Source organism: Microbacterium sp. MYb64, from assembly GCF_002979495.1.
In the GTDB taxonomy this organism is placed as follows: domain Bacteria; phylum Actinomycetota; class Actinomycetes; order Actinomycetales; family Microbacteriaceae; genus Microbacterium; species Microbacterium azadirachtae_A.
In genome coordinates, this window is sequence record NZ_PCOW01000001.1 from 54,163 (window position 1) to 111,833 (window position 57,671).

Sequence of the window (57,671 nt, forward strand, 5' to 3'; positions counted from 1 at the left end):
CGAGATGTCGCCGAAGAGGTACTCGTGGATCGGGACCGCGGGGATCTCGATCTCGGGGTGGAGGCTGCTGACCATGGGATCTCCTTCGATCTCGGTCGCGTGCGGTCGGGCGCCGCGCCGCTTGCGATTCAGTGTCGCATGAAACGGCACTGGGTGTCAGGGCTGGTTTCGAGGTCGGCCCGGACCCTCGCGGCCCGGGGAAGCGGATCCCCGGGTGGTCGCCGGCACGGCCCCGGCGGCACACCGCGGATGGCCCCGGGTACCCTGGATCCGTGCGCATCCGTCTCGACATCGCCTATGACGGCACCCACTTCCGGGGCTGGGCGAAGCAACCGGGGCTGCGCACCGTGCAGGGCACGATCGAGCAGGCGCTCGCCCGGATCGTCGGGCCGTCGGCCGGTGACGACACGACGGATGGATCCGATCCGCGCCTCGTCGTCGCCGGGCGCACCGACGCGGGAGTGCACGCGACGGGGCAGGTCGCGCACGTCGATCTCGACGAGCAGCAGTGGGCCCGCGTCATCGCCCGCAACGGGCGGGCGGCGTCGGATCCGGCCGGTTCGCTCGCGTCGCGGATCCGCGGAGTGCTCGGCCAGTATCCCGATGTCACGGTCTCGCGCACCTCGTCGGCGCCGGAGGGCTTCGACGCCCGGTTCTCGGCGGTGTGGCGCCGCTACCGCTACCGCCTCGCCGATGCGCAGGCCGGCTACGACCCGCTGCTGCGGCACGACACCACCACCATCCGAGGATCCCTCGACGAGGCCGCCATGGACGCCGCGGCGCAGACCCTCATCGGCCTGCACGACTTCGCGGCCTATTGCAAACCGCGGGAAGAGGCCACCACGATCCGCACGCTGCTGGACTACCGGTGGACGCGCGACGCGACCGGCGTGCTCGTGGCCGAGGTGAAGGCCGACGCGTTCTGCCACAGCATGGTGCGCGCCCTCGTCGGCGCGTGCGCGGCGGTGGGGGAGGGACGTCTCGAGGTGGCCGACCTCGCCCGCCTGCGCGATGAACTCACCCGGACGAGCGCGTTCAAGGTGGTGGCGGCGCGCGGGCTGACGCTCACCGAGGTGGGGTACCCCGCCGACGAGCTGCTCGCCGTCCGCGCCGAGCAGACCCGCAACCGCCGCGATCGCGAGGATTGAGGGAGTCCGGGAGTCCGGGAGTCCGGGATCCCGGGATGGCGCGGCGGCCCCCGATCCTCCCCGGTTCGAGGGCCGCTGCCGTCCCCTGGTTCCGGCTCCGGCGTGGAAGGAGCGGATCGGCCTCCCCAGCACCGACCTCCGACACTCCTCGGGTCCCACGCGCGTGAACCGTATGCTGAATCTACGTGCTGGCTCTTCACAGGCGACGAGGGGGACTGTGATGGCGGATCCCGAGGCCAGGGCACAGGATTTCGCCCTCGCATTGCGGCGGGCCATCGCGGACAGCGGCCTGACCCTGAGCGGTACGCACCAGCGTCTCCTCGCGAACGGCAATCGCGTCTCGCTGACCACCCTCAGTTACTGGCGTTCCGGTGACAGGCTTCCGGAAGGCGCTGCCTCCCTGAGCGCCGTGGAAGATCTGGAGCGGATCCTCCGAGTCGACCGGGGATCGCTGACGGACCGGATCCCGCCGGCCGCGCGACTCGGGACCCTTGCCGCCCCGCGCGTGCCCTTCGACGAGGAGCGCGAGCGCCGCGAGACGGAGGAGACGCTGGCGGCATTGGACGCCGCTCCGCAGCTCGCGATCCGCGATCTCTCCACGCATATGACCGTCTACACCGGGCCCGACGGCGCGGTGGAGCGCACGGAGTTCCAGTGCGTGATCCAGGTCACGCGCGGGATCGTGTCGGAGGTCCCGCTGATCGACGTCGCGCCGGAGGAGACAGACACGATGAGCGAGATCCTCGAGGTCGTGGGCGGCCGGCTCGACCGGGAGTATCAGCACCCCGGGCGGCTGCTCTCGGGGATCGTCATCGCGCTGGACGAGCCGGTCGCGGCCGGCGAGACCTTCACCCTCGACTTCGCCGAGCGCTTGCCGCCCGGCTATCCGGCACGCCGAAGCGCCTGGCATGCGACGGCGAGGCGCGCGAAGGAGACCGTCATCCGGGTCATCTTCCCTGAAGGGGCGGAGCCGGACTGGTGCGAGGAATACGTCGAGACCGAGTCCGGCGAGGAGTACTCGGGCCCTGCCGCGCTCCGCGGTTGCATCGCCCACACCGTCCGGCACGGCTTCGGACCCGGTGTGCTCGGGCTGCGCTGGGGCGGCGCGACGCAGATCGGCAGGACGCCGGCAGACCCTAACACCTGGTGAATACCGTGCGCTCGCCCAGGGTAGGAGGAGAGCGCGCGAGTAGCGTGGGAGGGTGCGGATCATCTCCTACAACCTGCGCAAGCACCGGGCGGCGCATGAGCTCGACGACCTCGTCGACGCGCATGACCCCGACGTGCTGTGCCTGCAGGAGGGGGACACCGCCTCCCTGCCGGAGCGCGCCGGAGGCCTGGTGCTCGCCCACACGACGCAGCGCAACCGGCTGGGGCTCGCCATCTACTACCGCTCCAGCGGGTTCCGCCTCGTCGACATGGCGGCGGTCTCGGTCAAGAAGTCGCTGCACGATCACGTGCTCCGCCCCGCCCACGAGCGCCTCCTCGGCGTGCGCCTGCGCGACATCGACGCGGGACGCGATTTCCTCGTCGCGTCGCTGCACGCGGCACCGCTGACCGCGCGCAACGCGCTGCGACGGGATCAGATCCGCGCGGCATTGTCCGAGCTCTCCGAGCTCGGCTGGGGCCTGCCGCAGCTCATCGTCGGCGACTTCAACTACCCGGTGTTCAAGGAGCGGCTCAGCGAGCACATGCGCGATGTCGGCTACGAGCTGGTCATGAGCGACCAGCACACCTACACGCGCTACCGGGTCTTCCGCGGGTTCTACGACTTCGCCGCCGCGTCCGGGTTCATCGTCGAGTCCGTGCGCACCCTGCCGCAGGGGGAGTCGGACCACCTGCCGATCCTGGTCACGGCGACGCCGAAGTAGCCCGCCCCGCAGGTCTCCCGCACGGCGCGATCATCGCGCCGTGCGCCGATCGTTCATCCGCAGGTCACCCTGCGGTCGCCTCGAGGCCGCAAACGCGAGAGGGGGCCGCGGTGGACTCGCCTCATGCGGATGTCTGTGATCGGCTGCGGGTATCTCGGGGCCGTGCACGCGGCGGCCATGGCGTCGATCGGCCACGAGGTGGTGGGCATCGACACGGATCGGGGCAAGATCGCCGCGCTCGCCGAGGGGCGTGCGCCGTTCTTCGAGCCGGGGCTGGACGAGCTGCTGGCGAGCGGCGTCGAGAGCGGGCGCCTGACCTTCTCCTCCGACATCGCTCAGGCGCGCGGCGCGCAGGTGCACTTCCTCGCCGTGGGCACCCCGCAGCAGGCGGACTCGTCCGCCGCCGACCTGCGCTTCGTGCATGCGGCGATCGACGCGCTGCTCCCGCAGCTGCGCCCCGGCGATGTGGTGGCAGGCAAGTCGACCGTGCCCGTCGGCACCGCCGCTGCGCTCGCCGCCGCCGTGGCTGGTACCGGTGCGGCCCTGGTCTGGAACCCGGAGTTCCTCCGCGAGGGCTGGGCGGTGCACGACACGCTCCGCCCCGACCGTCTCGTGGTGGGCGCTGCCGCGGATGACGCCGGTGCGCGCGCGACGGATGTGCTGCGAGACGCCTACGCCGACGCGATCGCCGCCGGCAGCCCGTTCCTCGCGACCGACCTCGCCACGGCCGAGCTCGTGAAGGGCGCGGCGAATGCGTTCCTCGCCACGAAGATCTCGTTCATCAACGCGATGGCCGAGATCGCCGAGGCCTCCGGGGCCGACGTCACCCTGCTGGCGGACGCGATCGGCCATGACGAGCGGATCGGCCGGCGCTTCCTCGGCGCGGGGATCGGGTTCGGCGGCGGCTGCCTGCCCAAGGACATCAGGGCGTTCACCGCGCGGGCGGAGGAGCTGGGCCGTGGGGCGTCCGTGGGGTTCCTCCGCGAGGTCGACGCGATCAACCTGCGCCGCCGCGAGCACGCGGTGCGGCTCGTCGTCGACGCGTTCGGCGGCAACGTCGTGGGACGGCGGATCACGATGCTCGGGGCCGCGTTCAAGCCGCACAGCGACGACGTGCGCGACTCTCCGGCGCTCGAGGTCGCGACCCGTCTGCGCGGCCTCGGCGCGAAGGTGACGGTGACGGATCCGGAGGCGATCCCGAACGCGAAGCGCCTGCATCCGCAGCTCAAGTACAAGGCCGACCGAGATGAGGCGATCCGCAGGGCCGAGGCCCTCGTGCTGGTCACCGAATGGGATCTGTACCGTCGCGAGCTGGATCCCGCGCACGCCGCGACCCTGGCGGCGGGGCGCATCATCGTCGACGGACGCAACTGCCTGGACCCTGCCGCGTGGCGCGCGGCGGGCTGGACCTACCTCGGGATGGGGCGGCCGTAGCGCCCGCCGAGCGAGCACGCCACGCATCCCGGGGATCGGCAGGCGACACGACCCGGGGGCCCACCGCTTTGTCGATAGAGTCGAGTACCGCATCGACGTGGGAAGGGGGCGAGATGCCGGATGACGAGCTGCCCGGGGACGGGCACGGCGCCGCAGAGGCTGCGGGCGTCGATCCTCTGCAGCCCGAAGACGGGCGCGACTTCGATCTCTCCTCGCTGTTCCCGCACGAGCACCAAGAGATCGCGGATGCGGACCGGCACGACGACGTGGGCACCCTGTTCGCGGATCCGACTCCGACGCCCTCGCGTCCTGCGACGATCCCGGGGCCGATCGACGACGACCTGCGGCTGACTCCCGCGACTGTTCTCATCGACACGGCCGAGGGCCACCTGTTCGACGAGGCCGCGACCGAGGCGCACCCGTACACGCACGCGTTCCCCGCTCCCGTACCGGCCAGGCCCGAACCGCAGCACGCCCAGTCCTACGGCTTCGCGCGACCGCAGCTGATCGCGATGGCCATCGGGCTCGTGATCACCGCCGGCGGAGCCGGATGGGCGCTCGCATCGCCGGTCGCCTCCGCACCGGTGGCCGTGCAGGCGTCCCCGACCGCGACGGTCGACCCCGACCGCGTGGCGAAGGTCGACGGATCGGTGGAGGCGCTCGCCGCCGCGGTCGCGACCGCGCGGGCGAGTGCGGATTCGTTCGCGGCGCCGTTGGCGGCGATGGCCGGATCCAGCGATGAGTCGGCCCGCGTCGCTGCGGATGCCGCGCGCCAGGCGTACGTCGCCGCGCTCGCCGCGGTGAAGGTGCCCAAGCCCGCAGGCAAGAACGCCACCAACACGTCGCTGGATCAACTCGAGCGCGACGTCGCCGCGGCGAACGCGTCGCTCACGGCAGCGAGCACGGGCTTCCGCAGTGCGATCACCACCTTCCGGCAGTCCCTCCCGGCGTTCGCCGCGACAGCTGTCGCCGACAACGTCGACGCGGCGGAGCCGTTCCGCACCGCGGTCACCGATGCCGCGGCAGCCGCGGCCGCCGCGGATCCGTTCGGTCCGACTCCCTTCGCGGCGATGGACGCCTGGCGGAACGCGCTCGCCGCGCTCATCGCCGACCAGGCGCGCGCTGTCGCCGAGGCGGGTTCGCGCGGATCCGGCGGGTCGGGCGGAACCGGCGGCAACGGGGAAACCTCGGGCGGCACCACGACGGAGCCGACCGCGACGACGCCTCCCGAACCGGAGACGTCGACGCCGCCGACCACCCCGACCGATACCGGGACCACTCCGCCGCTTCCGGTGGATCCTCCGCCGACGTCCTAGGCCGTGCGGGAGCGCCCGACGGGCTTCTACTTCTTCCCCGGAACGCATCCCGGCGTGTCGATCGTGACGGGCGTCGGCTTGACCATCGGCGTATGGCGGACTTCGAGCGGACCGTAGGATCCGGCCGGCGCGCTGAACGTGGCCACGATGGTCGCGGTCTGCCCCGGCGACGTGTTCACGTTCACCTTGACCGCCGTGCGACCCAGGTGCGGCTGCCCCGACGCTGCGACGGGCTGGCCATCGATCGTCACGCTGGTCAGGGTGGATCCGACCGGTCCGTACAGGTATAGGTCGGTCGAGACATCGCCCTTGGGGAAGTAGTGTCCGGGGGAGATGTACGACGGCAGATTCGGAACCGCCGCCGGATCCAGCGTGTTCTGCATCGTGACCGTGGTCGTGAACATCGGCGCCACGCCCTTCTGGCATTGGGTGCTCGACGCGGCGGTGCCCATCTGCATGTAGTAGTCGAGCTTGCCCTCGGTCACGTCGTCGAGGTATGCGCCGAGGGCGGTGGTCTTGTGATTGTCTGTCGGCAGGTTGCCGCCGACGGGCGTGCCGGCCAGCAGGTCCGCCTGCGCCTTGTCGCTGGGGGAGTACATCAGGCGCCCCTCGTTCGAGGCCTGAACCAGCGCCGTCAGCAGCGCCCGGGGGTCGGCATGCGTGGTGAGCAGCGCATCGAAGACGCTCTTGGCCGCCGCGGCGAAGAACTGGTCCTGCACGGCGGGATCCGGATACTTCGCATAGACCTCGTTGAGCAGCAGCGGCACGGCGCTGTCGGCGGTGAGGGTCTCGCCGAACGGCGCGGGCATCGTCACCGGCCCGATCGCGCGCAGAAGGTAGCTGAGCGCGACCGGATCGAACGACGCGACGGCGTCGATCGGGGTGCCGAACGACTCGGCCCAGTAGGCCCGCACGATCTGCGCCGTCTCACTGAAGTCGGGGGAGAGGGTGGAGTCCTGGATGTAGCGCCCGATCTTCGTGCCGTACAGGGCCTCGGTCTCGGGATCGAGCGGGATGATCGGATCCGTGCGCCCGTTGTGGAAGTCCTGCGACCCCGCCTGCTGCGTCATCGAGATCTCGCCGTTCTCGGCGGTCAGCATCGCGATCGCGGCGGGGTTGCCGCCCGTGCCGCGGGACTCCGCGTTGTTCTGGAAGATCAGCAGGTAGTGCTGCGGTCCATCGGCGCCGAGGGCCTTGGGCAGGATCGTCAGAGCATTGTGGATGGGAGTCACCGTCGGCTCGATCTTCGCCATGGCGGCGTCGAGCTTGGCCACGCCCGAGGCAACCTGGTCGATCAGTGCGGAGCGGTCGAGCTTGTCGAGGCTCGTGCGGATCCGGGTGACGCTCGCGTTCGCGGTCTCGATCGTGGCGGCCAGCTTCTCGAGGTTGGCCACGTCGATCGCGCCGTCCTTCGGCATCAGCGCCTTCAGATCGATCGCCGTGAGCGGCGTGATCGCGTGGGCGACGAGGTCGTTGACGGATCCGGCGACCACCCGCGCCGCGACGAGATTCGGCCCCGCCACCGGCACCCATTCCGCGCTCTTCCACAGCTGGCCCGTGGTCTCCTTCTCGGCGGAAGCGGTCAGCTGCGAGATCTGCGCGATCGTGGCTTTGGCTCCCGCAGCGTTGCCGTCGATCATCTGCTGCTGGACCGTGTCGACGAGCGGGATCGCCTTCTCGAGGTCGGCCTTGGCCGCCATGGCGTGCCCGTACAGTTGCTTCGCGGCGAGGAAGCCTGCGATGGCGATGCCGATCATCACCAGCAGGATCACGATCGGTACCCAGAACCGGGCGCTCTTCATCAGCGGGCGACGGTACCGGTGCGGATGCTCTCCTGATGCGTTCGGATGCCCGGAACCGCTCTCGAGGGACGCGAGGACGTCGTCCGCCTCGGGTGCGGATGCTGCCTTGGCACGATGCTCATCGTGCGCGTTGCGGGCGTGCATGGCTCGTCTCGGACGCGAGCTACGGCACCACGGGTCGGGTGTTCATGTCGCCATTGTGATACTCGCGCGAGCCCACCGCTACTGGCAAAGGATGCGGTTCGCGCCGCGGCTTTTTTCGGCAGAAGGGCGCGCGGGGCTACTCGACGGTCGTCGAGACCTTCGTCGTCGCCAGACCACCGTCGCGGAGAGTTGCCAGCAGGTCGATCACGTCGGCGCGGATCTCATCGACGCCGACCTCGAAAGCCATGGCGATGTTCCTCAGGAGATGCTCTGTGTCGATCGGACCGTTCGCATCCAACTCGTCCCAGACGAACGCCGCCGTTCCGAGGAGGGCGGTGGGGTGGGCGGTCTCCGACTCGAGGTCGAGCGCCACGATTCCGTCCGAGTTCGCGGTCCAGGCCACGGCATCGGCGATGCGCCATTGCTGTGTCTCACTGTGACCCATAGGGCCAGCCTAGCGAGACGCCGCAGCGGCGCGGGCGGGGCGGCGTATTCGCTTGGGCCTTGGCTCACGGATCTGCCTGGTTCTCAGTGCGCTGGTGCGCCTTGCGGACCAGCGGCGGGGGCGACGGCGTTGTCAGAAACATGCGAAATGCGAACGAAGGCCGTACGCGACGCGTCACTTTCTGGACAATTGCACTCGGCGTTCTCACAGCTATGAGATCCTGGAAACGCAGGGGGAGTGGTATGGAGCGATGCTCCGCACCACGGGATTGGTGACGACAAGCGCCCGCGAATCGACGCGTTGCGGAACTATGAGGGGGGATTTGCGGTGCAGAGCGGTAGCCGAGACGAGACTGCAACCACGGCACGCGCGCTGGTGACGCGCCAGCGGCGCCGACGCTGGGTGGCGACGCTGGACGCCTTGGCCTGGGTGCTCGGAACGTTCCTCGCCGTCGGTCTGCGCCTCGACTTCACCCTGCCGCTCTCCGGTTGGATCGCGACGCTCGGCCTTGCCCTGGCCGCCGCAGCGATCCAATTGATCGTCGGCTATGCGCTCGCCCTGTACCGCGGTCGCTACCCGTACGGTTCGTTCAGCGAAGTATGGACGCTCGCCCTCGTCGTGGCCGGGATCACCCTGATCCTCTCCTCGGTCATCGTGCCGTCCGGGAACCTGATCGGCCTCCCTCGCGCGACGGTACTGCTGGCCGGTCCCTTCGTCCTCCTTTTGATGTTCGGCGTGCGCTACATCGCCCGCCTGACCATCGAGCGCTCGAGGAAGCCCTCGAGCGATGCCGAGCGCACCCTCGTGCTCGGCGCCGGCTATCTCGGCGACCGACTGCTGCATACGATCACTACCGACCCGGGTTCGCCGATCCTTCCCGTCGGTCTCATCGACGACGACCCTGCGAAGAAGAACCTCCGCCTGCGGGGCGTGCCCGTGCTCGGGCGTCGCGCGCAGCTTGAGGAGATCGCCGCCCGCACAGGGGCGACGAGGCTCGTGATCGCCCTCGGCAACGCCGACAGCGTGCTCCTGCGCGAACTGAGCGACGCGGCCGACGCCGCGGGCATGAGCGTCTCGGTCACGCCTACCATCACGGACTACATGCTCGAAGGCGGCACCACCGTCGACGTCCGCGATATCGAGATCGAGGACCTCATCGGCCGGCACCCCGTCGACACCAACGTGGAACTCATCGCCGGCTACATCACCGGCAAGCGCGTACTCGTGACCGGGGCGGGCGGATCCATCGGATCAGAGTTGTGCCGCCAGCTCGCGAAGTTCGGCCCCCGCGAGCTGATCATGCTCGACCGGGACGAGACGGGGCTGCAAACCGCTCAGCTCGGGACGGCGGGCAACGGTCTACTGGACTCGAACGAGGTCGTGCTGGCCGATATTCGCGATGTCGCCGTGCTGAACGCCATCTTCGACGAGCGCCGCCCGGAGGTCGTCTTCCACGCGGCCGCACTCAAGCATCTGCCGATGCTCGAGCAGTATCCCGATGAGGCGTGGAAGACGAACGTCCTCGGTTCGCTCAACGTGCTGCAGGCCGCACGTCGCGTCGGGGTGAGCCACTTCGTCAACATCTCCACCGACAAGGCGGCGAACCCGACGAGCGTGCTCGGTCACTCCAAACGCGTCGCGGAGAAGCTCACCGCCTGGGCGGGCGAGCAGACCGGGATGCAGTACCTCTCGGTGCGCTTCGGGAACGTGATCGGCAGCCGTGGCTCCATGCTTCCTACCTTCCAGCGCCTGATCGCGGATGACAAGCCGATCACCGTGACACACCCGGACGCGACGCGCTACTTCATGACGATCCCTGAGGCCTGCCAGCTGGTGATTCAGGCGGGCGGCATCGGCCGTGCGGGCGAGGTGCTCATCCTCGACATGGGTGAACCGGTCTCGATCCTCGAGGTCGCCAAGCGCATGATTTCGATGTCGGGCAAGGACATCGAGATCGTCTTCACCGGGCTGCGTCAGGGCGAGAAGCTGCACGAGGAGCTGGTCGGGGCGCGCGAGAATCTCGAGCGTCCGTTCCACCCGCAGATCTCGCACGCCCATGCGGACACGATCAGCCCCGAGCGCCTCGACAAGGCCGGCTGGGAGGCGCGGATGAAGGCGGAACCCCGCAACAACGACACCGCCGTGGTCGACCGGATCGTGATCGATCAGGTCGTCAATGGCTCGACGCGCGTCCCGCAGGAAGCACCTTCGAATGGCTGACCGGATCTACATGTCCTCACCCGACGTGACCGAGCTGGAAGAGCAGTCGATCATCTCGGCGATCCGTTCCGGCTGGATCGCACCTCTCGGCCCCGACGTCGACGCTTTCGAGCGTGAGCTGGCGGAGCGGCTGGGCGTCGGGCACGGCGTCGCGCTGAGTTCCGGAACCGCCGCCCTGCACCTGGGACTGCTGACCCTGGGCGTCAAGCCTGGAGACGTCGTGGTGACCTCGACCATGACCTTCGCCGCGACCACCAACGCGATCGTCTACACGGGAGCCGAGCCCTACTTCGTCGATGCCGATCCGCAGACCGGGAACATGGATCCCGCCCTGCTGCGCGAAGCGCTGACGGCGCTGCGCGACGCGGGCGAGCATGTCGGCGCGATCGTCCCCGTCGATCTGCTCGGCAAAGCCGTGGACTACACCACGATCCTCGCTATCGCGGAGGAGTTCGGCGTGCCCGTTCTATCCGACGCCGCGGAGTCGCTGGGAGCGTCGCACGCCGGTCGCGCCGCCGGAAGCTTCGGTCGGGCATCGGCTGTCTCGTTCAACGGCAACAAGATCATGACCACCTCAGGTGGAGGCATGCTGCTCACCGACGACGCCGATCTCGCCCAGCGCGTGAGGTATCTCGCCACGCAGGCGCGTCAGCCGGTGGCGCACTACGAGCACGTCGACGTCGGATACAACTACCGGATGAGCAACCTGCTCGCAGCCCTCGGGCGCGCGCAGTTGTCTCGGCTCGACGCGATGATCGCGCGTCGTCGAGAAATGCGAGAGCTCTACAAGGAGCTCTTCGCAACGGTCGACGGTGTCGAGGTCTTCGGCGCCGAGGGCGACGAGCACGACAACGTGTGGCTGACATCGATCCTGGTCGACGAGAAGCGCACGGGCTGGGCTCCATCCGATCTCTCCGCGGCGCTCGCGCAGGACGACATCGAGAGCAGGCCGCTCTGGAAGCCGATGCACAAGCAACCGGTGTTCGCCCATCACCGCGGCGTCATCAACGGCGCCTCGGAGCGGCTGTTCGAATCGGGGCTCACGCTGCCCAGCGGGTCTGCGCTGACCGAGCTGCAACGCGCGCGAGTGGTCGACGGCATCACCGCCTTCGTCGGCGGGCGTTGATCCGTGGCCGGCGGAACCCGACCCTACGACTTCGTCAAGCGCTTCCTGGACATCGCGGCCTCCGTCGTGGCGCTTGTCCTCCTGTCTCCTGTGCTCGTGATTGTCGCGTTGCTGGTCGCGATCCGTCTCGGCCGACCGGTGCTGTTCGTGCAGCCGCGACCGGGCAGGAACGGGCGGATCTTCCGGCTGCGGAAGTTCCGGTCAATGCGCGACATCGATGAGGCTCGGGGACTCATCAGTGACGCGGACCGGCTTACATCGTTCGGTCGCGTGCTGCGCTCGACGAGCCTCGACGAGCTGCCGTCGCTGTGGAACGTGCTCCGCGGTGACATGAGCATCGTCGGGCCGCGCCCCCTCCTCGTCGAGTACCTGCCGAGGTACACCCCGGAGCAGGCTCGGCGGCATGAGGTCCGCCCTGGTGTCACCGGCCTGGCCCAGGCGAGCGGTCGCAATGCGCTCAGCTGGGAAGACAAGTTCGCCCTCGACGTCGTGTACGTCGAGAACCGTAGTCTGAAGCTCGACGCCCGCATCGTCGTCGCGACGATCCGATCCGTGATCGCGCGGGAGGGCATCTCAGCGGAGGGACAGGCGACGATGACGAAGTTCGGTGAGGTCGATGGCTGAGGGAATCATCGTCATCGGGGCCGGCGGCTTCGGTCGAGAGACGCTTGACGTGATCGAGGCGATCAACGCCGGCACCCGGGACGCTGCTTGGGATGTGATCGGCGTCGTGGATGACGCGCCCGCGGAGATCCAGGTCGAGCGGCTTCGCGACCGCGAGATCCGGCTCCTCGGAGGGATCGACGCGAACCGCGAGCTTTTCGCCGGCACGCACTACGTCATCGGTATCGGTTCACCCGCCGTGCGGACACGCATCGCCGAGAAGGTCGAGGCATGGGGTGCACGGCCGGCGACGTTGGCGCATCCCGCGGCCGTAGTCGGGACTCGTGTCGTGTTCGCGGAAGGGTCAGTGGTGTGCGGTGGTGCACAGATCTCGACGAACGTGCGGCTCGGACGGCACTCGCACATCAACCCGGGCGCGATCATCGGGCATGACTCGATCCTCGAGGACTTCGTCTCGGTGAACCCCGGGGCGATCGTCTCCGGTGAGGTCACCGTCCGCGGAGGAACACTCATCGGGGCCGGGGCGATCGTGCTGCAGGGGCTCGCCGTCGGCACGGGTGCGACGGTCGGTGCAGGCGCCTGCGTAACCAGGGACGTGGGTCCGGGGACGGTCGTCGTCGGCATCCCCGCCCGCGTGCTGGAGAAGCACTCGTGACGGGTGGAGCGCCGCGCCGCAAGATCATGGTCGTCGTCACGGCCGCCGTGACGGCTCGACTCTTCATGCGCGGCTACGTCGAGTTCCTCGCGGAATCCGGCTACGAGGTCACACTGGTCGCAGACGATGTCAGCGACATCCGAGAGGCCTTGGCCGAACGCGGAGTCGCGGCCCATTCGCTGCCGATGCGGAGGGATCCGTCGCCGCTCCACGACATTCGCAGTCTGGGACGGATGATCGCCCTCATGCGAAGAATCCGCCCCGATGCCGTGATCTACGCCACACCCAAGGCGAGCCTGTTGACGTCGATCGCGGCTCGGATACTGCGCGTTCCGGTGCGGGTCTATGAGCTCTGGGGCATCCGTTTCGAGACCGCGACAGGCCTGGCGCGCAAGATCTTCCAGGGGCTCGAGCGGACGATCGCGTCGGGCTCGACGGCGATCGTGGCCAACAGCGCGAGCCTGGCGGAGCGGGCCGTGAGCCTCGGAATCGCCACGTCGGATCGCATCGCGGTGCCAGCCTCCGGCTCCTCGCATGGTGTCGACTCGGAATACTTTGCTCCCGACGCGCCCCGCGCAGAGCTCGACCCGGACACGGCAAGGTTCCTGGAACGAACCGTCGGCACGACGATCGGCTATGTCGGACGCCTCCATCCTGACAAGGGCGTGGACGTGCTCCTCAATGCGGCCGAGGCTCTGCATGCCAGCGGCGTCGCATCGCGAGTCCTTCTCGTGGGCGGTGATGAGGGGGCCGAGCTGTCGGCACCAGACGGCCCGCCGGTGCACCGCACTGGTGAGATCGAAGACGTGCGCCCGTATCTCGCGCGATTCGACGTACTCGTGCTGATGAGCCGCCGAGAGGGCTTCCCTAATGTCGTGCTCGAGGCCGCGGCGATGTGCGTCCCGGCGATCGTCTCGGACGCAACCGGTTGCGTGGACTCAGTGGAACACTCCGTCACCGGTATGGTCGTTCCGGTAGGCGCTGTCACCCAGCTCGCTGATGTCCTTGCAACACTCATCAAACGCCCGGAGGAGATGCGAAAAATGGGTGAGGCTGCCCGGCGACGAGCGGAGACGGACTTCCAACCCCGTCACGTCTGGAGCTCGATGGAAGAACACCTGCGCACGCAACTGGCGATCCGCGGCGATTCAGAAAGGCAGACCGCGTGAGCCCGTTTGTGAGCATCGGGCTGCCGGTCGCGGCAGAACCGATCTCGTACCTCCGTGACGCGATCCGATCTGTCCTGAATCAGAGTCACCAGAACTGGGAGCTGATCGTCGTCGCTGATGGGTCTCCCGCCGCGACTGTCGCGTACCTGCGATCGTTTCAGGATCCGCGGATCCGAGTGCTCGCGCATGAGGCGTCGAAGGGGCTGGCAGCTCGGCTCAATGAGATCGCGCGAGAGGCGCACGGTGATTTTCTCGCGCGCATGGATGCCGATGACATCATGATGCCTGAACGGATTTCGCATCAGCTGGCGGCGCTTTCCCAGAGCGGCGCCGATCTCGTTTCCGGTCGGTCGGTCATCATCGATGAGGACAACACGATCCTCGCCGAGAGCGCCTCGTTGCCGACGGCGGTCGATGTCGCATCGATGTTCAAGTCGACTCCCTTCATTCACCCGACGGTGCTGGCGCGCACAACATGGTTCCGCGATCATCCTTACGATGAGACCCTCCTGCGTTGCCAGGACAAAGCGCTGTGGATCACTTCGGCGGTCGACTCCCGCTACTTCCGAGATCCGGAACACGTGCTCTTCTATCGAGTGGCGGGCAACCTCAATCCGTCGAAGTTTGCTCGGTCTGCGAGCTTCGAACGCCGGATCGTGCGTCGCTATGGCCCTCGAATGATCGGCATCGTGCCCACGGCCGTGGTGCTCGCACGGTCGATGCTCAAGCAGACCGTGATCCGGATGGCATCCATGACAGGCCGCGCGCAAGCGATCATGCGGCGTCGATACGCCGCCATCAGCGAGCCGGAGACCCGACGCTGGGCTGAACGGCTCACGGCCAGCGTCGTCCGGACCTCCGCGGAACCGGCCCCGCGGACAGAGGACACTTCAAGGGAGACATCGTGAAAGCACTGGTCACCGGCGCCGCCGGCTTTGTCGGAAGCGGTATCAGCAGGCGCCTGTTGGGCGACGGGCATCAGGTCGTCGGAATCGATGCCCTGACGTCCTATTACGCCGAGCAGCTCAAGCGGCGCAACCTTCAGGACCTGGAGGGTGAATCGTTCGCATTCCACGAGGCGGACATCAACGACATCGACCTGGATGCACTCCTCGATGGCGTCGACGTGATCTACCATCAGGCTGGTCAGCCGGGTGTGCGCTCCTCGTGGGGGCAGGAGTTCGAGTCGTACGCGCGCAACAATGTGCTCGCCACGCAGAGACTCCTCGAGGCTGCTGCACGGAACGGCGGTCTGAGCAAATTCGTCTACGCCTCCTCGTCTTCCATCTACGGGGATGCCGAACGCTTCCCCACGACCGAAAGCGACCTGCCCCGTCCGGTATCGCCATACGGCGTGACCAAGCTTGCGGGCGAGCATCTCGTCTCGTTGTACGGAACCAACTTCGGGGTGCCGACCATCTCGCTCCGCTACTTCACCGTGTACGGCCCCGGACAGCGTCCCGACATGGCGTTCACGAGGTTCGTGCAGGCTGCGCTCTCCGATCGCGAGATCCGGATCTTCGGGACGGGGGAGCAGATTCGCGACTTCACGTACATCGACGACGTCGTCGAGGCGAACGTTCTAGCCGGACATGCGGACACCGCGAGACCCGGAGAGGTCGTGAACATCTCCGGTGGCAGCAACATCTCCGTCAACGAAGTTCTCGATGTTCTAGGTGGGCTCGTCGGGAATGCGTTGAATGTCCAATACCTTGAGCGTTCCCGTGGCGATGTGTTCCGCACAGGAGGCTCCAGCGATCTCGCGGCCGATGTGATCGGATGGAAGAGCCGGACTTCGATCGAGAAGGGCCTTGCCCGTCAGTTGGAATGGGCGCGGGAGACGATCGATGTCTGGAGCTCGTTGCCGGAGAACACGGTCTGACGTGCCGCACGTCATCGCGGTCACTGTGACGTACGGCGACAGGTTCGATCGTCTCTGTCGAGAGACGATAGTGCGGGTCTTGCGTGCTGGCGTCGGCAGGGTCGTCGTCGACAACGGCTCGTCCGAGGCCAGCCGTGCTGGTCTGATCGCGTTGGCAGCAGGCGATGAGCGAATCCTGCTCGTCCGCAACGAGCGCAACGTCGGATCGGCCAGAGCCTTCGCGGCAGGACTCGACGTCGCCAAGGCCCAGGGACCGGAATTCATCTGGTTGTTGGATGACGACAACTGGGTGACGGCTGACGTCCTCGAGAAGCTCCTGGTCGTGCAGCAGGAGGAAGCCGGTGCATTGGGTGATCCGTCCGTCGTGGTCGCCGCAAGACGTGTCCCGAACGCGTTTCATGAACGTCTCAGCGAAGGCGCGAGGGTGGAAACCGTCTACCCGCCCGCTGGCGCATTCCTGGGCTTCGATCTCGTGACCTACACACGCCGGAAGCTGCCGTTCAGGCGAACGGCCGGGGCGGCGTCACGGCCGAGGATTCCTTACGCGCCCTATGGCGGTCTGCTGGTTCGGCCCGCAATCCTCGACGAGGTCGGGTCTCCTCTCGCTGAACTCGTCCTCTACTCCGATGACACGGTGTGGACATCGCAGATCGCGGCCGCCGGCCACCCGATCGTGCTCGCGGCGGAGGCCGTCATCGAGGATGCCGAGGGCAAATGGACGCAGGAGACGGCACAGAATTCGGTGGGCGCGGCGATCAGCAGCCCTCACAAGGATCGTCTGTACCTGTCGACGCGCAATCGGATCTGGTACGACGCTTCGCGTGTGCGTTCTTTCTCCGAGAGGCTGCGCTATCGGGTCAACCGGTTCGTCGTGATGACCGTCGCCAGGATCAGTGCGGTACGCAACTCATCGCGGGCCGGCTTCGCGGTCTTCAAGGAAGCTGTCGAAGACGGCGAGCGCCAGGACCTCTCGCGTCCGGTCGGGCTCTCATAGTCGTCGTTCGCGCCGCAGCCCCACCGCGAACATCGTGGTGAGCAAAACGGCGAGCAGGAGACTTGCACCGATAGCGATCCAGGCCGCCGCGATCCATCCGAAAGTCGGGGTGAAGATCACGTTCAGGATCAGCACAGCGACGCCCACAGAGGCCTGGCAGATGCTTCGTACGCTCTGCCGGCCGAGGCCCATGAGTGCATCCCCGACGAAATAGGCGCCGGTCTGACCGACCAGAATCAGCGCAAGTACGGGTAGCATCTGCGCGACCATTGCATAGTCCTTGCCAAGGACAAGGACCACGACCGGAGCAAGCAACCACAGCGCGAGCCCGGCGAACACGACGTAACCCGCTGCGATGGGCAAGACGCGCCGGAGAATGGCCCAGACCGCTCCATACCCTTGTACACCCGCACGGAAGAGCTGGGTGTTCAGCGAGTACGTGATCGCCTGCAGCGGAGCGAATGCCATCGAAACGAGACGGGAAGCCGCTCCATACTGACCGCCCTCGGCTTCTCTTCCGCTGCCGGCGAGGATGAACTTGTCGCTGTCATTCAGAAGAATGCGCGACGACATACCGAGCGCGAAGAAGGTGCCCAGCCGCCACGTCGTAGCGATCGAATCCCGGTCGAATTTCGGAGTCCCGAACCTCGAGACGCAGATCAGCAGGATGCCCACTGCCAAGAGGACCGTCGCTCCCGCATAGAACCACGACCAGGAAGACGCTCCGTGGAGTCCGAGCAGGATGAACACACCGGCAAGAACGACGCGGAGCCCGGCCGCTGCGACGTTGAGATGCGCGACGCCCTTGAGCTGATCGTGGGACTGGAACGATTGCAGCCCGACATCGTAGGCGCGGGTGAAGAGAAGCTCGGAGATGAGGAGCGGAATCAGTGCGACGAGCACATTCGACGCGAGTATCTGCGCGAAGAGCAGCGTGAGCCCAACCAAGGGGACGAACGTCACGCAGAGATAGACCAGGGCAGTCCCGAGCTGGATTCGGTAACGTTCGTGATTGCGTGCAGTCTCGAGCACGAGCACGTTTCCCGCTCCAAGCCCCGCGACCGACGCGAACACGGTCACGAGTGACAGCGCGCCCACGAACAGGCCGTACTCGGCAGCGCCGAGTGCTCGAGCCAGCAGGATGAAGTACGCACCTTGCAGAGCGAAACCAGCGACGTACGAATACGTCATCCAGCCTGCTCCTCGCGGGAGCCTCTTTGCGAGCACGGCGCCTACCCCGCCGTCCCGGATTGCGGGAGCGGGTTGGCGACGCCAGCAGGGGATCGCCTACCCGGCGACTCTGCGCGCGCGCGGACGACCCAACTGAGGACGAGGCCACCGAGCACCGCGACAAGCAACTGCCGCAGATCGCTCGACCATGCGACGAAGAACGACCAGAACGAGAATGTCAGGAGAAAGCTGGTGATAGGAATCGACGTGACGCGACGGCTGCCGATCAATCGGCGCTGGAAGAAGGCGCCGCCAAGGCCCAGCAGGAACGAGAGGATCACGAGGCCTGGCATCCGGAAGTCCAGATAGAACTCGCCAAGCGCGGAGACGACGTTCGTGACGGTCGCATCGCCGAACATTGTCGCCTGGGTGAAATCGAGGTTGACGCGCGTCGTCGACACGGGGAACCCGATCCGCTGAAGGACCGTCCAGAGCCCGGTGAACGTGTACCCGCCGAGGCCGGGCGAAGGGTCGAAATGTCCCGGAATGTCGGCGGGGATCAACGGCCAGGCTCCGGCGTTGGCGCTTCGAGTGTTGATGCCCGCGATTCCGCCGACGACGTACTCGCCGATCGAGGCCTGGAATCCCGATCCGCGGGATTGGTCCGTTCGTGCGGTCGTGGTCACGAAAAGGAAGCTTCCGGCCGCACCGAGTAGTGCGATCGTGGCGACTAGCGCCGCGAATCGTCCTGTGCGCGGTCGCTTGGAGTCGGAGGCCGAAGAATCCTTGTGAGTCGTCGCAATCTCCACGCCGGTGAGCCGAAGCTGCCATACGGCGATGATGAAAAGCAGAAGGACGATCATGATCGACGTTCGCTGCAGTGTCAGAAGACCAAGGAACCCGCTGAGGACGACCGGCGTGATGCCGAGAAGACGCCGGTGCCCGCGCCACAGAACAGCGCCGGTGTAAGTCGCGAGCATGCCCGGAATGAACGTGCCGTAGTTGATGAGCGGGCCGAGGAAACCACCGGTCAAGCCTTCTTGCGAGTCGGACAGGGCGAGGCTCAGAGATGCGCTTCGATATGCGTTGGCCCCCGTGCCGAGCACGGCCTCCCATCCGCCGGCCGCGGAGATCAGTGGCCAGGCCGATTGAAAGCGGATGATGAGGTAGACCGCGAGGAGGGCCGTGAACAGCACGTGAAATCTCGTTGTGCGCCGCAAGTCAATGACGATCGGTTTCGCCGCGACCTCAGGCCTGCGGTTCTTTCCCAATGCCCAGCCCACGATCGCACCCACGAACAACGAAGCCCAGCCGGTAAGAATGACCACCCAGGTGAACTCGACGATCGGGTCCGTCAGGCCGCCGAAGACGGTCGCGATCACGATCATCGCGACCCAGCTGATGGTGAAGGCCGAGACGACGTTGAACTTCGGCATTCCGAGCTTCCGAGCGAACCACGCGCCCGCGAGCATGACTGCGCAGACCGCGAGCCCGATGATCATCGCTCCTCCTCATCGGCTCGACCGTGGATACTGCAGCTCGAAGTCTATCGGAGACGCATCGCGCGCCTGGACGAGGGCGATGAACCGGTAGCATCAGGGCTTGGATTCGGATGCTGATTCCCTTGGGGGGTTCAATGAAGCTGTCTGTCATCGGATGCGGTTACCTCGGCGCTGTGCATGCTGCGGCCATGGCATCGATCGGGCACGAGGTGGTCGGCATCGATGTTGACCAGCACAAGGTAGACGCTCTCGCCAGCGGCAGGGCGCCATTCTTCGAGCCTGGGCTGGAGGAGCTGCTCGTTGCAGGCTTGGCCTCAGGCAATCTGAGGTTCAGCACCGATGTGGAAGAAGCACGTGGTGCGGCCGTGCATTTCGTCGGCGTGGGTACACCGCAACGACGTGATGGTTCCGCGGCGGACCTCACCTTTGTGCACGCGGCGATCGAGGACCTGCTGAGCATCGTCGGCGACGGTGAGATCATCGCGGGCAAGTCCACGGTCCCCGTCGGCACCGCCGCGGAACTCGCGGACTGTGTATCCGGCACGGGCGCGGTGCTTGTCTGGAACCCCGAGTTCCTCCGTGAAGGCTGGGCGGTCGCGGACACGATCAGTCCCGACCGCATCGTGGTCGGCGTTCCGAGCGCGGACGGCCAGAGCACGCCTGAAGGTGAGCGTGCGGCAGACGTTCTTCGCCACGTTTATCACACGGCGACGGCCAAAGACACGCCGTTCATCGTCACAGATCTCGCAACGGCAGAGCTCGTGAAGGTCGCAGCGAACGCTTTCCTCGCGACGAAGATCTCCTTTATCAATGCCATGGCAGAGATCGCGGAGGTCACCGGCGCGGACGTGACCACGTTGGCGGATGCGATCGGGCATGACAATCGGATCGGGCGCCGCTTCCTCGGCGCGGGCATCGGGTTCGGCGGAGGGTGCCTCCCCAAGGACATCCGAGCATTCGCGGCTCGCGCTGAGGAACTCGGACGAAGCGAGTCCGTGGCCTTCCTGCGCGAGATCGATGAGATTAACCTCCGGCGCCGGGACAGAGCGGTTCAACTCGTCGTCGAAGCGCTGGGAGGTTCGGTGTTCGAGAAGAATGTGACGGTGCTCGGCGCAGCGTTCAAGCCGCACAGCGATGACATTCGCGATTCGCCTGCGTTGGACGTCGCAACCCGGCTGCACGGCCTCGGTGCCAACATCACCATTACGGATCCCGCGGCCATCGAGAACGCTCGTCGCGTGAGCCCTCAGCTGCGGTACGTCCATGACAGAGACGACGCGCTCCGCAGTGCCGATCTCGTGATCGTTGTGACCGAATGGGACGAATACCGCCGGCAGCTCGACCCCGTGTACGCGGCCTCCCTGGTCGCGGGCAAGGTCATCGTGGATGGGCGGAACTGCTTGAATGCGGAGGCGTGGCGCGCCGCCGGGTTCACTTACTACGGCATGGGTCGTCCCTAAGCCAGTTCCGGCCTATTCCAAAGGATCACATCGTGGCGGCTCCGATCACCTTCGACCTCGCTGAGGCGACCACTCTCGCGCATTCGCTGGTCGAGTGGGTCGCAACCGAGCGGGAGATCCGCGTGCTCGCCATCAAAGGACCCGTGGCGAGCCACTATGGACTCCGCGCCCCCCGTGTATCCGCCGATGCAGACGTGCTCGTCGAGCCGTCGCGGTTCGATGATCTGTGCGTGTTGCTCGAGGGCCGAGGATGGCATGAACGGGTGGGACGGGAGACTCCGTCGTTGTTGACCCGCCACTCCCGCACCTTCATCCATGACGCGTGGCCCTGCGACATCGATGTGCATCGACTGTTTCCCGGGTTCTTCGCGGATCCGGGTCAGGCCTTCGAAGCGCTTTGGAAAGGTCGGTCTTCCTTGACGGTCGCGCACGTCGCGGTCTCGATCCCGTCTCGCGCCGGCGCTGCTGTGATCTCCGCTCTTCATGCTCAGCGCAATGCACGCTCAACCCGCAACGTCGATGAGCTCTCGAGCCTCAGAACCGTGATCGTGCAGGAATTCGACAAGGCTGAGCGAGATGAGTTCTACGGGATCGCAACATCCGGAAAAGCTGTCTGGGTGCTTCGCGACATCATCGGAGAACTCGGTCTCGGAGCCGTGTTCGAGGACGTGCCGGCTGAAGACCAGCGCCGGTGGGACATCAACCGGACCCACATCGAAGATGGCTCGACGGTCGGCTGGTGGATTCAGGTTCACGGTGCTCCCTGGTACCGAAAGCCCGCGATCATTTTCCGCGCCGCGTGGGTTCCGCGGCGGGACATCCCTCGGAACAGTTTGAGCGCAATCCCGTCCCGAGCGGAGGCCTGGAGCTATCAACGTGCGAGATGGAGGCGCGGGATACGAGCGATGCTGAGCTACCGGAGCGCAGGGCGACGCTATTGATCGACCAGTGCCGGGATGACAGGGCCATCCCAGGCGAACTCACAAGACCCTGATGATGGAATCGATGAACAATGAGCACACCCTCGTCGCGCCGCCAGCTTCGATCGCAGTCGCCACAAACTGCGGTTCGTGAGTCGAAGCCCCGTCGCCGTCGGACCTGGCCCTGGATCGTGGGCGGTGTGTTCCTCCTGCTCGTCGTGCTGGCCGTCGCCGGAGGGATCATCGGCAAGCAGGTCTACGACAAGGCGATGTCCGCCCGCGGCCATCTCGAGGTCGCGATGGCAGGCGTCCAGCAGGTGCAGAAGTCCGTGCTCGCGGGCGACCTCGACGCGGCGGCGAAGAGCTCCAGCGTGGTCTCGGCCCAGACGGCGGCCGCCGTCGCCGCGACCAAGGGGTGGCAGTGGGACTTCGCGGAGAAGCTTCCGGTGGTCGGCTCCAATCTCTCGGCGGTCCGCACCGTCGCCGAGGTGACGGACGGGCTCGCGACCGACGTCGTGCGCCCCGCCGCGAGCGTCAAGCTGAGCGATCTGAACATCGCCGGCGGGCGGATCGATCCCGCGGCGATCACCGCCCTCTCGAAGACCTTCGAGTCGGTCGATGCGGGGATCCAGAAGGCGACCGCCGCTCTCCGCAAGGTCGACAAGGCCCAGCTCGTCGGTCAGGTCGCCGATGGTGTCACCAAGCTCGACACCGAGCTGACGAAGCTGAAGCCGACCATGTCCACCGCGCGCGAGGTGCTGAGCGTCCTGCCGGATGCGCTCGGTGCGAAGGGTCCACGCACCTACCTCCTGATGTTCCAGGGGAACTCAGAGGCGCGGAGCCTCGGCGGCAACGCGGCGCAGTTCCTGCCGATCACGGTCGACAATGGCACGATCACTCGTGGCGACGTCGTGAGCAGTGCCGACTTCAAGCGACAGGGCAGTCCGGACCCCGTCGTGGATCTGGATCCTCAGGCCGTCAACATCTTCGGCGACAAGATCGGGCGCTACACGCCCGACTTCACGATGGTGCCGAACCTGCCGGACGCAGTCCGGATCCTGCACGCGTGGTGGGCGCGCGACATCGGCACGAATTTCGATGCGGTGCTGTCGATCGACCCGGTCACGCTCTCCTACATCCTCGAGGCGACCGGCCCCGTGACGCTTGCGACCGGCGATCAGCTGACCGCGCAGAACGCAGTGCCGCTGCTGCTCAACGAGGTGTACTTCAAGTACCCGACCGGGCCCGAGCAGGATGCGTTCTTCGCCTCTGCCGCCGACACGATCTTCTCCGCCGTCACCTCGGGCAAGGCATCGCCGGTGAAGCTCATCCAAGCCCTGTTCCGGGCTTCGGATGAGGGGCGCCTTCTCTACCTGAGCAATGATCCGCAGCAGACCCAGCTGGTCGACAACTCCCGGATGAGCGGGATCATGCCGGCGACGGACAAGGACCAGAGCGTTCTCGGCGTCTATCTGAACGACAACACGGGCTCGAAGAAGAGCTACTACCTCGACATGAAGATCGACGCCTGCCGCACAGATCAGGTCGTCAAGGGCACGATGACACTCTCCTCGAACCTGACCGAGGAGGCGGCAGGCCAGCTGCCGCCGTACATCACGGGTCCCTACTTCGCGGCGGGCGACATCAGCAGCTTCGTCGTGTTCTATGGCCCCGCCGGCGGCTCGCTCACCAGCATCACGCTCGACGGGCAACCAGCGAACATCCTCAGTCAGGGTGAGCATCTCGGACGGCCTGCCGTGAAGATCGAGGTCCCCAGCCATTTCGCCGACACGCACACCGTGAACGTCGAGTTCAAGGCGCCGGGGCCGGGCGGACCGCTCAAGGTCTGGACGACTCCGATGTCCCGGGCGACGCCGACCACGGTCGAGCCGACCTGCAAGTAACGCCGGCGGTTCAGGCGTCGTCGACCGTGGGCCGACGGAAGACCGCTCGAGCGATCACGAGGCCCACGACAGTACCGAGCGTGTTGGCGATCACGTCGGAGAGCGTCGAATAGCGACTCGGCATGGTCAGCTGCACGAGTTCGATGATCGTGCTGGCGGCGCAGCCCACAGCGATGACCGCCATTGCGGGCATGCGCGGCCAGCCCACGGCGAGGAGCACTCCCAGCGGGACGAACAGGGCGATATTCGCCGCGAACTCGAACACCGTATAGGCGGCTTCCACCGGGACGCCCCACGTCGCGACCAGTCGCGCGAGCGTGGCGACGATGCCCGTCACCTTGCCCGCTTCCTCCGCGGGCAGCCACGTGAGCAGCAGCACGGCGATCGCATACGGCGCGAGCACGATCCGTGCGGTCAGGACGATGAGGCGCGACGTGGAGCGCGTTCGACCCCGAACGTCGGATGGCGGAGGGGAGACAGGAGGCACGAACAGCAGGATAGGCGGCCTGGGCCGCACACCTGGACGAACTCCCTGCAGAGCGGCGCGGCGAGCTGTCAGCGACGGCTGGAGCGGCGCCGCAGTGCGTCGACGACCTCGATCGCGAGCAGCCCGACGCAGGCGCCTGCGGTGTTCGCGATGACGTCCGCGACCGTGGCGCTGCGATCCGACAGGAACAGTCCCTGCACCGTCTCGATCAGGCAGGTCGAGAGGAATCCGATCGGGACGACCAGATGGCGATGCCGGGGGAGGAGCATCGCGAGGAAGAGTCCGAGCGGGATGAACATCGCCACATTCGCGATGAACTCGACCCGGACGAGTGTCAGCCCCGGGAATCCCGCGGTGGCTTTGCGGATCCAGGGGTCGAGCGCCGCGAGGAACGGCTCGGGCCAGAACACGACCACCGCGACGACGATCGCATAGGCGATCATCCAGAACAGTGCCCGGCGCAGCCGAGGCTGCCCGGGCACCGCTCTGGTGGTGTTCTCAGAGAGCGAGTCGCTCACGCACGACCTCGGCGAGCTGGTGCGCGTACTCGTGCGCGGACTGCTCGTCCGCGGCCTCGACCATCACTCGCACGAGCTGCTCGGTGCCGGAGGGGCGCAGCAGCACCCGGCCGGTGTCGCCGAGCTCGGCCTCCACGGCCCTCACGGCCTTCTGCAGGTGCTCGTCGTCGGTCTTGGTGCGGTCGACGTCCTTGACGTTGACGAGCTTCTGCGGGTAGACGGTCATGATCGAGGCGAGCTCGGCCAGCGTCTTCTTCTGGCGTGCCATCTCGGCCACGAGGTGCAGTCCCGTGAGCACGCCGTCACCGGTGGTGGCGAAGTCGCTCATGATGACGTGGCCGGACTGCTCGCCGCCGAGCGAGTAGCCGCCGGCGTTCATGTCCTCGAGCACGTACCGATCGCCGACCGCGGTCTGGCGCACGGTGATGCCCTGCTCGCGCATGGCGACGTGCAGACCGAGGTTGCTCATGACTGTGGCGACGAGGGTGTTCTCTGCGAGGCGCCCGCGATCCTTCATCGCGACCGCCAGGATCGCCATGATCTGGTCGCCGTCGATCACGTTGCCGTCGGCGTCGACCGCGAGGCAGCGATCCGCGTCGCCGTCGTGCGCGATGCCCACGTCGGCGCCCACGCGCACGACCTCGGCGGCCAGCTTGTCGAGATGCGTGGATCCGACGCCGTCATTGATGTTGATCCCGTCCGGATCCGCACCGATCACGGTCACCTTGGCGCCCGCGTTGCTGAACGCCTCGGGAGAAGCGCCGCTGGCGGCTCCGTGCGCGCAGTCCAGTACGACGTGGATGCCGTCGAGACGGTGCGGGAGCGACGCCAGCAGATGGATGACGTAGCGGTCCTCGGCATCGGAGAAGCGGCTGACCCGGCCGACGTCGGCGCCGGTGGGGCGCAGCTTCTCGCCGGTCATGGCCTCTTCGATGCGCTGCTCGACGACATCGGGGAGCTTTACGCCTCCGCGGGCGAAGATCTTGATGCCGTTGTCGGGCGCAGGGTTGTGCGACGCCGAGATCATCACGCCGAAGTCGGCGTCGATGTCGGCGATGAGGAACGCCGCGGCCGGAGTCGGCAGCGTGCCCGCATCGAGCACGTCCACGCCGGAGGAGGCGAGGCCCGCCTCGACGGCGGCGCTGAGGAAGTGCCCCGAGATGCGCGGGTCACGGGCGACCACGGCGGTGAGACGCTTGCCGGCGGCCTTGCGAGCCTCGGCAATACGGCCCTGGCCCAGGACGACGGCAGTCGCCTGGGCCAGGGTGAGCGCGATATCGGCGGTGAGGGGGCCGTTGGCCAGCCCCCGCACCCCGTCCGTACCGAACAGAGCCATAGAGGTCTGCGCGGCTTAACGCTTCGAGTACTGAGGAGCCTTGCGGGCCTTCTTGAGACCAGCCTTCTTGCGCTCCTTGACGCGAGCGTCGCGCGAGAGGAAGCCGGCCTTCTTGAGGGTCGGGCGGTTGTTCTCGGCGTCGATTTCGTTCAGCGCACGGGCGATACCCAGGCGCAGCGCGCCGGCCTGGCCCGAGGGGCCACCGCCGGAGATGCGGGCGATCACGTCGTACGAGCCCGCGAGGTTCAGCACCGTGAACGGGTCGTTGATCAGCTGCTGGTGCAGCTTGTTCGGGAAGTAGTCCTCGATCGAGCGGCCGTTCACCGTGATGGTGCCGGCGCCCGGGACCAGACGCACGCGGGCGATGGCCTGCTTGCGACGACCCACGGCAGCGCCGGGGACGGTCAGAACGGGACGCGGAGCGGTCTCGACGGCGGCGGCCTCAGGGGTCTCGGTCGAGAAGTTCTGCGGGAATTCGGTGGTGTCGTTGTCAGCCACGAGTATGTCCTTATTCGTAACGGCGCTTACTGGGCGACCTGGTCGAGGGTGTACGTCTTCGGCTGCTGAGCGGCGTGCGGGTGCTCGGAGCCCGTGTAGACCTTGAGCTTCGCCAGCTGCTGGCGGCCCAGGCTGTTCTTCGGGAGCATGCCGCGGATGGCCTTCTCCACAGCGCGGACCGGGTTCTTCTCGAGCAGCTCGGAGTAGGCGACGGCCTTGAGCCCGCCCGGGTGACCCGAGTGGCGGTAGGCGATCTTCTTCTGGAGCTTCTGACCGGTGAGCGCAACCTTCTCGGCGTTCACGATGATGACGAAGTCACCCGAGTCGATGTGGTTGGCGAAGGTGGCCTTGTGCTTGCCGCGCAGGAGCGCTGCGGCGTGCGAGGCGAGGCGACCGAGAACGACGTCAGTGGCGTCGATGACGACCCAGTCACGCTGGACCTGCCCGGCCTTGGGGGTGTAAGTGCGCGTCACAATAGTGCTGCTTTCTTGTTCGAACGGAGAGGTTCGTGAATCCCACTCCGGGGTGGTTCTCATCGGTCCTGAACTTGTCGAGAGACCGAAGGGGAACACGCCAGTGGAGGGCTCACGTTCGTGCGTGCGACCAGCAGTGATCGCACACCAAAGACAAAGCCTACGGCATGGCCCGCTGTGACCCAAATCCGCCGGGCGCTGCGGGCTATGCTGACCGCATGGGGCGTCGTACCGGGATCATCGGCGGCGGGATCGTCGGGGTTGCGCTCGCCCGCGCGCTCTCTCAGAGTGGCGATGAGGTCACGGTGCTCGAGAAGGAGTCGCGGCTCGCCGCCCACCAGTCCGGTCACAATTCGGGCGTGGTTCACGCCGGCCTGTATTACGCGCCGGGCTCCATGAAGGCGCTCCTGTGCGCGGAGGGTCGAGGGATGATCCGTGACTACTGCGCCGAGAAGCATCTGCCCTACCGTGAGGTCGGCAAACTCGTCGTGGCCGCGGACGAGACCGAGCGCGGGGCGCTGGACGAGATCGAACGGCGGGCGATCGCGAACGGCGTGCCCGGCCTGGAACGTATCGACGACACCGTTCGGATCGCCGAGATCGAGCCGCACGTGCAGGGCGTCTCGGCGGTGCATTCGCCGCATACCGCGGTGGTCGACTACACCGCGATCACCGAGGCGATGGCGCAGGACGTGCGTGCCGCGGACGGGCGCATCGTGCTCGGCCACGAGGTGACCTCGATCCACGAGCGGGGAGGGCAGGTGCACGTGCGGACCGCCGCGTCGGAGCACGCGTTCGACCGCGTCGTCGTGTGCGCAGGCCTCCAGTCGGATGTGGTCGCGCGCCTCGTCGGTGCGGACGCTTCGCCGCGGATCCTCCCGTTCCGCGGCGAGTACTGGACGCTGCGCCCGCAGCGAGCCGGGCTGGTGCGCGGAATGATCTACCCGGTGCCCGACCCGCGGTTCCCGTTTCTCGGTGTGCACTTCACTCGCGGCGTGTACGACGACGTGCACGTCGGTCCCAATGCGGTGCCCGCGCTCGCGCGCGAGGGATACAACTGGTTGCGCTGGTCGGCCGCGGACATCTGGGGTTCCCTGCGCTGGCCCGGTGCGTGGCCGCTCGCCAAGCAGCACTGGCGCATGGGGGTGGACGAGATCAGTGGCTCCCTGCTGAAGCCGCGGTACTTCCGCAAGGCGCGGCGCTTCATCCCCGAGCTGCGGATGGCGGACCTGCGCCGCACCTCGGCCGCTGGTGTGCGAGCTCAGGCCTGGGCTCGTGGGGGAGAACTGCTGGACGATTTCGCGATCGACCAGGTCGGAGCCGTGACTTTGGTGCGCAACGCACCCTCACCTGCGGCGACGAGCTCACTCGCGATCGCCGAGCATCTGATCCGAGAGCACCTGCGCTGAAACGCGAGCCAGGGCCCTCGACAGGCTCGGGGGCCGGGATCACTCGACGAGCCGGAGGCCGTCGCCCTCCTCCCTGTAGTGCTCGCCGCTCAAAGGACAGACCCACCCATCGCCGTCCTGAAAGAGAGGCCGCCCCGCCCGTCCGACCCAGCCGATCCGACGGGCCGGGACGCCGACCATGAGCGCATGCGCAGGGACGTCCTTGGTGACGACGGCTCCGGCGGCGACCAGCGCCCATGCGCCGATCGACACAGGAGCGACGCACACCGCACGCGCGCCGATCGACGCACCGTCGTCGATGAGCACCCCGACGGCGTGCCAGTCGTCGCCCGACTTCGGTGAGCCGTCAAGGTTCACCGCCCGGGGGAACTGGTCGTTCGTGAGCACCGCGGCCGGGCCGATGAACACCCCGTCGCCCAACCGCGCCGGCTCGTACACGAGTGCATAGTTCTGCAACTTGCAGTTGTCCCCGATGACGACGTCCGGTCCGACGTAAGCACCGCGGCCGACATTGCAGTCGGCGCCCAGCCGCGCCCCTTCTCTGACCTGGGCGAGATGCCAGATCCGCGAGCCGGGGCCGATACTCGCGCGCGGGTCCACATCGGCGGTCGTGGCGATGAGGGCGGAATCATCGACGGTCATGGCGGCCTCCTCGAATGCGTGCGCGGAAGAGGGTGCCGAGGCGGTTCATGGTCGCCCCAACCCGCGATAGCGCCACCCCGCGGCCCGCCATCGTGCGGCATCGAGGCAGTTGCGCCCGTCGATCACGATCCGGCCGTCGGTGAGCGCTGCGACGTCCTCCGGTGACATCTGGCGGCGGTACTCGTCCCATTCGGTGACGACGACGAGCACGTCGGCGTCGCGCAGCGCCTCGTCCCGCGAGGTCGTGTAGGACAGTTGCGGGTGCAGCGCGCGGGCATTCGGCACGGCCTGCGGATCCGTCACGATCACGCTGGCGCCGAGGCCGTGCAGCCGCACCGCGACGTCGAGGGCGGGGGAGTCGCGCACGTCGTCGCTGAACGGCTTGAACGCCGCTCCCAGCACCGCCACCCGCCTGCCGACGACGGATCCGCCGGTCTCCTCGAGCACGAGCTGCACGGCGCGCGCACGGCGGCGAAGGTTGATCGCGTCGACCTCGCGCAGGAACGCGACGGAATCGCGCAGTCCGAGCTCCTCTGCACGGGCTGCGAACGCACGGATGTCCTTCGGCAGGCAGCCCCCGCCGAAGCCGATCCCGGCCCCGAGGAACCGGCGTCCGATGCGGGAGTCGTGACCGAGCGCGTCGGCCAGCTGGGTGACGTCCGCTCCGGTCGCCTCGGCGATCTCCGCCATCGCATTGATGAACGAGATCTTGGTGGCGAGGAACGCGTTCGCGGAGACCTTGACGAGCTCGGCCGTCGCATAGTCCGTGACGATGTACGGCGTGTCCGCGGCGAGCGCGGGGTGGTACACGCGTCGCAGCACGTCGGCGGCGCGCTCGCCCGCCGGTCCGGCCGGCACCCCGACCACGATCCGATCGGGGGTGACCGTGTCCTGCACCGCCCACCCCTCGCGGAGGAACTCCGGGTTCCATACCAGGGTCGCACCGGTCTCGTGCACGGCATCCGCGAGATCTGCCGCAGTGCCCACCGGCACCGTGGACTTCCCGGCGACGATGTCGCCGTTGCGCAGATGCGGGTGCAGCGACGCGAACACCGCATGCACGAACCGCAGGTCGGCTCCGTGCGCACCGGCAAGCTGCGGCGTGCCCACGGTCACGAAATGCACGTCGCTGCCTGCGGTCTCGGCGATGTCGGTCGAGAAGCGCAGCGCTCCGGATGCGACGGCGCTCACGAGCAGCTCTGGCAGGCCGGGCTCGAAGATCGGAGCCCGGCCTTCTGCGAGGGCCTCGATCTTGCGCACATCGACGTCGATGCCGATCACCTCGTGACCGATCGATGCCATTGCCGCCGCATGCACGGCACCCAGATAGCCGCATCCGATGACGGAGATCCTCATTCGCCTGCCCCTCCCACGACCTGCGGGAACGCTCTCGCCCCCGCAACGACGCGGGTTCCGAACGAGTTGTGAGTCCAACTGAAGATGAGTCTGTCGCAAACAGCCATCGTGGCGCTAGAATCCATCGCGAAGCCCTGATATGCCGGTTCGCGGTTCATCGACCGGCCATCAGGTTTCACGTGAAGATCATCGTTCGTTTGGGGCGGACGACCTTCTCGGAACTGGGGACTGGGACAGATGAACGCAATTGGGGACGCGCGTTTCCGTACGCGCCGGCGCGGATGGCGCGCCTTCGCAATCGTCGCGACACTGACGGTGTTCGTGAGCGCGCTCATCGGCATGGAAGCGCCGTCTGCGTCTGCCACGGGCAGCTCGTGCGGCCCGACGATCAATCCCATCGCCTGCGAGAACTCGAAGCCGGGCACCGACCCCAGCGTGTGGGACATCGACGGTGCGGGGGACGCGAGCATCCAGGGCTTCGCCACCGATATCAGCGTGAACGCGGGCAGCCGGATCGACTTCAAGGTCGATACCGACGCCAAGGCCTACACGGTCGACATCTACCGCACCGGCTGGTACCAGGGCCTCGGCGCCCGCTACATCCAGTCCGTCCCGGTCACCGCGCCTCTGCCGCAGCACCAGCCGCAGTGCATCTCGGACGTGAGCACAGAGCTCTACGATTGCGGCACCTGGGGAGTCTCCTCCTCCTGGAATGTGCCGTCGACGGCCGTCTCCGGGGTTTACATCGCGTTGCTGACCCGCAAGGACACGGGTGGGCAGAGCCACATCATCTTCGTCGTCCGCAACGACGGAAATCACTCCGATGTGGTGTTCCAGACCTCGGATCCGACGTGGCAGGCCTACAACACGTACGGCGGATCCGACTTCTACCAGGGCGCCGCCAACGGCCGCGCCTACAAGATCAGCTACAACCGGCCGATCGTGACGCGCGGCTGGCAGGGCGGCCGCGACTTCTACTTCTCCAGCGAATTTGCGACAGTGCGATTCCTGGAGCGGAACGGCTACGACGTCAGCTACCTGGCCGGAGTCGACTCCGACCGCCGCGGTTCCGAGCTGCTGAACCACAAGGTCTTCCTGTCCGTCGGTCATGACGAGTACTGGTCCGGCGGGCAGCGCGCCAACGTGCAGGCGGCGAGGGACGCGGGTGTCAACCTGCAGTTCCTCTCCGGCAACGAGATGTACTGGCACACGCGCTACGAGGCGTCCGTCGATGGCTCCAACACCCCGTACCGCACCCTCGTGTCGTACAAGGAGACCTGGTCGAACGCGAAGATCGATCCTTCGCCCACCTGGACGGGCACCTGGCGAGATCCACGGTTCGCCACCGCCGCGAACGGCGGCACGATGCCGGAGAACGGTCTCACCGGCACGATGTACATGAGCAACAACACGGATCTGGCGATCACCGTGTCCCAGGCCCAAGGAAAGACACGGCTCTGGCGCAACACGAGCCTCGCCTCGCTCGCGCCCGGGGCCACGCAGGCTCTGGCCGCGCACACCGTGGGGTACGAATCCGACGAGGACGTCGACAACGGCTTCCGCCCTGCGGGTCTCGTGGATCTGTCCACGACGACCGGGCCGACCCCGCAGTACCTCACCGACTACGGCAATGTGGTCGTGCCTGGCACGACGACCCACCATGTGACGCTGTACCGCGCGGCGAGCGGCGCGCTGGTGTTCGGTGCCGGCACCGTCCAATGGGGCTGGGGGCTCGATCAGACGCACGACGGGGCCGGAGCGCCCGCCGACGTGCGGATGCAGCAGGCGCAGGTCAACCTGCTCGCCGACATGGGCGCGCAGCCCTCGACACGTATGAGCGGTCTCGTCGCCGCGACCGCGAGCCCGGACAAGATCGCGCCGACCACCTCGATCACGAGCCCGGCAGCGGGCGCCACGATCACCGGCGGCGCGAAGGTGACGGTCACCGGCACCGCCTCCGACATCGGCGGTGTCGTGGCAGGCGTCGAGGTGTCGACCGACGGCGGCACCACCTGGCACCCCGCCACGGGAACCACCTCGTGGAGCTACAGCTACTACCAGCAGGGCGCGGGTGCGGCCCAGATCCGCGCTCGCGCGATCGACGACAGCGCCAACTTCTCTGCGACCGGCGTCTCGGTGGCGATCACGGTCAAGGCACCGTACAGCGCGCTGGGGAACGCCGTGCCGACCACGCCCAGCGCCAATGACACGGGAGCGGTGGAACTCGGCCTGCAGTTCGTGCCGACGAGCGACGGGTTCGTCAACGGCGTCCGCTTCTACAAGGGATCGACCAACACCGGAACTCACGTCGGGTCGTTGTGGAGTGCGACAGGGCAGAAGCTCGCCTCCGTGACGTTCGCAGGGGAGACGGCGACCGGCTGGCAGAGTGCGCTGTTCTCCGCGCCGGTCGCGGTGATCGCAGGGCAGAAGTACACCGTGTCGTACACGGCGCCGAAGGGCGGCTACTCCGCCGACGCCCTGTACTGGCCGTATCGCGCCACCCCGAGCACGCCCGTGTCGGTCGTCTCGGGCGTCGGCGCCGCGGCTCCCGGGGTCTTCGGCGCCGTCGGCACGATGCCGACCTCGACCTGGTACGAGACGAACTACTACGTCGACGTCCTGTTCGACAAGGTCGACAACTCGCCTCTGCGGATCCTCGCGGCGACACCTCTGCAGGGATCCTCCAGCAACTCGACGACGGATCCGATCACGATCACGTTCTCCCGTGCGCTGCAGGCATCCAGCCTGTCCGTCGCAGTGAAGACCAGCACCGGATCCAGCGTCACCGGCACCACGGCGTACGACGCGACCGCGAAGAAGGCGACGTTCACTCCGTCCGCCGCGCTCGCGGCTTCCACGACCTACACCGTGACGGTCGCCGCGACCGATGCGAACGGCATCGGGCTCGCCGCCGGATCCGGCACCTGGACGTTCGCGACCGCGGCGGCCACGCTGCCGGACGGCACGTGCCCGTGCTCGCTGTTCCCCGACCTGAGCAGGCCGGATCTGGCGTCGGCCGCCGACACCGCGTCCGTGACGCTCGGAGCGAAGTTCTCCAGCACGGTGGCGGGGACGATCACCGCCCTGCGCTTCTACAAGGGTGTCGGCAACACCGGCACGCACACCGGCACCCTGTGGAGTGCGACAGGATCCGCCCTCGCCACGGTGACGTTCGCCGGGGAGTCCACGCAGGGCTGGCAGACCGGCACGCTGTCGGCACCGGTCGCGATCACCGCGGGCACCACCTATGTCGTGTCCTACACCGCGCCCGCGGGCGGATACTCGGTGACCGCGGGCCGCTTCTCGGCGGCATACACGCGCGGCCCGCTGACGGTTCCCGCGAACGGCGGAGTCTTCACGTACTCCGGCGGTTTCCCGAATCAGACCTCGACCTCCGACTATGCGGTCGATGTCGTGTTCGCACGGCAGGCGGTCGGGCCGAACCTGGTCGGTACGACCCCGCAGGACGGCGCCGTGAACGTCGCGACCTCGTCGTCGGTCAGCGCGGTGTTCGACGCTCCCGTGTCCTCCGCCACGGTTGCGGTGAGCAGCGCAGGGGCGACGATCGCCGGGACCAAGACGATCTCCACGGATGGCAAGACGGTTACTTTCACGCCCACCGCCGCGCTGCCCTCCGATGCACCCATCGTGGTCTCCGTCTCGAGCGTGACCGGCGGCAACGGAGCCGCCGGTCAGGGGGGCGCATGGTCGTTCGAGACCGCCGGGACCAGCGGGGCGACGACCGTGACCATGTTCGGCGCCCTGCCGGCAGGCACCAGCACCGCCACTGACGACAGCGCCTCGGTGGTCCTCGGCATGTCGTTCACCACATCGCAGCCCGGCCAGATCCGCGCACTGAGGTTCTACAAGGCGGCGACGAACACCGGAACCCACGTCGGCTGGCTCTGGGGGTCCGGCTCGACACCGCTCGCCTCGGTCACGTTCACCGCGGAGACCGGCAGCGGCTGGCAGCGGGCTGTGCTGAGCAACCCGGTGTCGATCGTGCCGGGCAAGACCTACACCGTGTCGTACCTCGCACCGCAGGGCAACTACACCTACAAGGCCGGTGCGTTCTCGTCGCCGGTGACGAGCGGACCGCTGACGGCCGTCTCGCCGGCGAACGGCACCTACCTGTACGGCACGTCGGGCCGACCGACGACCGCGTCTGGGAACTCGTCGAACTACTTCGTGGATGTGGAGTTCATCGCCACGACCGACGGCCTGGCCGAGAGCCTCTTCGGGGAGACGCTTCCCGCGGTGCCGTCTACCGCGGACAGCGATCCGATCGAGGTGGGCACCGCTTTCACCGTCTCCGCACCGGGGCAGGTCACCGCGATCCGCTACTACCGCGGTTCGGCGAACAACGGGGTGCACGTCGGATCCCTGTGGAGCTCCACCGGAACGCTTCTCGCCCAGGTGACGTTCGCGGACGAGACCGCGGACGGCTGGCAGCGAGCCGCGCTCTCGACGTCCGTCGCCGTCTCGCCCGGCACCACCTACGTCGTCTCGTACCTCGCGCCGACCGGGCACTATGCCTCGCAAGCGGGCTATTTCGCCTCGGCGCAGACGAGCGGCCACATCACCGGCATCGCCACCCAGAACGGCGTGTACCGGTACGGAACGGGCGGCGGATTCCCGACGTCCTCCTACAACGCGACCGCGTATTTCGTGGATGCGGAGATCGTGTTCGGCGGAGCCCAGGCCATGGCCCCGACACCGAGCCCGAGTCCGTCTCCGAGTCCGTCTCCGAGTCCGAGCCCGAGTCCGTCGCCGAGTCCGAGTCCTTCGCCGAGCCCGAGCCCCTCGCCGTCACCGAGCCCGTCCGCGCCCCCCGCCGTCACCTACACCGTGACGAGCCGGTCGCCGCAGGCCTCGGCTACGGCGGTCGCTCCCACGACCACGGTCACTGCGACGTTCGATACGGATCCCGGCGCGGCCGCCTTGGCGCTGACCGGACCGCAGGGTGCCGTTGCCGGATCGTCCGCATACGACGCGCCCACGAAGACCGTCACCTTCACGCCCGCTGCGCCGCTCGCCTGGACCACCGCGTACCAGGCGGCGGCCACGGTGGCGGGGGCCCAGGTGGCCGCCGGAACGTGGTCGTTCTCGACCGCCGACGCGCCGCCCGTGCTGACGGTGCAGACCATCTTCGGCAACGCGCTGCCGGCCAACCCGTGGTGGAACGACCCCTCTTCGGTGCAGGTCGCCACACGGTTCACGGTCGACGTCGCGGGCCAGGTCACCGGCATCCGGTTCTACAAGGGCAGCGCCAACACCGGGCTGCACACCGGGTACCTGTGGGCCGCCGGCGGGCAGAAGCTCGCCGAGATCGCCTTTTCCGGGGAGACCGCGGACGGCTGGCAGACGGCCGCCCTCTCGACCCCGGTGACGCTTCAGGCCGGAACGGAGTACCGGGTCGGCCTGTTCAGCACGACCGGGCGCTATGCCGTCGACCTCGGCACGCTCGCGAACACCACGACGCTCGGGCACTTCACGGTGCCCGCGAGCGGCAGCGCATGGATCGCCACAACGGACTTCCCCGCGAATCTGTCCACGAACAACTACTGGGTGGATGTGACCTTCACACCTGCTCCGTAGGACGTCGTGCCGTCGGGGAGGACGGCACGGCAGACAAGGACTGAAGTGATTGAACGGCTCAAGGTCGCTGTGGTCGGTGCCGGCTACTGGGGACCGAATCTCGCACGCAACTTCGTGGCGAGTCCGGATTGGGATCTCGCCGTCATCTGCGACCTCGAAGAGGAACGTGCCAGGCAGGTCGCCGACCGCGTCGGCGGGGTGCCCGTGTCGACGAGTCTCGAAGACGTGCTCGCCGACTCGTCGATCGACGCCGTGGCCGTCGCCACCCCCGCCCGCACGCATCATCCGATCGTGATGGCCGCGCTCGCCGCGGGCAAGCATGTCACCGTGGAGAAGCCACTGGCGGACGAGCGCAGCCGCGGCATCGAGATGGTCGAGACCGCGCGTGCCGACGGACTCGTGCTCATGGCGGATCACACTTATTGCTACACGCCGGCCGTGCTCAAGATCCGCGAGCTCATCGCCGCGGGCGAGCTCGGCGACATCCTCTTCGTCGACAGCGTGCGCATCAACCTCGGGCTCATCCAGCCCGACGTCGACGTGTTCTGGGACCTGGCCCCGCATGACCTGTCCATCATCGACTTCATCCTGCCGAACGGCCTGGACGCGACCACGGTCACCGCACAGGGCGCGGATCCGCTCGCCACGGGCAAGAGCTGCATCGGATACCTCACCCTCCCACTCGCCGACGGCGCGATCGCGCACATCCACGTGAACTGGCTGAGTCCGACCAAGATCCGGCAGATGGTCATCGGCGGCACCCGGCGCACCCTGGTCTGGGATGACCTGAACCCGCAGCAGCGCGTGAGCGTGTACGACCGCGGCGTGGACCTGCTCGAGCAGTCCAAGGCGACGACGACCGACGCGAGGGCCGCGAACATCTCCTACCGGCTCGGCGACACCTGGGCGCCGGCCCTCCCCGAAAGGGAGGCGCTGGCGAACATGACGGCCGAGTTCGCCTCGGCGATCCGGGAACGCCGGCAGGCCCGCACCGACGGCGCCTCCGGCCTGCGGGTGCTGTCGATCCTCGAGGCGGCGCGCGGCAGTCTCGCTGCCGCCGGCGCTCCCCATGCTGTGCAGACCTCGACCGAAATGGAGATGGCATGACCCGCATCGAAGACGCGAACATCCTGGTCACCGGCGGCGCCGGCACGATCGGATCCACCCTCGTCGATCAGCTGCTCGATGCCGGCGCCGCGCACGTCGACGTGCTCGACAACCTCGTGCGAGGAAGAGTCGCGAATCTCGACGACGCGATCGCGACGGGCCGCGTCACCCTCATCGACGGCGACATCCGCGACCGCCGCGTGGTCGACGAGGTCACCGCGGGCAAGGACATCGTCTTCCATCAGGCGGCGATCCGCATCACGCAGTGCGCGGAGGAGCCGCGGCTGGCCCTCGAGGTGCTCGTGGACGGCACGTTCAACATCGTGGAGGCGGCGGCCGCGCACGGGGTGCGCAAGCTGATCGCCGCGTCGAGCGCCTCGGTCTACGGAATGGCCGAGGACTTCCCGACCACCGAGCGGCACCACCATGAGAACAACGACACCCTCTACGGCGCCGCGAAGACCTTCAACGAGGGGCTGATCCGCAGCTACCGCGCCATGACGGGCATCGACTACGTGCTGCTGCGCTACTTCAACGTGTACGGCCCGCGGATGGACGTGCACGGCCTCTACACCGAGGTGCTGGTGCGATGGATGGAGCGGATCGCGGACGGCACGCCGCCGCTGATCTTCGGTGACGGGGAGCAGACGATGGACTTCGTCTGCGTGCCCGACATCGCCCGCGCGAATGTGCTGGCCGCGCAGAGCGACGTGGTCGAGGGCACGTACAACATCGCCAGCGGCACGGAGACCAGCCTGCGCGAGCTCGCCGAGGCCCTGTTGCGCGTGATGGGATCCGACCTCGGGGTGGAGTTCGGCCCCGCTCGCGCCGTGAACAACGTCGCGCGCCGCCTGGCGGACGTCTCCGCCGCGGAGCGCGATCTGGGGTGGAGGTCGGGCATCGATCTCGAGGAGGGCCTGTCCCGGCTGGTGGAGTGGTGGCGTCCGCTGCGCGAGGAGATCTCGGCCGGCCGTACGGCGGTGCCCGCATGAGCGCGCGCGTCAACGTGATGGTGCCCTGGCTCGGGCAGGAGGAGGCCGACGCGGTCGCCGAGGTGATCGCGAGCGGCTGGGTCGCCCAGGGGCCACGGGTGGCGCGATTCGAGGAGGAGTTCGCCGCAGCGATGCAGGTCCCGCGCGCGGTCGCCACGACCAGCTGCACGACGGCTCTGCACCTGGCACTCGTCGTCGCGGGCATCGGGCCGGGCGACGATGTCGTGGTCCCGTCCTTCTCGTTCATCGCGACGAGCAACGCCGTACGGTACGTGGGCGCGAATCCCGTGTTCGCCGATGTGGATCCGCTCACCGGCAACCTCACCGGTGCGACGGTGCGCGCGGCGCTCACTCCGGCGACCCGCGCGGTCATCGGGGTGGATCAGGGCGGCGTGCCGCTCGATCTCGACGACGTGCGGGCGGTCGCGGATCCGCTCGAGATCGTCGTGATCGAGGACGCGGCGTGCGGGGCGGGCTCGACCTATAAGGGCAGGCCCGTCGGGGCAGGTGCCGAGATCGCGGCCTGGTCGTTCCACCCGCGCAAGCTGCTCACCACGGGGGAGGGGGGCATGCTCACCACGGTGCGGGAGGACTGGGCGCGGCGCGCCCGCCAGTTGCGCGAGCACGCCATGAGCGTCTCCGCCGCCGACCGGCACCGCTCGACCCTGCCGCCCGCCGAGGAGTACACCGAGGTCGGCTTCAACTTCCGGATGACCGATCTGCAGGCCGCGGTCGGGCTCGTCCAGCTGCGCCGCCTCCCCGAGATCGTCGCCCGCCGGCGCGACCTGGCCGACCGCTACCGTGCGGGCCTCGAGGGCGTCGCCGGGCTGCGGGCCGTGCAGGATCCCGCCTACGGCGCGGGCAACATGCAATCCTTCTGGGTGGAGGTCGGCGACGAGTACCGCACCGACCGGGAAGGCCTCCTGGAGGCGCTCGCCGCCGCCGATATCTCGGCGCGGCGGGGGATCATGGCGGCGCACCGACAGCCGCCCTATCGCGACACGGCGCCGGCCGGCGCCCTGCCGGTCACCGAGCGCCTGAACGACCGCACCCTCATCCTGCCGCTCTACCACGCGCTCACCGCCGCGGATCAGGATCGCGTGATCGCGGTGCTGCGGGATCCGATCGGGGCGGGATCATGAGCGACGGGCTGCTGCTGATCGGCGCCAGCGGACTGGCGAGAGAGGTGATCGCCGCGGGCATCGTCGGGGTCGTGGGGATCCTCGACGACGATCCGGCGCGGGAGGGCACGGAGATCTCCGGTGTTCCGGTGCTCGGCCCGGTGTCGCTCGCGCCCGCGCGGAGCGATCAGCTCCTCATCTGCGTCGGCCCCGGAGCCGGGAGGCGCAGCATCGTCGAACGCCTCGACGAGGCGGGAGTGCGCGAGGAACGCTACGGGATCTTCGCCGCGAGATCGGCCAGAATCGGCGCCAGCAGTGAGCTCGGGGCGGGAAGCATCCTGCTCGATTCCGTCGTGGTGACCGCCGACGCCGTACTGGGGCGCCACGTCGTGGTGATGCCGAACTGCACGATCACCCACGACGACGTGCTCGAGGACTTCGTCACCCTCGCCGCCGGGGTGTCGCTCGGCGGGGGCGTGCACGTTCGGGAGGGCGCATACCTGGGGATGAATGCGTCGGTCCGCCAAGGCGTCGTCATCGGGGCCGACGCGGTCATCGGGATGGGGGCGGCGGTGATCGGCGACGTGCCGGAAGGACGGACCTGGGGCGGAGTGCCCGCACGGGAACTGGGGGAGAGACGATGAACGTGCCATTCCTGGATCTGGCCGCGCAGCAGGCCGAGATCATCGACGAGGTGCTTCCGGTGTGGAGCAGACAGCTCGGCGACGCCGCCTTCATCGGTGGCGCCGAGGTCGAGGCGTTCGAGCAGGAGTACGCCGAGTACATCGGCGTGGGTCATGTGATCGGCGTCTCCAACGGCACCGACGCCCTCGAGCTCGCCTACCGTGCGGCGGGCGTGCAGGCGGGTGACGAAGTGATCATGCCGGCCAATACGTTCATCGCGACGGCGGAGGCGGCCTCCCGGATCGGGGCGGTGCCCGTGTTCGTCGATGTGGACGACGAACACCTGCTCATGGATCCGGACGCGGTCGACGCGGCGATCACCTCGCGCACCAGGGCGGTGGTTCCGGTGCACCTGTTCGGGCAGACAGCGCCCGTGCCCTCGGTCGCAGCCATCGCCGCACGTCACGATCTCGTGCTCATCGAGGACGCCGCCCAGGCGCAGGGAGCCTCGTCGACGGCGGGACGAGCCGGGGCGCTGGGACGCATCGCCGCCACCAGCTTCTACCCCGGCAAGAACCTGGGCGCCGCGGGCGATGCGGGAGCCGTGATGACGGACGACGCCGACGCTGCGGCCCTGATCCGCACTCTGGCCGCGCACGGCAGCTCTCGCAAATACGTCCACGACCGCATCGGCATGAACGCTCGCCTGGACGCGGTGCAGGCGACGGTGCTCCGTGCCAAGCTGCGTCGACTCGACCGCTGGAACGCGGCGCGGCGGGAGGCTGCCGCGCGATACGGCGGTCTGCTCGCCGGCATCGACGGAGTTCGGACGCCCGTGACTGTTCCGGGCAACGTCGACGTGTGGCATCTGTATGTCGTGCGCGTCGAGGACCGCGATCGGGTGATGGCGGAGATCACGGCCGCCGGGATCGGCGTCGGGATCCACTACCCCACGGTGGTTCCGCTCACCGAGGCCTATGCGGACCTCGGGCGCCGGGCCGGCGAGTTCCCTGTCGCGGAGGCCGCCGCCGCGCGGATCCTCTCGCTGCCGATGTTCCCGCATCTCGCGCCTGTCCAGCAGGAGCGCGTCGCGGATGCTCTCCGGGACGCGGTGCGCACCGCCCGTCACGACACCGCCGGCGCGGCGATGCACGAGGCGATGGCCTGAGCGGATCCGATCATGCGCGTCCTCGTCATCCTGAACAGCCTGGAGCTCGGCGGAACCCAGATCAACGCCGTCGATTTCGCCTGGCGGCTGCGTGAGCGAGGAATCGAATCGATCCTGATCGGCCCGCGCGACACGGCGGGCGACGGGCTTTCGCTGTTCGACTACGCCGGCACCCGCGGGATCGGGATCGAGGCCTTCGCCTCCGCAGACGGCATGGCGGCCCAGGCGCGCCAGCTGCGGCGCATCGCGGATGAGCACGGCGTCGACCTCGTGCATGTGTGCGGGATGTGGGGTTCCGCCCGGCCCACGTACTGGGGGCCCGCGATCTTCGGCCGCCGCCCATGGGTGCAGACCGTGTACGAGATGAGCGTCACTCCCGTGGTGCATCGGCACATGCCGCTGATCGTCGGCACCGAGTACTTGATCGAGGAGCTCGCTCACCGCCCGGGACGCACGGTGCTGATCTCGCCCCCGGTCGACTTGGAATCGGATGCGCCGGACTCCGACGCCGGACGCCGCTTCCGCGCGGAGCACCGGCTCGGGGATGGCCCGCAGCTGGGGATCGTGAGCCGGCTGGACAGCCGGATGAAGGCCACCGCCATCGCGACCGCGATCGACGCTATGCGGCCACTGTCGGCGCTCGGGGCGACCCTGTACGTCGTCGGCGGTGGCGATGCAGAGGAAACGCTGCGTGCTCGCGCCGACGCGGTGAACCGAGAGCTGGCGTACGACGCGGTACGCATGCTCGGACCGCTCTCGGATCCGCGTCCCGCCTACGCGGCCGCCGACATCATGCTCGGCATGGGCGGGTCGGCCGCTCGCTCGCTCGCATTCGGCCGTCCGCTGATCGTGCACGGCGAGGCGGGGTGGTCGTGCCTGTTCGAGGAGTGCACCGCGGCGATGCTGGCCCGGTCGAGCTTCTGGAGCCCGGATCGTCCGCTGCATCCGGTCGAGGACCTCGTGCGGATCGCGGAACCGGTCATCGGCGATCCCGCCTGGCGGGTCGCTCTCGGCGCCTTCGGACGCCGGTTCGCCGAAGAGCGGTTCGGCCTGGACGCGATGTCCGAACGACTCGCCGCGTTCTACGAGGAGGCCGTCGGCACGTACCGCGCCGGGGAGTGGCTGCGCGACCTGCCGCGCGAGGGCCGCCGGGTCGGGGGGATGCTCCGGCGGCGGCTGGGTCTGGTCCCGCGGGCCGTCACGGGGAGCCGGACATGACGGATCCGTCGTTCTCGGACGGCGAGAAGGCCGTCGGCCCCGAGACGGGTGGCGATGTCAGTGGACGCGCCGCATCCGGCGTGCTGTGGCTGACCGTGCAGAAGTGGGCCGTGCGCCTGCTCGGCTTCGCGACGATCGCGGTGCTCACCCGGCTGCTCAGCCCTGCGGACTTCGGCACCGTCGCCGCGGCCTCCACCGTCCTGCCGTTCTTCTTCCTGCTCGCCGATCTCGGATTCGCGGCCTACGTCGTGCAGGTCGACAAGAGCGATCAGAAGATGCTGAGCACCGCGTTCTGGTTCTCGCTGGGCGCAGGCGGGGTGCTGTGCGCCACGTTGTTCGCCACGGCCCCGCTGCTCGCCGTCGTGTTCCACGACGAGGGGGTGACCCCGGTCCTGCAGGCGCTCTCGCTCTGGGTCGTGCTCACCGCCGCCGGATCCGTGCCGATGGCGCTGCTGCGCCGCGACATGCGCTTCGGGGTGCTGGCAGGGCAGGGCGCGGTCGCCGCCGGCGTGGCGCAAGTCGTGGCAATGGTCATGGCGTTCGGCGGATTCGGCGCCTGGGCACTCGTCGCGCAGAGCCTTGTCGCGCCGGCGATCACCACGGTCCTGGCGTGGATCACCTCGCGGTGGCGGCCGACGCTCTCGTTCTCCCAGGCCGACTTCCGCGTCATGGGAACGTTCGGCGGTCAGGTGCTCGGCGTCGAGTTCGTCGCGATGCTGCGAGCGTGGGGCGAGGCCGCCGTCATCTCGGCCGTGCTGGGCATCGGCGCCTTCGGCTACATGACCATCGCGCAGCGGCTCGTGCAGGTGGTGCAGGACCTCACCGGCAGCGCTATCGTGCCGGTGACCCAGGTGGCGTTCGCGAAGATCCGCGACGAGCCGGAGCGACTGCTCGCCGCTTATCTCCGCGCCTTGCGATTGACGTACTTCGCGCTCTCCTTCCCGCTCACCCTTCTGGCGGTCGTGGCCCCGCTCGTGGTGCCGATCGTGTTCGGCCGCGGCTGGGACCAGAGCTATCCCGTGGCGCAGATCCTCGCCCTCGCCGGGATACTCTCGGTCGGCGCGTGGCTGGACCATGGACTCTTCTACGGCATGGGCAGGCCGGGCACGTGGTTCGTGTACGCCCTCATCATCGATGGGATCACCTTCGGCACGACGGCGGTGGTCGCGCGCTTCGGGCTCGTCGCCATCGCCTGGGGCTTCCTCGGCGTCTGCGTCGTCGCGACGGTGAGCCGGTGGTTCCTCACCGCCCGGGTGCTGCACACGCGGGCGCGGGCGGTAGCGGGGCCATTCGTCTTCGTCGCGGTGGCCGTCGTCGGCTCGGGAGCGGCCGGCTGGGGCGTGCGTCTCCTCACGGGGGCGCTGCCGTCGTGGGTCGCGCTGCTGATGATCGCAGGCGCTGTCCTGACTGTGCATCTGCTCGCGACCCGCCTTCTGGCGCCACGAGTGCTGCCCGAGGCGCTTGCACTGCTGGGGCGATCCCGGATCGGCGCACGCCTTCCGGGACGGGGTAGGAGGCGTGCCGCGACGGGCGGCGCGCAGGGGAGCAGGGCCCGGGCGGCGGCATCGCCGGCCGGAGAAGGGGAGCCGTCATGAACACGAACACCGCGGGGCGACGTGTGCTGATCATCGTCCAGAACTTGCCCGTGCCCCTGGATCGGCGGGTGTGGCTCGAGTGCCAGGCGCTCCGGGCTCAGGGATACGAGGTCTCCGTCATCTGCCCGCAGGGCCCCGGGGATCCGGCGCACGAGGAGATCGACGGCGTGCACATCTACAAGTACGCGCCCGCACCCGAGGCGAAAGGTGCGCTCGGCTTCGCGCTCGAATTCGCGTACTCCTGGGCGCGCACCGCACTGCTGTCGCTGCGCGTGCACCGCCGTCACGGCTTCGACGTGATCCAGGCGTGTAATCCGCCTGACACGTACTGGCTGCTCGCGGCGCTGTGGCGCCTCGCCGGAGTGCGCTTCGTGTTCGATCAGCACGACCTCAACCCCGAGCTGTTCCTCTCCCGGTTCGGCAGGCCGACCGGGATCGGCGGGCGCATCGAGCTGGGCGGTCTCGTGCTGCTCGAGCGCAACACCTATCGCGTGGCGGATCGGGTGATCTCCACGAACGGGTCGTACAAGCGCGTCGCGGAGCGCCGCGGCGGGATCCCCGCTGTGCGCGTCACGGTGGTGCGCAGCGGACCGGACACGACCGTGATGCGTCCGGTCTACCCGGATCCCGAGATCAGAGCGGGTGCGGAACATCTGCTGGCGTACTTGGGCATCATGGGTCCGCAGGACGGAGTGGAGAACATCCTCGCCGTCATGGACGAACTCGTGCATCGTCGCGGCCGCACCGGCATACGCGCCGTGCTGATGGGGTTCGGGGACTGCTGGGAGGACCTCAGGAAGGAGTGCACCGCCCGCGGGCTGGACGACAACGTCGTCTTCACCGGCAGGGTGGGACCCGCGCAGATCGCGCAGTATCTCAGCGCCGCCGACCTGGGCCTTGGGCCCGACCTGGACACGCCGCTCAACAACGTCTCCACGATGAACAAGACCATGGAGTACATGGCGTACGGGGTGCCGCCGGTCTCGTTCGATCTCGTGGAGACCCGGGTCTCGGCGGGCGACACGGGTGTCTTCGTCCGTTCCGGAGACATCGCCGGATTCGCGGATGAGATCGAGGCGCTCCTCTCCGACCCCGACCGCAGGGTCGAGCTCGGCCTCGCCGCCCGCCGCCGCGTCGTCGCCGAGCTGGATTGGAAGCCGCAGGCAGAGGCCTACGTCGGCGTGTTCGATGAGCTGCTGGGCAACCACCCCGGAGCCGCCCGGCGCGCGGCGTGGCCGTACGCAGCGCATCCCGTCGAATCGGCTCGCTCGGGGGCCCCCGAGTTCGTCGACCTCGACGACGAGACCGAACTGCGCCGATTCCTGCGCGACCGAGCGCGCGCGGCGGTCCGCGTGCCATGAACGTCGACCACGTGCTGCTCACGCGCTTCAATCTGCCGACGGGCGGAGTCGAGGCGCGGATCAGGGCGAGCGAGCACTGGCTCTCGAATCGCTGGCGCCTGTTCGAGAGGTACTGCGCGCCGTCGGTCGCCGCGCAGATCGGCGCCGACTTCGACTGGGTCGTGTACTTCGACCCGGCGAGCCCCGCGTGGCTGAAGGGCGCGATCCAGCCCTATGTCGAGCAGGGCCTGTTCACGGCGATCTTCCGTGAGGAGGTGCCGCGGCAGAAGCTCGTCGCGGACCTGCGCGATGTGGTGCGGCACGGCGACGGGATGCTGCTGACCACGAACGTCGACAACGACGACGGCCTGGCCGTCGACTTCCTGGCGCGACTCCACGCGGCCGTCGACTTCGAGGAGCGCCGCGCGCTCTACGTCGTCAACGGACTCGTACGCGATGACGTCGGCGTCTACCTGCGGCACGATCCGGAGAACGCGTTCTGCTCGGTCGCCGAGCCGTGGTCGGATCCTCGGACCTGCTGGGACGACTGGCACATCATGCTCAGCCGGTCCATGCCGGTCGTCGCGCTGGATGGCGAGCCGGGCTGGCTGCAGGTCGTCCACGGAGAGAACGTCAGCAACCGGGTGCGGGGGCGTCTCGTGTCGGCACGGCGTTGGGAGTCGCTGTTCCCGGGGATGCTGCAGGACGTCGAGGCTCCGGGAGCCGCGCAGATCGTGGGCGACCGGTTGCTGGTGGCGCCGGCGCGGTGGACGCGCGACACGACACGGGCGACCCTGCGGAGGATGGCGATCGCCGCGCTCGGCAAGGACGGCATGCAGGCGTTGAAGGCCAGGTTGCGGCGATGATCCCGGACCATGGCACTGCCGTGCGGCCGGAGATTATGCTGGCGACAGGAGGAGGGGGACGGGTGACGGTTCGCGAAGCTCTGTCCGCGATGGGGAGGCGCTGGTACGTCCTCCTCGCCATCGTGATGGTCTTCGCCGGTCTGACGTTCCTCTTCTACAAGGACGGCGGCTCGTACTCGACGCGGACGACGATCACCTTCACCCTCCCGTCCCGCTCGACGCTGCTGCCCGAGAGCGGATCCACGGACATCAGCATCATCGCGTTCGCGGGCGCCATCGCCACATCGATCAACCAAGGCAAGCCCGTCGAGACGTTTTCGGATTCCGACGCGCCCTACTACGGTGCGGGAGTTCGGCAAGGCGTCATGGTCTCGTTGCGCAACGGCGGGAACCAGTGGATCAGCAGCTTCCCGTCCGCGACCATCGACATCCAGATCGTCGGGCGAACCCGCGAGTGGGTCGTCGAGCGTCAACAGGAGGCACTGAAGCAGATCATCGACGTGACTGCGGCCCAGCAGGCCGCCACGGTCACCCCGGAGGCCGACCGCATCACGGCGATCGTCGAGCCGTTGAGCACGGATATCCAGCACGTCACGCCGGGCCGGAGCGAGATCATTCTCGCGGGGGTGGCCATGGCGATCGCCGGTCTGATCACCGGCTGCTCGGCGGCGATCATCGTCGACCGGGCCATCCGGGCGAGGCGCAGGAGGAGGGCCCTGCGAAGGGTCGATGCGCCCACTCCGGCCGCGCGGACAGGAGGCCGCTTCGCATGAACATCGCAGACACCATGGGAGGATTCCTCCGGCGCTGGTACATCGTGCTGCCGGGGATCATCCTCGCCGTCGTCGCCGGGCTCGGCACCTTCGTCTCGGTACCACCCGGTCACGAGCGCACCTCGACCCAGCTGCTGCTGCCCGGATCCGGCACGATACCCGTCGGCACGACGAACCCGTACCTGTTTCTGGGCGGTCTCACTCAGGCCGCGGACATCGTCGTGCGCGTGATGCGGTCCGACGAGGTGCTCGGACCGATCGTCAAGGACTATCCGGGCACGGATGTCGTCGTGGAGCGCGACCCCACCGTGTCGGGGCCGGTGATCCAGATCACCGTCACCGGCAAGACCGACAGTGCGACCCAGGAAGTGCTGGCGGCTCTCGTCTCCGAGACCCGAGTCGAGCTGGACCGGCTCCAGACCCAGCAGAAGGTGAAGGCTGACGACCGTATCTCGGTGTCGACGCTGACACTCGATACGCAGAGCACGCTGCAGCAGAAGACGCGGATCCTGGTGAGCGTGGGCGTCGCGCTCGGGATCGCCGTGCTCACGCTCATCCTGGCGAGCCTGATCGACGGGCTGGCACGCCGCCCGCACAAGGCGGGGCGCCGCGGCAGGCGCGCTGCGCGAAAGGACGCGGGACGCAAGCGCCGGACGGCTGTCGAGGCCGCGTCGGAGGACGAAGACCCCCTCGACGGATCCATCGACGAGCCGATCGAGAGGGATGAGCCAGACCGCGATCCAGAGGCCGACCCGGACGAGCGCCGGATCGGCCCGAACGCCCCCTGGCATCCGGTGTCCGCCGACGAGCCAGGGGTCGCCTTCGATGAAGCGGGCCGGGGAAGCGGGGACGACGACGCGGACGTCGGGGAGAGGAACGATGGCGCCGCGGATGAGTCCGGCGTCGATGCCTCCGACCCGGAGGCCGTCGGCACGGGGCGGGGGCGCGCCCACCACCGCGCGGCGAGGCGGGCATGAGCCTGCTCGCCGGGTCACGGATCCGCCCGATCTCCGCCGAGACGGCCACCTCGACCGAACGTCATGGCGGGGTGAACGCCGCCACCATGCTCACGGTGTATCTCGTGCTGCTCGTCGCGATCCCGTCGAACGTGACGATCTCGGCGCTCGGCAGCCTTGGACGACCCTCGATGCTCTGGGGTCTGGTGCTGCTGTTCTGGTGGGTCCTGAGCCGGCTGCAGGCACGGGCGCTCGACACTCGCCCGGTGCGGCAGCCCCTGCGCTGGGTCTTCCTGGCGTTCCTCGTCGTTGTTCTGGTGAGCTTCGCCGCCGCGATGCTGCGCGGTCAGCCCGCCGACCAGATCAGCCCCGCCACGACGGCATTGTTGCGGCTCGCATCATGGAGCGGTGTCCTGCTTGTCGCGATGGACGGGATCAGGACGTATTCCGATGCCGCGATCCTCGTCAGGAGGCTGGCGATCGCCGGAGCCGCGCTCGCCGCCCTCGGCCTCGCACAATTCTTCTCCGGGCAGACGCTACTGGACTGGACGACCTCCATTCCAGGACTCGCGTTCGAGGCGACCGAGGCGGCGACACGCGGATCCTTCACCCGTGCCTCCGGCACGGCGATCCACCCCCTCGAGTACGGGACCGCCGTGGTGTCGGCTCTCCCGCTGGCGATCACCGCCGCGGTCAACAGGGGGTTCCGCACCACCCCGTCCCGTCACGCGGTCTGGTGGTGGCTCGCCGTGGCCCTCATCCTGCTCGCCTCGCTGGTCGCGGTCTCCCGATCGGCCATCATCGGCCTCGCCGTCGCCGTCGTGGCCCTGCTGCCGGCGATCCCCACGATCTACCGATGGGTGATCGGGGTGGGCGGCGCCATCCTCGCGCTGGCGGTGTTCGCGCTCATCCCCGGGATGTTCGGCACGATCGTGAACCTGTTCCTCGGCGCGTCGAACGATCCCAGCACCCAATCCCGGACCGCCGCGCTCGCCCGAGTGCCGGAGTTCCTGTCGTCCTCGCCCCTGATCGGCCAGGGATTCGGTACCTTCCTGCCCCGTTACTACATCTTCGACGACGCCTGGGTGCTGCTCACCGTCGAGCTCGGCATCCTGGGCGCGCTGTGCCTTGTCGGCATGGTGCTCGCGGCGATGGGAAGCGCGGTCTGGGCCAGTGGGCACTCGCCGTTCCAGGACACCAAGTCGATGAGCCGGGCGTTCGCCGCCTGCCTCGTCACGATCGCCGTGCTGTTCGCGTTCTTCGACGGGCTGTCCTTTCCGATGTCCGCGGGACTTCTGTTCCTGATGATCGGGCTGACCGCGTCGATGCGCTCGATCGCGGCCGCCGACGAGGTGCTGACAGCCTCGATGCGATACACGGCACGGCCCGAACGGCCCGACACCCCCGCCGATCTGCCACCCGCGCGCAGCGCGACGGTGGGGGACAGGTGACGAGGAACGCCATGCGCACCCACGTGCACGATCTGCTCGCCGAGCGGGCCGCGATGACCCCCGGCGCCCCCGCCCTGACGTACAAGTCCGAGACCCAGAGCTACGCCGAGGCATGGGCGGCCGCGCGAGCCGTCGCCGTGCAGTTGCAGGATCTGGGACTGCGCCGCGGCGACCGCGTCGCGATCTATCTGGAGAAGCGGCTGGAGACCGTGGCAGCGCTGTTCGGCGCATCGGCGGCGGGCGGGTTGTTCGTCCCGGTCAACCATGTGCTCAAGACCGCGCAGGTCGGTCATATCCTCACCGATAGCGGTGCGCGATTCCTGCTGACGTCCTCCGACCGTCTGCCCGCGCTCGGAGAGGCGCTTGCCGGATCGGCCGTGGCACACGTGATCGTCGTGGGGGATTCCGCGCCCGAGCCGAGCGGCGACCACGGCGTGCACGCATGGGCGACGAGCCCGGGCGACGACGGTCCGGCTGATCCGGGAACGATCGACCTCGACCCCGCCGCGATCCTCTACACCTCGGGCAGCACCGGCCGGCCCAAAGGGGTGGTGCTGAGCCATCGCAACCTCGTCGTCGGCGCGGAGAGCGTGAGCGGCTACTTGCAGAACACGGCCGACGACGTCATCCTCAGCGTGCTTCCGCTGAGCTTCGACGCGGGACTCAGCCAGGTGACCACGGCCTTCGCGGTCGGAGCGCACTGCGTGCTGATGAACTACCTCCTCCCGCGCGACGTGCCGCGAGTGTGTGCGGCGCACGGCGTGACAGGGCTGACCTGCGTCGCGCCGCTGTGGCTGCAGCTCGCCGACGTGGAGTGGCCCGAGGCGGCGACACAGCGGATCCGGTACTGGGCGAACACCGGCGGGCGGATGCCGCGGCCTGCGCTGGCTCGGCTTCGCGAGGTGTTCACTGCAGCCGACCCTTACCTGATGTACGGCCTCACCGAGGCCTTCCGCTCGACGTATCTGGATCCCGCCGAGGTGGACCGCCGTCCCGACTCGATCGGCAAGGCCATCCCGAACGCCGAGATCCTCGTGCTGCGTCCGGACGGCACGCCGTGCGCACCGCACGAGGAGGGCGAGCTGGTGCACCGCGGCGCGCTCGTGGCACTCGGCTACTGGAACGACCCCGAGCGCACGGCGGAACGGTTCCGCCCCCTGCGCCGTCCGGGCGAGGAGTGGCGGGCGCCGGAACTCGCGGTGTGGTCGGGCGACACCGTCGTGGCCGATGACGACGGTTTCCTGTCATTCGTCGGGCGTCGCGACGAGATGATCAAGACCTCCGGCTACCGAGTCAGCCCGACCGAGCTCGAAGAGGCCGTGTACAGCACCGGGCTGGTCCGCGACGTCGTGGCCATCGGCGTCGACGACCCTGTCCTCGGCCAGCGCATCGTTCTTGTAGTGACCGCCGCGGGTGACGGCCTCGATCACGAGACCCTCCTCGCTGCGCTGCGCCCGATCGTGCCGGCGTACATGCTCCCTGCACGGGTGGACGTGCGCGCCGATCTGCCGCGGTCGCCCAATGGCAAGTTCGATCGCCCTCGCATCAGGACGGAGGTGTCGTCGTGAACGTGCAGGAGCACATCGACCAGTTCGGAACGATCGACGGAGAGCTGTGTGTCGGCGGGCAGCCGCTGACCAGGCTGGCGGCACGGGTGGGATCCACGCCGTTCTTCGCATACGACCGGAGCCTGCTGGATGCGCGGGTCGACCTCCTTCGCCGGCTGCTGCCGGCCCGGGTCGAGCTCAGCTACGCGATGAAGGCCAACCCGATGCCGGCGGTCGTGCAGCACCTCGCAGCCCGTGTGGATCGGATCGACGTCGCGTCCGCGGGCGAGATGCAGCACGCGCTGAACACCGGGATCAGCCCCGATCGCGTGAGCTTCGCCGGTCCTGGCAAGACACCGGCCGAGATCCGCCAGGCGGTCGCCGCGGGCATCATCGTGGAGATCGAATCGCCGACCGAGTTGCGGCGCGTCATCGCCGCCGGGGAGGAGCTCGGTGTCGAGCCGCGGATCGCGATCCGCGTGAACCCGGACTTCGCCGTGAAGGGATCCGGGATGAGGATGGGCGGCGGTCCCCAGCAGTTCGGCATCGATGCGGAGCAGGTGCCGGAACTTCTCCGGTTCTTCACGGGCGGCGCCGACATCCTCGGATTCCATGTCTTCGCCGGCTCGCAGAACCTCGCGGCGGACATCATCGCGGAGGCGCAGCGCAGGACGGTCGACCTCGTCGGGCAGCTGGCGGAGTCGCTGCCGGCGCCGCTGCGCTACCTCAATCTCGGCGGCGGCTTCGGGATCCCCTATACCGAGCGCGACACCAGGCTCGACCTGGAGTCCGTGGCGGAGAATCTCGATCGGCTCGTGACGGGGCCGATCGCCGAGAGGTTCCCGCAGGCCCGGCCCGTGATCGAGCTCGGCCGCTTCCTCGTCGGCGAGTGCGGTGTGTACGTGACTCGCGTCGTGGACCGCAAGGTGTCGCGCGGGCGCACGTTCCTCGTCGTCGACGGCGGCATGCACCACCAGCTCGCCGCCTCCGGCAACTTCGGCCAGGCGATCCGGCGGAACTACCCCGTCGCGCTCGGCAGCCGACTCTCGGCCCCGGCCGATGAGGAGATGTCCGTCGTCGGCTGCCTGTGCACGCCGCTGGATCTGCTCGCGGACGGCATCCCGCTGCCGGCGGGTGCCGCGGTCGATGACCTCATCATCGTCTTCCAGCAGGGCGCATACGGCCTGACCGCCAGCCCGACCGCATTCCTGGGGCACCCGGCGCCCGCCGAGGTCCTCGTCTGAACGCCCGCCCCTGAAGGAGAAGCCATGAACGTCGATACCCTGAACGCCGTCCGGGAGGTCCTCATCGACGCCCTCGATCTGACGCAGCGCCCCGACGACCTGCAACCCGAGACAGCACTGTTCGGCGCGCTTCCCGAGCTCGACTCGTTCGGCGTCGTCGCGCTCGTCGGTGCGCTCGAGGACCGCTTCGGCATCACGATCGACGACGACGAGTTCGGAGCAGAGCTCTTCGATACCGTGGGCACCCTGGTCGCTTTCGTCGGCGAGAAGGCCGGTGCTTCTGCCGGGAGCTGACGGTCACCACTCGACGAGCGCGAGCTCGCTGTACAGATAGTCGATCCGGGCGGCGTCCAGACCTGCCCCGCGAACCATGCGCGCACGCGGGCTGCGTAGAGTGCGTCCGATCCCGCGGGCGAAGCCCAGCAAGCGCCCCTCCGCAAGCGTGAACGGGAGACCGTCGTGGCGTAGCAGATAGGCCCGAACGGCGCCCCAGGCCTCCTCGAGGAGAGCACGATCGCCTCCGGCGTACAACGGCAGCGCAAAGAGCCGGAGCCGTTTCATGCGATGCGCGCGATACACGAGGTAGGCGTACCTCTCGCCCTGCTGAATCAGCAGGTGCCGGGCCGCTGCGGCATCACGATGATCCTGGTAGATGCGGGCGTCATCGCCCTGCAGCACCGCTTCGAACATCGCAGGAGCATCGCTGATCCGCACGCCTCGCGGCAGGCGTGCCGGCGGGTTCAGCACGAGGCGCGTCGCCGTGTCGAGCCGGATGAATCCGAGGCGCTCGTTCATCGCGACGACGTTGCCGCTGGGGGACAGATCGGTGAATTGCACATCGCGCTGCCCGAGCAGAGCGCGGACCATCCGTACGCTGTGCATGCGGTACTCCTCGAGCACGCAGAAGGCGGCGAGGTTGCACAGGGAGACGACGGTCCCGCCGTCGTCCCGGGCGGAGCGCACGGCGGCGTAGACGCCGACCACCCGGTCTCCGTCACGGAGCAGCACGCCGCCGTCCGGGCCGGCGTCCGGCCACGGCGGTCGCAGCAGCGCGGTCCACGCCGCGGACGACACCGCGGGATTCAGCTCCTCATGCAGGAACGCCGCCGCGGCCTCCGCCTCGGATGCGGTGATCGGTACGAGCTCCGGCCTGGTCATGCGTCGCTCTCCGTACGCGGCAGGACGGCGACCGCAGGATCGGGCGGATCATCTTTCCGGCCGATCACGGTGCCGGCGGCGGCGCGGATCACGGCGGCGTGCGCGGCGCGCATCGCCCGCACGCCGCCGCGGTCGGGATCGGCGGCGGGCCGTGGCGCCGTTCCGGCCTGCTCGGCGCGCACGGTCGCCGCGACCGCGGCCACGGCCGCACTCAGCGCTGCGGCGTTGGGCTGCGACGTGGAGCGGCGGCGGGCCGTCCGCACCTTCGCGTCCGTCACCTGGTCCGCCGGTCCCGTCGCATTGGGAACGAGGACGGATCGTGTCGCGTCGCGCGTGACGAGCTCGCGTCCGCCGCCGACATCGCTGAGCACGAGGGGCAGGCCGATCGCCGCGGCCTCGGTGGCCGCCATCGGCCAACCCTCGAAGAACGAGTCGAGCACGAACACGTCCGCGGCCGTGAGCAGCGTCCTCGCATCCGAACTGCCGAGGAGGTGGATCCGGTCCGCGGCCGCCGCACATCGCCGCAGCGCGTCCGCCCGCCGCATCTCGGCCGTGTCGGAGGGCTCCCCGGCCCACACCAGGCGTACCGGCTCCTGCCCGTCCGCGATCGCCGCCGCGAAGGCCGCGACCAGGCCTGCGGTGTTCTTCTGAGCGTCATAGCGGGCGAGGCAGACGAAGACCACATCGTCGCCGATCTCCGTCCCGGTCACGGCGGAGAGCGCGGCACGTGCGCGCCGACGCTGCGCGGGCGACGGGGTACGCGCGACAGGGGAGCCGTTCGGGATCACCGTGATCGCGGTGTCGTCGCCGATACGACGCCGATGGAACGCGCTGACGGTCTCGCTCACGGCGATCGCCCGCACCGAACGCGTCATGAGGGTGGCGAACCGCGCCCACCGCGCACGGGTGAAGTGGATCTCCGTGTTGTGCATCACCGGGATCAGCGGAAGACCGCTGCGCAGCGCGGCTCGTTCGAGCTCCGGCGGTGCGCTGTGCAATTGGATCACATCCGGCCGCGCATTCAGGATCGCCCGCAGCGCTGAGGCCTCATCGCCGGCGACCAGCACTTCGACGCCGGCGCCGCGGAGCCGGGCTGCCCTCGCGCCATCCTCCGGGCACAGCACGACGGGATCCACACCGTGCTCCCCGAGACCGATCGCGAGCATTTCGATGACGGTCCCGATGCCGCCGATCTCCAGGCCGTCAGCGACGAGCAGGCACCGGACCGGGTCGGGAATCGCGGGGGCGTGAGGATCGTGACCGGAGAGGCGGGGCGCGTCGTCACCGGTCCTGACGGGCTCGGCCGGGAGCGCGGCGAGTGTGCGCAGGGGGCGGGAGAACGCCGAGCGCGTCCAGCGATGCACGTATCCGTAGCGCACGCGCGGGGGCAGTAGATCGGTGGCGAACACGAGCGCGCCCCACAGCGTCGCGGCTGCCCGCGCCTCCCGTGTCCCCGTACGCGCATGCATCGCCGCCCCGATCTCAGGCGAACCAGGGGAGGGGGCGGTTGCGTCGCGACGGCCAGAGGGGGGCGAGCTCGTCTGCGCTCGCCCCGATCAGCGCCCAGCGTCCGGTGGACGCCGAGCTGCCGAGGACATGCGGGTGCGCACCGAAGGGCGAAAGCGCGGCCTGCGAGTCATCCGCGAGTCCCGCCACGAAGATCAGCTCACCGGGCTGGCGTGCAGCGATCGCCGCGCGCGCGTGATCGGCGTCCGCCGTGGATACGGAGAACGGGCGGTCGAAGCGCGAGAGGTTGTCCGCGTGCTCGGCGCTCGCCTCGGGATCGAGGTCGATCACGTGCAGCGACGAGAGGCCGGAGAGGGCGAGGGCGTCGTCGATGAGCATGCGGATGTCGGCGAACACCTGGGTGCTGTCCGGGCTGATCCGGTGCACCTCTCGGGCGACGTGGGACTCGCCCCACCAGATCCCCGCGCTGCGGAACCGGCGCAGTCCTCGCGCGAGGGAATCGGCGAGGCCGTCGCGGTGCACGGTGCCGCAGGTGGTCTGGATCGGCAGCAGCTCGGGGTAGACGTCGCCGACGTGACGGTGCGCGAGGTCGAGTTTGGCGAGGTTGGTGCTGAGGCTGTTGTGCGTGAGGGGGATGTCGCGCGCCACCGCGCGGCGACCCGCCCGACGCATCCGCAGGGCGTACTCGACGCCGTAGGCGTGCCACGCGAGCAGCGGATCCTCGGAGAGAGGTTCCGTGAGCAGCTGCGCGCGGGGCGCCATGAGCAGCACCTCGTCCAGGGTGTCCACGTCTCTGGGACGGAGCGCGGGCTCCCCGATGCGCACGATCCGGTCGCGGATCCGTCCGATGATGTGCTTGCCGCCGTCGATGCCGACGGCGCCCATGATGCCGATGTCCGTCGTATCCAGGAGTTCGGCGGCCGCCTCTTCAAGCGCAGGCAGCGAGTGCAGCACCACGTCCTGGTGCACGAAGACCACGACCTCGTTCTGCGCTCGGCGGGTGCCGTCGTTGAGCGCGGCGCCCGCCGACGAGAAGCGGTTCCGGCGGTTGTCGACGGCGATCAGTTCGGTCTGCGGGGCGTCCGCGGCCTGCGCCTCGACAGAGCGTCGCAGGCACGAGGAGAGTACTGGCTCGTCGTTGTAGACGCAGACGATCGAGACCGGGACGCGTGGTCCGGCGGAGCGAGTCTGCGGCGACGTCGTCACGCTCTCGATTCTAGTCGACGACGCGGTCTCGAGGGGTGGTGAAAATCGCCTCTGACGGGGAGGAAAAGTGCTGTGCGGGGAATGGCTGCTGTCGATACGATGATCGCGTGGACACGGATGTCGCCGTGGTGGTGGTGACGTACAACAGCGAGGAGCACATCTCCGCGCTGCTCGACAGCGTGCCGGCCGCGCTGGGTGACGCGACTGCCACGGTCGTCGTCGTCGACAACGGCTCCACGGACCGCACGCTGGACATCCTCGACGCCCGAGACGACTGCACGGTGGTGCGTTCGACGAATGTCGGCTACGCCGCGGGCATGAACCGTGCGGTGGCCGAGTCCGGACCGACGCGGGCGATCCTGATCCTGAATCCCGACGCCGCGCTCGACGCGGACGCGGTGCCTCGCATGCTTGCGGTGCTGGGTGGGAGAGGGGTGGGCATCGTCGCCCCGCGGGTGCGGGAGGCCGATGGTGCTCTCTCGCCGACGCTGCGCCGTGCGCCGACGCTGGGGAGGGTCGGCGGCCTCAGCTTCACGCGGCGCCCCGCGTTCGCGGAGCGGATCGAGGATCCTGCGGCCTACGAGACGGAGCACGACGTGGACTGGGCGGTCGGCGCCATCCTGCTCGTCGATGCTGACTGCTACCGAGCACTCGGTGGCATGGACGAGTCGTTCTTCCTGTATTCGGAGGAGACGGATCTCAGCCTCCGCGCGGCGGATGAGGGCTGGTCGACGCGGTACACGCCCGATGCGGGCGCTGTGCACATCGGCGGCGGCTCGGGGGAGAGCTCGACGACGCATGTGATGAAGATCCTGAACCGGATCCGGCTCTACCGGCGCCGCTCCGGCCCCCTCCGCGGGGCGGTGTACTTCTGGCTCAGTGTCGGAGTGGAGGTCCGCCGTGGCCTCTTCGGACGGGGCCGTTCCTGGGCCGCGGTCAGGGCGCTCCTCAGACCTTCGGAGCGCCCCGACGTGCTGGGCCTGGGGGATCGGCTCATTCCCCGCTGAGCAGGATCATTCCTCGGAGCGGGCGATGGTCGTGCCGTCGCTGTAGCGGTTGCCCTGCCAGATGTTGCCGTTCGGGGCGCCGATGCCGTTCAGGCTGTTGGTGGGTCCGAAGACGCCGCACTTTCCGGAGCCCCCTCGGGCGAACACATTGTTCGTGATCGTGAGGTTGCGCGTGTCGGGGTAGGGCTTGCCCGGGTAGTAGCCCGGGTTGAGGCAGTACCCGGCCTGGGTGTTCACCCTGGCCGCGCTCATGTCGAACGTCGAGGCCAGATAGTTCTTGTCGATCGTGATGTTCTGAATCGGCGCGTAGTCGCCGTAGAACCCGATCACCGCGGAGCAGCCGGCGTCGCCGTCGGGGTTGGAGACGCTGGCCCAGTCGCCGCAGCTGGCGTAGTTGTGCACGATCCGGAAGTCGTTCGTGCCATTGCCGCCGAAGGCATTGTAGTGGTACGAGCCGCCCAGCTGCATGCCGTGCACCCAGTTGTCCGTAGCCTCGCAGTGCGTGTCGCACTTGATGACGCCCTCGCCGCCGTGGGAGTTGACGCGCGTGGCGAAGAAGTTGCTGCGCCCGATGTTCTCCCACCACGGCAGGTCCGGCGGATTGACCTCGGTGTCCTGGATGACGACGGGGCCATAGCTGGCCTGCTCGCTGTAGATCACGCCCTTCACGAGGGAGTTGCGGATGGTCACGCACGGCGTGCTCTTGGAGGTTGTTCCGTTGCCGGCCT

50 protein-coding genes (2 of these 50 only partly in view) are annotated in these 57,671 nt (G+C 68.5%); 34 read left to right on the top strand and 16 right to left on the bottom strand.

Annotated elements, in window-relative coordinates:
• Window positions 1-75, bottom strand: partial view of an AMP-binding protein gene (locus tag CQ044_RS00325; protein WP_105686055.1) — the 5' end (the start) only. Its footprint begins 1,500 nt before the window's first position; only the first 75 of its 1,575 coding nucleotides appear in the window; it begins with the start codon at window positions 73-75; its stop codon lies beyond the left edge, outside the window.
• A gap of 197 nt (window positions 76-272) precedes the next feature.
• On the opposite strand from CQ044_RS00325, the gene truA reads away from it, so the two are divergent.
• From truA to CQ044_RS00350, 5 genes are all read left to right on the top strand, one after another.
• The gene (truA, locus tag CQ044_RS00330) at window positions 273-1,148 is read left to right on the top strand and encodes a tRNA pseudouridine(38-40) synthase TruA (protein ID WP_105686056.1); all 876 of its coding nucleotides are present in this window, start codon (window positions 273-275) and stop codon (window positions 1,146-1,148) included.
• 220 nt (window positions 1,149-1,368) lie between these two features.
• Window positions 1,369-2,298, top strand: coding sequence for a hypothetical protein (locus CQ044_RS00335; RefSeq protein WP_105686057.1), 930 nt, complete (start codon window positions 1,369-1,371; stop codon window positions 2,296-2,298).
• Window positions 2,299-2,350: 52 nt separating this feature from the next.
• Entirely contained in the window at window positions 2,351-3,019 is a 669-nt protein-coding gene (locus tag CQ044_RS00340; protein WP_045271067.1) for an endonuclease/exonuclease/phosphatase family protein, read from the top strand.
• 123 nt (window positions 3,020-3,142) lie between these two features.
• Window positions 3,143-4,453, top strand: a complete 1,311-nt coding sequence (locus CQ044_RS00345; protein WP_105686059.1) for a UDP-glucose/GDP-mannose dehydrogenase family protein — start codon at window positions 3,143-3,145, stop codon at window positions 4,451-4,453.
• 113 nt (window positions 4,454-4,566) lie between these two features.
• Window positions 4,567-5,769: a hypothetical protein gene (locus tag CQ044_RS00350; protein ID WP_105686060.1), complete on the top strand. Its 1,203-nt coding sequence runs from the start codon at window positions 4,567-4,569 to the stop codon at window positions 5,767-5,769.
• A 26-nt stretch (window positions 5,770-5,795) separates the two neighbouring features.
• On the opposite strand, the gene CQ044_RS00355 is transcribed toward CQ044_RS00350, so the two are convergent.
• Both CQ044_RS00355 and CQ044_RS00360 read right to left on the bottom strand, forming a co-directional pair.
• Window positions 5,796-7,715, bottom strand: coding sequence for a DUF4012 domain-containing protein (locus CQ044_RS00355; protein WP_105686062.1), 1,920 nt, complete (start codon window positions 7,713-7,715; stop codon window positions 5,796-5,798).
• 136 nt (window positions 7,716-7,851) lie between these two features.
• Complete coding sequence (locus CQ044_RS00360) at window positions 7,852-8,160, bottom strand: PqqD family protein (protein WP_105686063.1); 309 nt, start codon at window positions 8,158-8,160, stop codon at window positions 7,852-7,854.
• Between the two features lie 375 nt (window positions 8,161-8,535).
• Here CQ044_RS00360 and CQ044_RS00365 point away from each other — a divergent pair, with 375 nt between their 5' ends.
• Genes CQ044_RS00365 through CQ044_RS00400 form a run of 8 tightly spaced genes read left to right on the top strand, consistent with a single transcriptional unit; the run spans window position 8,536 to window position 16,830 of the window.
• A complete protein-coding gene (locus CQ044_RS00365) occupies window positions 8,536-10,380 on the top strand; it encodes a nucleoside-diphosphate sugar epimerase/dehydratase (protein WP_258133062.1) in 1,845 nt (614 codons plus the stop codon).
• The gene (locus CQ044_RS00370; RefSeq protein ID WP_105686065.1) at window positions 10,373-11,506 is read left to right on the top strand and encodes a DegT/DnrJ/EryC1/StrS aminotransferase family protein; all 1,134 of its coding nucleotides are present in this window, start codon (window positions 10,373-10,375) and stop codon (window positions 11,504-11,506) included. Before CQ044_RS00365 ends, CQ044_RS00370 begins: the two co-directional genes overlap by 8 nt.
• Window positions 11,507-11,509: 3 nt before the next feature.
• On the top strand, window positions 11,510-12,130 hold the full coding sequence (locus CQ044_RS00375) for a sugar transferase (protein ID WP_105686066.1): 621 nt from the start codon (window positions 11,510-11,512) through the stop codon (window positions 12,128-12,130).
• A complete protein-coding gene (locus tag CQ044_RS00380) occupies window positions 12,123-12,785 on the top strand; it encodes an acetyltransferase (protein ID WP_105686068.1) in 663 nt (220 codons plus the stop codon). The genes CQ044_RS00375 and CQ044_RS00380 overlap by 8 nt, the downstream gene beginning before the upstream one ends.
• Window positions 12,782-13,954, top strand: coding sequence for a glycosyltransferase family 4 protein (locus CQ044_RS00385; RefSeq protein WP_105686069.1), 1,173 nt, complete (start codon window positions 12,782-12,784; stop codon window positions 13,952-13,954). The genes CQ044_RS00380 and CQ044_RS00385 overlap by 4 nt, the downstream gene beginning before the upstream one ends.
• Entirely contained in the window at window positions 13,951-14,862 is a 912-nt protein-coding gene (locus CQ044_RS00390; protein WP_181158127.1) for a glycosyltransferase family 2 protein, read from the top strand. Before CQ044_RS00385 ends, CQ044_RS00390 begins: the two co-directional genes overlap by 4 nt.
• Window positions 14,859-15,836 carry an NAD-dependent epimerase/dehydratase family protein gene (locus tag CQ044_RS00395; RefSeq protein ID WP_105686073.1) on the top strand — a complete coding sequence of 326 codons (978 nt, stop codon included), beginning with the start codon at window positions 14,859-14,861 and terminating at the stop codon, window positions 15,834-15,836. Before CQ044_RS00390 ends, CQ044_RS00395 begins: the two co-directional genes overlap by 4 nt.
• 1 nt (window position 15,837) lies before the next feature.
• On the top strand, window positions 15,838-16,830 hold the full coding sequence (locus tag CQ044_RS00400; RefSeq protein ID WP_181158128.1) for a glycosyltransferase: 993 nt from the start codon (window positions 15,838-15,840) through the stop codon (window positions 16,828-16,830).
• On the opposite strand, the gene CQ044_RS00405 is transcribed toward CQ044_RS00400, so the two are convergent.
• Window positions 16,825-18,057 carry an oligosaccharide flippase family protein gene (locus CQ044_RS00405; protein ID WP_258133065.1) on the bottom strand — a complete coding sequence of 411 codons (1,233 nt, stop codon included), beginning with the start codon at window positions 18,055-18,057 and terminating at the stop codon, window positions 16,825-16,827. The genes CQ044_RS00400 and CQ044_RS00405 overlap by 6 nt on opposite strands.
• 5 nt (window positions 18,058-18,062) lie before the next feature.
• A complete protein-coding gene (locus CQ044_RS00410) occupies window positions 18,063-19,502 on the bottom strand; it encodes an O-antigen polymerase (protein ID WP_105686078.1) in 1,440 nt (479 codons plus the stop codon).
• Window positions 19,503-19,636: 134 nt separating this feature from the next.
• Between CQ044_RS00410 and CQ044_RS00415 the strand changes: the two genes are divergently transcribed.
• The 3 genes from CQ044_RS00415 (at window position 19,637) to CQ044_RS00425 (ending at window position 23,786) form a co-directional block, all read left to right on the top strand.
• Window positions 19,637-20,962 carry a UDP-glucose/GDP-mannose dehydrogenase family protein gene (locus CQ044_RS00415; RefSeq protein WP_105686079.1) on the top strand — a complete coding sequence of 442 codons (1,326 nt, stop codon included), beginning with the start codon at window positions 19,637-19,639 and terminating at the stop codon, window positions 20,960-20,962.
• 32 nt (window positions 20,963-20,994) lie between these two features.
• Entirely contained in the window at window positions 20,995-21,903 is a 909-nt protein-coding gene (locus CQ044_RS00420) for a nucleotidyltransferase family protein (RefSeq protein ID WP_181158129.1), read from the top strand.
• Window positions 21,904-22,082: 179 nt separating this feature from the next.
• On the top strand, window positions 22,083-23,786 hold the full coding sequence (locus tag CQ044_RS00425; RefSeq protein ID WP_181158130.1) for a DUF4012 domain-containing protein: 1,704 nt from the start codon (window positions 22,083-22,085) through the stop codon (window positions 23,784-23,786).
• A gap of 10 nt (window positions 23,787-23,796) precedes the next feature.
• Here the strand turns inward: CQ044_RS00425 and CQ044_RS00430 are convergent, their stop codons facing one another.
• The 5 genes from CQ044_RS00430 to rplM form a co-directional block, all read right to left on the bottom strand.
• The gene (locus CQ044_RS00430; protein ID WP_181158131.1) at window positions 23,797-24,273 is read right to left on the bottom strand and encodes a VanZ family protein; all 477 of its coding nucleotides are present in this window, start codon (window positions 24,271-24,273) and stop codon (window positions 23,797-23,799) included.
• Window positions 24,274-24,341: 68 nt separating this feature from the next.
• On the bottom strand, window positions 24,342-24,791 hold the full coding sequence (locus CQ044_RS00435; RefSeq protein ID WP_105686085.1) for a VanZ family protein: 450 nt from the start codon (window positions 24,789-24,791) through the stop codon (window positions 24,342-24,344).
• Entirely contained in the window at window positions 24,772-26,127 is a 1,356-nt protein-coding gene (glmM, locus tag CQ044_RS00440; RefSeq protein WP_105686087.1) for a phosphoglucosamine mutase, read from the bottom strand. The genes CQ044_RS00435 and glmM overlap by 20 nt, the downstream gene beginning before the upstream one ends.
• A 15-nt stretch (window positions 26,128-26,142) precedes the next feature.
• A complete protein-coding gene (gene rpsI / locus CQ044_RS00445; protein WP_105686088.1) occupies window positions 26,143-26,625 on the bottom strand; it encodes a 30S ribosomal protein S9 in 483 nt (160 codons plus the stop codon).
• Window positions 26,626-26,651: 26 nt separating this feature from the next.
• On the bottom strand, window positions 26,652-27,098 hold the full coding sequence (gene rplM / locus CQ044_RS00450) for a 50S ribosomal protein L13 (protein ID WP_105686089.1): 447 nt from the start codon (window positions 27,096-27,098) through the stop codon (window positions 26,652-26,654).
• A gap of 218 nt (window positions 27,099-27,316) precedes the next feature.
• On the opposite strand from rplM, the gene lhgO reads away from it, so the two are divergent.
• Window positions 27,317-28,507, top strand: a complete 1,191-nt coding sequence (gene lhgO / locus CQ044_RS00455) for an L-2-hydroxyglutarate oxidase (RefSeq protein WP_105686091.1) — start codon at window positions 27,317-27,319, stop codon at window positions 28,505-28,507.
• A 39-nt stretch (window positions 28,508-28,546) separates the two neighbouring features.
• Here the strand turns inward: lhgO and CQ044_RS00460 are convergent, their stop codons facing one another.
• Together CQ044_RS00460 and CQ044_RS00465 are read right to left on the bottom strand one after the other, a co-directional pair.
• Window positions 28,547-29,149, bottom strand: coding sequence for an acyltransferase (locus tag CQ044_RS00460; protein WP_105686092.1), 603 nt, complete (start codon window positions 29,147-29,149; stop codon window positions 28,547-28,549).
• 45 nt (window positions 29,150-29,194) lie between these two features.
• A complete protein-coding gene (locus CQ044_RS00465) occupies window positions 29,195-30,505 on the bottom strand; it encodes a UDP-glucose/GDP-mannose dehydrogenase family protein (protein WP_105686093.1) in 1,311 nt (436 codons plus the stop codon).
• A gap of 321 nt (window positions 30,506-30,826) precedes the next feature.
• Between CQ044_RS00465 and CQ044_RS00470 the strand changes: the two genes are divergently transcribed.
• From CQ044_RS00470 to CQ044_RS00545, 16 genes are read left to right on the top strand one after another with little or no spacing between them, the layout of a single operon-like run.
• The gene (locus tag CQ044_RS00470; RefSeq protein WP_258133066.1) at window positions 30,827-36,103 is read left to right on the top strand and encodes a DUF4082 domain-containing protein; all 5,277 of its coding nucleotides are present in this window, start codon (window positions 30,827-30,829) and stop codon (window positions 36,101-36,103) included.
• Between the two features lie 45 nt (window positions 36,104-36,148).
• Window positions 36,149-37,210 carry a Gfo/Idh/MocA family protein gene (locus CQ044_RS00475; RefSeq protein ID WP_105686096.1) on the top strand — a complete coding sequence of 354 codons (1,062 nt, stop codon included), beginning with the start codon at window positions 36,149-36,151 and terminating at the stop codon, window positions 37,208-37,210.
• On the top strand, window positions 37,207-38,202 hold the full coding sequence (locus CQ044_RS00480; RefSeq protein ID WP_105686098.1) for an NAD-dependent epimerase/dehydratase family protein: 996 nt from the start codon (window positions 37,207-37,209) through the stop codon (window positions 38,200-38,202). The genes CQ044_RS00475 and CQ044_RS00480 overlap by 4 nt, the downstream gene beginning before the upstream one ends.
• Entirely contained in the window at window positions 38,199-39,344 is a 1,146-nt protein-coding gene (locus tag CQ044_RS00485; protein WP_258133067.1) for a DegT/DnrJ/EryC1/StrS aminotransferase family protein, read from the top strand. The genes CQ044_RS00480 and CQ044_RS00485 overlap by 4 nt, the downstream gene beginning before the upstream one ends.
• Window positions 39,341-39,967: a NeuD/PglB/VioB family sugar acetyltransferase gene (locus CQ044_RS00490; RefSeq protein ID WP_105686100.1), complete on the top strand. Its 627-nt coding sequence runs from the start codon at window positions 39,341-39,343 to the stop codon at window positions 39,965-39,967. Before CQ044_RS00485 ends, CQ044_RS00490 begins: the two co-directional genes overlap by 4 nt.
• A complete protein-coding gene (locus tag CQ044_RS00495; RefSeq protein ID WP_105686101.1) occupies window positions 39,964-41,115 on the top strand; it encodes a DegT/DnrJ/EryC1/StrS aminotransferase family protein in 1,152 nt (383 codons plus the stop codon). The genes CQ044_RS00490 and CQ044_RS00495 overlap by 4 nt, the downstream gene beginning before the upstream one ends.
• 12 nt (window positions 41,116-41,127) lie before the next feature.
• Window positions 41,128-42,333: a glycosyltransferase gene (locus CQ044_RS00500; protein ID WP_105686103.1), complete on the top strand. Its 1,206-nt coding sequence runs from the start codon at window positions 41,128-41,130 to the stop codon at window positions 42,331-42,333.
• Complete coding sequence (locus tag CQ044_RS00505) at window positions 42,330-43,928, top strand: lipopolysaccharide biosynthesis protein (protein ID WP_105686105.1); 1,599 nt, start codon at window positions 42,330-42,332, stop codon at window positions 43,926-43,928. The genes CQ044_RS00500 and CQ044_RS00505 overlap by 4 nt, the downstream gene beginning before the upstream one ends.
• A complete protein-coding gene (locus CQ044_RS00510) occupies window positions 43,925-45,289 on the top strand; it encodes a glycosyltransferase family 4 protein (RefSeq protein WP_105686106.1) in 1,365 nt (454 codons plus the stop codon). Before CQ044_RS00505 ends, CQ044_RS00510 begins: the two co-directional genes overlap by 4 nt.
• A complete protein-coding gene (locus CQ044_RS00515) occupies window positions 45,286-46,134 on the top strand; it encodes a glycosyltransferase (RefSeq protein WP_105686108.1) in 849 nt (282 codons plus the stop codon). The genes CQ044_RS00510 and CQ044_RS00515 overlap by 4 nt, the downstream gene beginning before the upstream one ends.
• Complete coding sequence (locus tag CQ044_RS00520) at window positions 46,035-46,907, top strand: hypothetical protein (protein ID WP_146116714.1); 873 nt, start codon at window positions 46,035-46,037, stop codon at window positions 46,905-46,907. The genes CQ044_RS00515 and CQ044_RS00520 overlap by 100 nt, the downstream gene beginning before the upstream one ends.
• A complete protein-coding gene (locus CQ044_RS00525; protein WP_105686111.1) occupies window positions 46,904-47,884 on the top strand; it encodes a hypothetical protein in 981 nt (326 codons plus the stop codon). The genes CQ044_RS00520 and CQ044_RS00525 overlap by 4 nt, the downstream gene beginning before the upstream one ends.
• Window positions 47,881-49,314: an O-antigen ligase gene (locus tag CQ044_RS00530; RefSeq protein WP_105686112.1), complete on the top strand. Its 1,434-nt coding sequence runs from the start codon at window positions 47,881-47,883 to the stop codon at window positions 49,312-49,314. Before CQ044_RS00525 ends, CQ044_RS00530 begins: the two co-directional genes overlap by 4 nt.
• Window positions 49,315-49,325: 11 nt before the next feature.
• Window positions 49,326-50,882, top strand: coding sequence for an acyl-CoA ligase (AMP-forming), exosortase A system-associated (locus CQ044_RS00535; RefSeq protein WP_105686114.1), 1,557 nt, complete (start codon window positions 49,326-49,328; stop codon window positions 50,880-50,882).
• On the top strand, window positions 50,879-52,105 hold the full coding sequence (locus CQ044_RS00540; protein ID WP_105686115.1) for a pyridoxal-dependent decarboxylase, exosortase A system-associated: 1,227 nt from the start codon (window positions 50,879-50,881) through the stop codon (window positions 52,103-52,105). Before CQ044_RS00535 ends, CQ044_RS00540 begins: the two co-directional genes overlap by 4 nt.
• A 24-nt stretch (window positions 52,106-52,129) precedes the next feature.
• The gene (locus CQ044_RS00545) at window positions 52,130-52,399 is read left to right on the top strand and encodes an acyl carrier protein (protein WP_105686116.1); all 270 of its coding nucleotides are present in this window, start codon (window positions 52,130-52,132) and stop codon (window positions 52,397-52,399) included.
• A 3-nt stretch (window positions 52,400-52,402) separates the two neighbouring features.
• Here CQ044_RS00545 and CQ044_RS00550 read toward each other — a convergent pair whose 3' ends face one another.
• From CQ044_RS00550 to CQ044_RS00560, 3 genes are read right to left on the bottom strand one after another with little or no spacing between them, the layout of a single operon-like run.
• Window positions 52,403-53,263 carry a hypothetical protein gene (locus CQ044_RS00550; RefSeq protein WP_105686118.1) on the bottom strand — a complete coding sequence of 287 codons (861 nt, stop codon included), beginning with the start codon at window positions 53,261-53,263 and terminating at the stop codon, window positions 52,403-52,405.
• Window positions 53,260-54,732, bottom strand: a complete 1,473-nt coding sequence (locus CQ044_RS00555) for a glycosyltransferase family 4 protein (protein ID WP_105686119.1) — start codon at window positions 54,730-54,732, stop codon at window positions 53,260-53,262. Before CQ044_RS00555 ends, CQ044_RS00550 begins: the two co-directional genes overlap by 4 nt.
• 13 nt (window positions 54,733-54,745) lie before the next feature.
• A complete protein-coding gene (locus tag CQ044_RS00560; RefSeq protein WP_105686121.1) occupies window positions 54,746-55,936 on the bottom strand; it encodes a glycosyltransferase in 1,191 nt (396 codons plus the stop codon).
• A 107-nt stretch (window positions 55,937-56,043) separates the two neighbouring features.
• Here CQ044_RS00560 and CQ044_RS00565 point away from each other — a divergent pair, with 107 nt between their 5' ends.
• Window positions 56,044-56,943: a glycosyltransferase gene (locus CQ044_RS00565; RefSeq protein WP_181158132.1), complete on the top strand. Its 900-nt coding sequence runs from the start codon at window positions 56,044-56,046 to the stop codon at window positions 56,941-56,943.
• A 6-nt stretch (window positions 56,944-56,949) separates the two neighbouring features.
• Here the strand turns inward: CQ044_RS00565 and CQ044_RS00570 are convergent, their stop codons facing one another.
• Window positions 56,950-57,671, bottom strand: the end of a protein-coding gene (locus tag CQ044_RS00570; protein ID WP_181158133.1) for a DUF4082 domain-containing protein. The gene runs 865 nt beyond the window's last position; the window shows 722 of its 1,587 coding nt (coding positions 866-1,587); its start codon lies beyond the right edge, outside the window — the gene reads right to left on this strand; its stop codon occupies window positions 56,950-56,952.

Excerpts from the sequence above, each read along its gene's own strand:
- CQ044_RS00335 (WP_105686057.1), top strand. The coding sequence starts at position 1,369 with ATGGCGGATCCCGAGGCCAGGGCACAGGATTTCGCCCTCGCATTGCGG.
- CQ044_RS00345 (WP_105686059.1), top strand. The coding sequence starts at position 3,143 with ATGCGGATGTCTGTGATCGGCTGCGGGTATCTCGGGGCCGTGCACGCG.
- CQ044_RS00350 (WP_105686060.1), top strand. The coding sequence starts at position 4,567 with ATGCCGGATGACGAGCTGCCCGGGGACGGGCACGGCGCCGCAGAGGCT.
- CQ044_RS00355 (WP_105686062.1), bottom strand. The coding sequence starts at position 7,715 with ATGCACGCCCGCAACGCGCACGATGAGCATCGTGCCAAGGCAGCATCC.
- CQ044_RS00360 (WP_105686063.1), bottom strand. The coding sequence starts at position 8,160 with ATGGGTCACAGTGAGACACAGCAATGGCGCATCGCCGATGCCGTGGCC.
- CQ044_RS00370 (WP_105686065.1), top strand. The coding sequence starts at position 10,373 with ATGGCTGACCGGATCTACATGTCCTCACCCGACGTGACCGAGCTGGAA.
- CQ044_RS00380 (WP_105686068.1), top strand. The coding sequence starts at position 12,123 with ATGGCTGAGGGAATCATCGTCATCGGGGCCGGCGGCTTCGGTCGAGAG.
- CQ044_RS00410 (WP_105686078.1), bottom strand. The coding sequence starts at position 19,502 with ATGATCATCGGGCTCGCGGTCTGCGCAGTCATGCTCGCGGGCGCGTGG.
- CQ044_RS00415 (WP_105686079.1), top strand. The coding sequence starts at position 19,637 with ATGAAGCTGTCTGTCATCGGATGCGGTTACCTCGGCGCTGTGCATGCT.
- glmM (WP_105686087.1), bottom strand. The coding sequence starts at position 26,127 with ATGGCTCTGTTCGGTACGGACGGGGTGCGGGGGCTGGCCAACGGCCCC.
- lhgO (WP_105686091.1), top strand. The coding sequence starts at position 27,317 with ATGGGGCGTCGTACCGGGATCATCGGCGGCGGGATCGTCGGGGTTGCG.
- CQ044_RS00460 (WP_105686092.1), bottom strand. The coding sequence starts at position 29,149 with ATGACCGTCGATGATTCCGCCCTCATCGCCACGACCGCCGATGTGGAC.
- CQ044_RS00465 (WP_105686093.1), bottom strand. The coding sequence starts at position 30,505 with ATGAGGATCTCCGTCATCGGATGCGGCTATCTGGGTGCCGTGCATGCG.
- CQ044_RS00480 (WP_105686098.1), top strand. The coding sequence starts at position 37,207 with ATGACCCGCATCGAAGACGCGAACATCCTGGTCACCGGCGGCGCCGGC.
- CQ044_RS00485 (WP_258133067.1), top strand. The coding sequence starts at position 38,199 with ATGAGCGCGCGCGTCAACGTGATGGTGCCCTGGCTCGGGCAGGAGGAG.
- CQ044_RS00490 (WP_105686100.1), top strand. The coding sequence starts at position 39,341 with ATGAGCGACGGGCTGCTGCTGATCGGCGCCAGCGGACTGGCGAGAGAG.
- CQ044_RS00495 (WP_105686101.1), top strand. The coding sequence starts at position 39,964 with ATGAACGTGCCATTCCTGGATCTGGCCGCGCAGCAGGCCGAGATCATC.
- CQ044_RS00500 (WP_105686103.1), top strand. The coding sequence starts at position 41,128 with ATGCGCGTCCTCGTCATCCTGAACAGCCTGGAGCTCGGCGGAACCCAG.
- CQ044_RS00505 (WP_105686105.1), top strand. The coding sequence starts at position 42,330 with ATGACGGATCCGTCGTTCTCGGACGGCGAGAAGGCCGTCGGCCCCGAG.
- CQ044_RS00510 (WP_105686106.1), top strand. The coding sequence starts at position 43,925 with ATGAACACGAACACCGCGGGGCGACGTGTGCTGATCATCGTCCAGAAC.
- CQ044_RS00515 (WP_105686108.1), top strand. The coding sequence starts at position 45,286 with ATGAACGTCGACCACGTGCTGCTCACGCGCTTCAATCTGCCGACGGGC.
- CQ044_RS00525 (WP_105686111.1), top strand. The coding sequence starts at position 46,904 with ATGAACATCGCAGACACCATGGGAGGATTCCTCCGGCGCTGGTACATC.
- CQ044_RS00530 (WP_105686112.1), top strand. The coding sequence starts at position 47,881 with ATGAGCCTGCTCGCCGGGTCACGGATCCGCCCGATCTCCGCCGAGACG.
- CQ044_RS00535 (WP_105686114.1), top strand. The coding sequence starts at position 49,326 with ATGCGCACCCACGTGCACGATCTGCTCGCCGAGCGGGCCGCGATGACC.
- CQ044_RS00545 (WP_105686116.1), top strand. The coding sequence starts at position 52,130 with ATGAACGTCGATACCCTGAACGCCGTCCGGGAGGTCCTCATCGACGCC.
- CQ044_RS00550 (WP_105686118.1), bottom strand. The coding sequence starts at position 53,263 with ATGACCAGGCCGGAGCTCGTACCGATCACCGCATCCGAGGCGGAGGCC.
- CQ044_RS00555 (WP_105686119.1), bottom strand. The coding sequence starts at position 54,732 with ATGCATGCGCGTACGGGGACACGGGAGGCGCGGGCAGCCGCGACGCTG.